The 57,671-nt window shown below is 34.8% G+C and carries 55 protein-coding genes and 2 tRNA genes (2 of these 57 cut by a window edge); 18 read left to right on the top strand and 39 right to left on the bottom strand.

What is annotated here, in order from left to right; genetic code table 11:
* Nucleotides 1–332 carry the 3' portion of a Bax inhibitor-1 family protein gene (locus tag PKC21_04830; protein HMR24662.1) on the top strand. It extends 415 nt beyond the left edge of the window, so the window shows 332 of its 747 coding nt (coding positions 416–747); its start codon lies off the left edge, out of view; it ends in the stop codon at nucleotides 330–332.
* A 61-nt stretch (nucleotides 333–393) separates the two neighbouring features.
* Here PKC21_04830 and PKC21_04825 read toward each other — a convergent pair whose 3' ends face one another.
* The 8 genes from PKC21_04825 to PKC21_04790 form a co-directional block, all read right to left on the bottom strand.
* Nucleotides 394–897 (bottom strand): DUF3299 domain-containing protein, encoded by a 504-nt coding sequence (locus tag PKC21_04825; GenBank protein ID HMR24661.1) that lies wholly within the window; start codon nucleotides 895–897, stop codon nucleotides 394–396.
* Nucleotides 898–907: 10 nt separating this feature from the next.
* Nucleotides 908–2,170: an ABC transporter permease gene (locus PKC21_04820; GenBank protein HMR24660.1), complete on the bottom strand. Its 1,263-nt coding sequence runs from the start codon at nucleotides 2,168–2,170 to the stop codon at nucleotides 908–910.
* Entirely contained in the window at nucleotides 2,167–2,895 is a 729-nt protein-coding gene (locus PKC21_04815) for an ABC transporter ATP-binding protein (GenBank protein ID HMR24659.1), read from the bottom strand. The genes PKC21_04820 and PKC21_04815 overlap by 4 nt, the downstream gene beginning before the upstream one ends.
* On the bottom strand, nucleotides 2,896–3,468 hold the full coding sequence (locus PKC21_04810; protein ID HMR24658.1) for a DUF2796 domain-containing protein: 573 nt from the start codon (nucleotides 3,466–3,468) through the stop codon (nucleotides 2,896–2,898).
* A gap of 122 nt (nucleotides 3,469–3,590) precedes the next feature.
* Complete coding sequence (locus PKC21_04805; GenBank protein ID HMR24657.1) at nucleotides 3,591–5,807, bottom strand: translocation/assembly module TamB domain-containing protein; 2,217 nt, start codon at nucleotides 5,805–5,807, stop codon at nucleotides 3,591–3,593.
* Entirely contained in the window at nucleotides 5,807–7,495 is a 1,689-nt protein-coding gene (locus PKC21_04800) for a hypothetical protein (GenBank protein HMR24656.1), read from the bottom strand. Before PKC21_04800 ends, PKC21_04805 begins: the two co-directional genes overlap by 1 nt.
* 190 nt (nucleotides 7,496–7,685) lie before the next feature.
* Nucleotides 7,686–8,777 carry a hypothetical protein gene (locus tag PKC21_04795; protein HMR24655.1) on the bottom strand — a complete coding sequence of 364 codons (1,092 nt, stop codon included), beginning with the start codon at nucleotides 8,775–8,777 and terminating at the stop codon, nucleotides 7,686–7,688.
* 114 nt (nucleotides 8,778–8,891) lie between these two features.
* Entirely contained in the window at nucleotides 8,892–10,811 is a 1,920-nt protein-coding gene (locus PKC21_04790; GenBank protein HMR24654.1) for a hypothetical protein, read from the bottom strand.
* 216 nt (nucleotides 10,812–11,027) lie between these two features.
* On the opposite strand from PKC21_04790, the gene PKC21_04785 reads away from it, so the two are divergent.
* Nucleotides 11,028–12,086, top strand: a complete 1,059-nt coding sequence (locus tag PKC21_04785) for a hypothetical protein (protein ID HMR24653.1) — start codon at nucleotides 11,028–11,030, stop codon at nucleotides 12,084–12,086.
* Between the two features lie 32 nt (nucleotides 12,087–12,118).
* Here the strand turns inward: PKC21_04785 and PKC21_04780 are convergent, their stop codons facing one another.
* From PKC21_04780 to PKC21_04770, 3 genes are all read right to left on the bottom strand, one after another.
* Nucleotides 12,119–12,619, bottom strand: a complete 501-nt coding sequence (locus PKC21_04780) for an SRPBCC domain-containing protein (GenBank protein ID HMR24652.1) — start codon at nucleotides 12,617–12,619, stop codon at nucleotides 12,119–12,121.
* Between the two features lie 203 nt (nucleotides 12,620–12,822).
* Entirely contained in the window at nucleotides 12,823–13,539 is a 717-nt protein-coding gene (locus tag PKC21_04775) for an NAD(P)H-dependent oxidoreductase (protein ID HMR24651.1), read from the bottom strand.
* A 17-nt stretch (nucleotides 13,540–13,556) separates the two neighbouring features.
* A complete protein-coding gene (locus PKC21_04770) occupies nucleotides 13,557–13,754 on the bottom strand; it encodes a hypothetical protein (protein ID HMR24650.1) in 198 nt (65 codons plus the stop codon).
* A 223-nt stretch (nucleotides 13,755–13,977) separates the two neighbouring features.
* Here PKC21_04770 and PKC21_04765 point away from each other — a divergent pair, with 223 nt between their 5' ends.
* Nucleotides 13,978–14,973, top strand: a complete 996-nt coding sequence (locus tag PKC21_04765) for a hypothetical protein (GenBank protein HMR24649.1) — start codon at nucleotides 13,978–13,980, stop codon at nucleotides 14,971–14,973.
* Nucleotides 14,974–15,083: 110 nt separating this feature from the next.
* Entirely contained in the window at nucleotides 15,084–15,419 is a 336-nt protein-coding gene (locus tag PKC21_04760) for a thrombospondin type 3 repeat-containing protein (GenBank protein HMR24648.1), read from the top strand.
* A 77-nt stretch (nucleotides 15,420–15,496) separates the two neighbouring features.
* Here PKC21_04760 and PKC21_04755 read toward each other — a convergent pair whose 3' ends face one another.
* Nucleotides 15,497–16,861: an NAD-dependent succinate-semialdehyde dehydrogenase gene (locus tag PKC21_04755; GenBank protein ID HMR24647.1), complete on the bottom strand. Its 1,365-nt coding sequence runs from the start codon at nucleotides 16,859–16,861 to the stop codon at nucleotides 15,497–15,499.
* A 296-nt stretch (nucleotides 16,862–17,157) separates the two neighbouring features.
* On the opposite strand from PKC21_04755, the gene PKC21_04750 reads away from it, so the two are divergent.
* Nucleotides 17,158–18,576, top strand: coding sequence for a sodium:solute symporter family protein (locus tag PKC21_04750; GenBank protein ID HMR24646.1), 1,419 nt, complete (start codon nucleotides 17,158–17,160; stop codon nucleotides 18,574–18,576).
* Here the strand turns inward: PKC21_04750 and PKC21_04745 are convergent.
* The 4 genes from PKC21_04745 to PKC21_04730 all read right to left on the bottom strand — a co-directional run bounded on the left by PKC21_04745 (nucleotide 18,570) and on the right by PKC21_04730 (nucleotide 20,889).
* The gene (locus tag PKC21_04745; protein HMR24645.1) at nucleotides 18,570–19,109 is read right to left on the bottom strand and encodes a MarR family transcriptional regulator; all 540 of its coding nucleotides are present in this window, start codon (nucleotides 19,107–19,109) and stop codon (nucleotides 18,570–18,572) included. The genes PKC21_04750 and PKC21_04745 overlap by 7 nt on opposite strands.
* Before the next feature lie 115 nt (nucleotides 19,110–19,224).
* Nucleotides 19,225–19,620 (bottom strand): DUF2177 family protein, encoded by a 396-nt coding sequence (locus PKC21_04740; protein ID HMR24644.1) that lies wholly within the window; start codon nucleotides 19,618–19,620, stop codon nucleotides 19,225–19,227.
* A gap of 91 nt (nucleotides 19,621–19,711) precedes the next feature.
* A complete protein-coding gene (locus PKC21_04735) occupies nucleotides 19,712–20,242 on the bottom strand; it encodes a class I SAM-dependent methyltransferase (protein HMR24643.1) in 531 nt (176 codons plus the stop codon).
* Nucleotides 20,243–20,388: 146 nt separating this feature from the next.
* Complete coding sequence (locus PKC21_04730; GenBank protein ID HMR24642.1) at nucleotides 20,389–20,889, bottom strand: tetratricopeptide repeat protein; 501 nt, start codon at nucleotides 20,887–20,889, stop codon at nucleotides 20,389–20,391.
* Nucleotides 20,890–21,035: 146 nt separating this feature from the next.
* Between PKC21_04730 and PKC21_04725 the strand changes: the two genes are divergently transcribed.
* On the top strand, nucleotides 21,036–21,467 hold the full coding sequence (locus PKC21_04725) for a hypothetical protein (protein ID HMR24641.1): 432 nt from the start codon (nucleotides 21,036–21,038) through the stop codon (nucleotides 21,465–21,467).
* Nucleotides 21,468–21,620: 153 nt separating this feature from the next.
* Here the strand turns inward: PKC21_04725 and PKC21_04720 are convergent, their stop codons facing one another.
* The gene (locus tag PKC21_04720; GenBank protein ID HMR24640.1) at nucleotides 21,621–23,162 is read right to left on the bottom strand and encodes a hypothetical protein; all 1,542 of its coding nucleotides are present in this window, start codon (nucleotides 23,160–23,162) and stop codon (nucleotides 21,621–21,623) included.
* 203 nt (nucleotides 23,163–23,365) lie between these two features.
* Between PKC21_04720 and PKC21_04715 the strand changes: the two genes are divergently transcribed.
* Complete coding sequence (locus tag PKC21_04715) at nucleotides 23,366–23,890, top strand: DUF3124 domain-containing protein (protein HMR24639.1); 525 nt, start codon at nucleotides 23,366–23,368, stop codon at nucleotides 23,888–23,890.
* Between the two features lie 27 nt (nucleotides 23,891–23,917).
* Here the strand turns inward: PKC21_04715 and PKC21_04710 are convergent, their stop codons facing one another.
* From PKC21_04710 to PKC21_04695, 4 genes are all read right to left on the bottom strand, one after another.
* Nucleotides 23,918–24,460 (bottom strand): TIGR00730 family Rossman fold protein, encoded by a 543-nt coding sequence (locus PKC21_04710; protein ID HMR24638.1) that lies wholly within the window; start codon nucleotides 24,458–24,460, stop codon nucleotides 23,918–23,920.
* Between the two features lie 60 nt (nucleotides 24,461–24,520).
* Nucleotides 24,521–25,060, bottom strand: a complete 540-nt coding sequence (locus PKC21_04705; protein HMR24637.1) for a GNAT family protein — start codon at nucleotides 25,058–25,060, stop codon at nucleotides 24,521–24,523.
* A 17-nt stretch (nucleotides 25,061–25,077) separates the two neighbouring features.
* Entirely contained in the window at nucleotides 25,078–25,665 is a 588-nt protein-coding gene (locus PKC21_04700; GenBank protein HMR24636.1) for a LysE family translocator, read from the bottom strand.
* An 81-nt stretch (nucleotides 25,666–25,746) separates the two neighbouring features.
* Nucleotides 25,747–27,858, bottom strand: a complete 2,112-nt coding sequence (locus PKC21_04695; GenBank protein ID HMR24635.1) for a M3 family metallopeptidase — start codon at nucleotides 27,856–27,858, stop codon at nucleotides 25,747–25,749.
* A gap of 191 nt (nucleotides 27,859–28,049) precedes the next feature.
* On the opposite strand from PKC21_04695, the gene PKC21_04690 reads away from it, so the two are divergent.
* Nucleotides 28,050–28,796, top strand: coding sequence for a class I SAM-dependent methyltransferase (locus PKC21_04690; protein ID HMR24634.1), 747 nt, complete (start codon nucleotides 28,050–28,052; stop codon nucleotides 28,794–28,796).
* A 65-nt stretch (nucleotides 28,797–28,861) separates the two neighbouring features.
* On the top strand, nucleotides 28,862–29,695 hold the full coding sequence (locus PKC21_04685; protein HMR24633.1) for a transglycosylase SLT domain-containing protein: 834 nt from the start codon (nucleotides 28,862–28,864) through the stop codon (nucleotides 29,693–29,695).
* Between the two features lie 16 nt (nucleotides 29,696–29,711).
* On the opposite strand, the gene PKC21_04680 is transcribed toward PKC21_04685, so the two are convergent.
* On the bottom strand, nucleotides 29,712–31,016 hold the full coding sequence (locus tag PKC21_04680) for a right-handed parallel beta-helix repeat-containing protein (protein ID HMR24632.1): 1,305 nt from the start codon (nucleotides 31,014–31,016) through the stop codon (nucleotides 29,712–29,714).
* Nucleotides 31,017–31,076: 60 nt separating this feature from the next.
* Here PKC21_04680 and PKC21_04675 point away from each other — a divergent pair, with 60 nt between their 5' ends.
* The 4 genes from PKC21_04675 to PKC21_04660 all read left to right on the top strand — a co-directional run bounded on the left by PKC21_04675 (nucleotide 31,077) and on the right by PKC21_04660 (nucleotide 36,555).
* The gene (locus PKC21_04675) at nucleotides 31,077–31,802 is read left to right on the top strand and encodes an ATP-binding cassette domain-containing protein (protein HMR24631.1); all 726 of its coding nucleotides are present in this window, start codon (nucleotides 31,077–31,079) and stop codon (nucleotides 31,800–31,802) included.
* Nucleotides 31,792–33,351: a glycine betaine ABC transporter substrate-binding protein gene (locus tag PKC21_04670; GenBank protein HMR24630.1), complete on the top strand. Its 1,560-nt coding sequence runs from the start codon at nucleotides 31,792–31,794 to the stop codon at nucleotides 33,349–33,351. Before PKC21_04675 ends, PKC21_04670 begins: the two co-directional genes overlap by 11 nt.
* Before the next feature lie 61 nt (nucleotides 33,352–33,412).
* Entirely contained in the window at nucleotides 33,413–35,101 is a 1,689-nt protein-coding gene (locus PKC21_04665) for a hypothetical protein (protein ID HMR24629.1), read from the top strand.
* A 53-nt stretch (nucleotides 35,102–35,154) separates the two neighbouring features.
* Nucleotides 35,155–36,555, top strand: coding sequence for an FAD-linked oxidase C-terminal domain-containing protein (locus tag PKC21_04660; protein HMR24628.1), 1,401 nt, complete (start codon nucleotides 35,155–35,157; stop codon nucleotides 36,553–36,555).
* On the opposite strand, the gene PKC21_04655 is transcribed toward PKC21_04660, so the two are convergent.
* A complete protein-coding gene (locus PKC21_04655; protein HMR24627.1) occupies nucleotides 36,552–37,601 on the bottom strand; it encodes a methylated-DNA--[protein]-cysteine S-methyltransferase in 1,050 nt (349 codons plus the stop codon). The genes PKC21_04660 and PKC21_04655 overlap by 4 nt on opposite strands.
* Nucleotides 37,602–38,015: 414 nt before the next feature.
* Between PKC21_04655 and PKC21_04650 the strand changes: the two genes are divergently transcribed.
* From PKC21_04650 to PKC21_04640, 3 genes are read left to right on the top strand one after another with little or no spacing between them, the layout of a single operon-like run.
* Nucleotides 38,016–39,362, top strand: coding sequence for an amidohydrolase (locus tag PKC21_04650; GenBank protein ID HMR24626.1), 1,347 nt, complete (start codon nucleotides 38,016–38,018; stop codon nucleotides 39,360–39,362).
* Between the two features lie 5 nt (nucleotides 39,363–39,367).
* Nucleotides 39,368–39,586 (top strand): hypothetical protein, encoded by a 219-nt coding sequence (locus PKC21_04645; GenBank protein ID HMR24625.1) that lies wholly within the window; start codon nucleotides 39,368–39,370, stop codon nucleotides 39,584–39,586.
* Nucleotides 39,546–40,361, top strand: coding sequence for an RnfABCDGE type electron transport complex subunit D (locus tag PKC21_04640; protein ID HMR24624.1), 816 nt, complete (start codon nucleotides 39,546–39,548; stop codon nucleotides 40,359–40,361). The genes PKC21_04645 and PKC21_04640 overlap by 41 nt, the downstream gene beginning before the upstream one ends.
* On the opposite strand, the gene PKC21_04635 is transcribed toward PKC21_04640, so the two are convergent.
* Nucleotides 40,345–40,620, bottom strand: coding sequence for a GIY-YIG nuclease family protein (locus tag PKC21_04635; protein ID HMR24623.1), 276 nt, complete (start codon nucleotides 40,618–40,620; stop codon nucleotides 40,345–40,347). The two genes, PKC21_04640 and PKC21_04635, sit on opposite strands and share 17 nt — an antisense overlap.
* 80 nt (nucleotides 40,621–40,700) lie before the next feature.
* Here PKC21_04635 and PKC21_04630 point away from each other — a divergent pair, with 80 nt between their 5' ends.
* Entirely contained in the window at nucleotides 40,701–41,906 is a 1,206-nt protein-coding gene (locus PKC21_04630; GenBank protein ID HMR24622.1) for an NAD(P)/FAD-dependent oxidoreductase, read from the top strand.
* 8 nt (nucleotides 41,907–41,914) lie between these two features.
* Here PKC21_04630 and PKC21_04625 read toward each other — a convergent pair whose 3' ends face one another.
* The 4 genes from PKC21_04625 to PKC21_04610 form a co-directional block, all read right to left on the bottom strand.
* Nucleotides 41,915–42,331, bottom strand: coding sequence for a hypothetical protein (locus tag PKC21_04625; GenBank protein ID HMR24621.1), 417 nt, complete (start codon nucleotides 42,329–42,331; stop codon nucleotides 41,915–41,917).
* A 69-nt stretch (nucleotides 42,332–42,400) separates the two neighbouring features.
* Complete coding sequence (locus PKC21_04620) at nucleotides 42,401–43,294, bottom strand: formate/nitrite transporter family protein (GenBank protein ID HMR24620.1); 894 nt, start codon at nucleotides 43,292–43,294, stop codon at nucleotides 42,401–42,403.
* A gap of 73 nt (nucleotides 43,295–43,367) precedes the next feature.
* Complete coding sequence (locus PKC21_04615; GenBank protein ID HMR24619.1) at nucleotides 43,368–43,991, bottom strand: carbonic anhydrase; 624 nt, start codon at nucleotides 43,989–43,991, stop codon at nucleotides 43,368–43,370.
* Nucleotides 43,988–45,565 carry a SulP family inorganic anion transporter gene (locus tag PKC21_04610; protein ID HMR24618.1) on the bottom strand — a complete coding sequence of 526 codons (1,578 nt, stop codon included), beginning with the start codon at nucleotides 45,563–45,565 and terminating at the stop codon, nucleotides 43,988–43,990. The genes PKC21_04615 and PKC21_04610 overlap by 4 nt, the downstream gene beginning before the upstream one ends.
* A 177-nt stretch (nucleotides 45,566–45,742) precedes the next feature.
* On the opposite strand from PKC21_04610, the gene PKC21_04605 reads away from it, so the two are divergent.
* Nucleotides 45,743–46,636, top strand: coding sequence for a LysR family transcriptional regulator (locus PKC21_04605; protein HMR24617.1), 894 nt, complete (start codon nucleotides 45,743–45,745; stop codon nucleotides 46,634–46,636).
* A gap of 71 nt (nucleotides 46,637–46,707) precedes the next feature.
* Here PKC21_04605 and PKC21_04600 read toward each other — a convergent pair whose 3' ends face one another.
* The 11 genes from PKC21_04600 to dprA all read right to left on the bottom strand — a co-directional run.
* Complete coding sequence (locus PKC21_04600; protein HMR24616.1) at nucleotides 46,708–47,667, bottom strand: nucleotidyl transferase AbiEii/AbiGii toxin family protein; 960 nt, start codon at nucleotides 47,665–47,667, stop codon at nucleotides 46,708–46,710.
* The gene (locus PKC21_04595) at nucleotides 47,668–48,066 is read right to left on the bottom strand and encodes a DUF6088 family protein (GenBank protein ID HMR24615.1); all 399 of its coding nucleotides are present in this window, start codon (nucleotides 48,064–48,066) and stop codon (nucleotides 47,668–47,670) included. It lies immediately after the preceding gene.
* Between the two features lie 567 nt (nucleotides 48,067–48,633).
* A tRNA-Glu gene (locus PKC21_04590) sits at nucleotides 48,634–48,711 on the bottom strand.
* Nucleotides 48,712–48,752: 41 nt separating this feature from the next.
* Nucleotides 48,753–48,827, bottom strand: a tRNA-Lys gene (locus PKC21_04585).
* Nucleotides 48,828–48,903: 76 nt separating this feature from the next.
* A complete protein-coding gene (locus PKC21_04580; protein HMR24614.1) occupies nucleotides 48,904–50,193 on the bottom strand; it encodes an adenylosuccinate synthase in 1,290 nt (429 codons plus the stop codon).
* Between the two features lie 66 nt (nucleotides 50,194–50,259).
* A complete protein-coding gene (gene serA / locus PKC21_04575) occupies nucleotides 50,260–51,846 on the bottom strand; it encodes a phosphoglycerate dehydrogenase (GenBank protein HMR24613.1) in 1,587 nt (528 codons plus the stop codon).
* Complete coding sequence (locus PKC21_04570; protein HMR24612.1) at nucleotides 51,827–52,990, bottom strand: alanine--glyoxylate aminotransferase family protein; 1,164 nt, start codon at nucleotides 52,988–52,990, stop codon at nucleotides 51,827–51,829. The genes serA and PKC21_04570 overlap by 20 nt, the downstream gene beginning before the upstream one ends.
* Nucleotides 52,991–52,995: 5 nt before the next feature.
* A complete protein-coding gene (locus PKC21_04565; GenBank protein HMR24611.1) occupies nucleotides 52,996–54,765 on the bottom strand; it encodes an Hsp70 family protein in 1,770 nt (589 codons plus the stop codon).
* Between the two features lie 83 nt (nucleotides 54,766–54,848).
* A complete protein-coding gene (locus PKC21_04560) occupies nucleotides 54,849–55,736 on the bottom strand; it encodes a tyrosine-type recombinase/integrase (GenBank protein HMR24610.1) in 888 nt (295 codons plus the stop codon).
* An 80-nt stretch (nucleotides 55,737–55,816) separates the two neighbouring features.
* Nucleotides 55,817–57,142, bottom strand: a complete 1,326-nt coding sequence (gene trmFO / locus PKC21_04555) for a methylenetetrahydrofolate--tRNA-(uracil(54)-C(5))-methyltransferase (FADH(2)-oxidizing) TrmFO (GenBank protein HMR24609.1) — start codon at nucleotides 57,140–57,142, stop codon at nucleotides 55,817–55,819.
* Nucleotides 57,142–57,671, bottom strand: the final stretch of a protein-coding gene (dprA, locus tag PKC21_04550; protein ID HMR24608.1) for a DNA-processing protein DprA. It continues 550 nt past the right edge of the window; the window shows 530 of its 1,080 coding nt (coding positions 551–1,080); the start codon falls outside the window, past its right edge — the gene reads right to left on this strand; it ends in the stop codon at nucleotides 57,142–57,144. Before dprA ends, trmFO begins: the two co-directional genes overlap by 1 nt.

Here is a 57,671-nt window from a genome sequence, read left to right as displayed (position 1 = left end):
TATCCGTTATCTTAACAGCTGCAATTGTTTATTTAAGCCCAGTAGACTTTGGCTATCTCGGTGGCTTTTTATTGATTTCTCTTATTTTATTGATTGTTATGGGTTTGGCCAATGTGTTTTATTTTAAAAGTGAACGTCTATCCCTCATTAAATCCTATATAGGAGCCTTGATATTCATCATTTACTTGCTTTATGACTTTAATCAACTAGAAAAATTACATGCTTTAGGAGAAACTTCTTGGCAAGCTGCTATTGATGTTGCTGTAAATATTTATCTAGATATGATTAACTTATTTTTAGACTTGTTAGAAATCTTGGCTGACTCAGATTAATTTAAAAGCAAACAATTACATTGAGGTCAATGAGTATTCTATCAAAATACTTTCTTGGTATTTAAAATTCATACTTTCTTACTTCCATAGCATCCAGTTTATAGGAGGCGCTACCAAACTCGCTGGTTGAAGTTTCAATTGTAAAAATACCCTTAACCCAAGAAGGATAAAATATATCTTCCATAGACATAGGTTTTCTAAGCTTGACTGCTACAATTAAATTTGGAGGAGGTGGCGGAATATGAACACAGGCTTGGGCATTAGGAACCAAAAGAAATTCATCAAAGTCTGAATAACTATCTGTCAAAGGCACAATAAAACCAGGTATTTCAACAAGCTTGCCATTTAACATGGTCAGTTCTTGAGGCCCTTCACCAGTTTTGTAATTGAATAAATTGAGCGTTTCCCAATAAATTTTTGGGATAACACCAGTCTCTACTTTTTTAGTTTTAGTCTCTGACTCAGATTTTACAGCTATAGGCAAGCGATCAGAAAATTTAAATAAGCCCGCAGCAAAACCAATGCCCAGTAAAACAAGTAAAATATATAAAAAAATCTTTTTCATTTTTACCCTCCTAATTCCTTACAGTGAGACCATCTGCCAGTGAGTTTTTATAGGCTCTCCAACTAGGAATGATACTGGCAATGAATGCTGCTAAAAGTATAGAAGCAATATAAATAAAATCATTGATGGTTGGCGTTAACAACCCAACAGTAAGACCCAACTTGGATTCTAAAATAGGTTTAAAGGCTAGCAAGCAGAAACATAAAATTAAAATACCAAAAAGAATACCTATGACCGCAAGGACACAGGTTTCAATTATAAGTAATGAAAATACAAACCCTTTCTTTGCGCCAACAGATCGTAAAATTGCCATTTCTCTTCTTCTTTCATTGAGTGTTGCCAATAAGGATATAAGCATTCCAATTAAACTTACAAAAAAAACAAGTAAGCTCACTAAAAATAAAGTTTTTTCTGCAAAACCCACGGTTAACCAAAGATCTCTGAGCGTTACTCCAGGTAAAATTGCCATCAAGGCTTCTTCCTCATAGTCATTGACTTCTCTTTGTACATTAAAAATAGCCATTCTTGACTTTAGCTTAACAAAAAAAGCTGTGACATCTGCGGGATTTAAATCCATAGCAAGAACATCATCTTTTGAAACTTCTTCACCCGGCATGGGTGGTGCGCCTTGCTGCCAATCAATATGTAGGGCCTCAATAGCTTTTAATGACACATGAACAGATTTATCAACCGGTGTACCCGTTTTTTTTAAGATCCCTACAATGGTAAAGGGTTTGTCAGCATGATCTTGAAAGCCAATTTCATCAGAACCATGCGATAGCGTAATTTTATCTAACAAGTTATATTCAAGTTTTTCAGCTACTTCTGAACCCAGCACCACATCAAATAGATGCTCAAAGGCTTTACCTTGAGCAAATGCTAAAGGCTGATCATCACCATATTGATAGTGTAAGAAGTAGTTTTGATTGGTTCCAACAACACGGTAACCTCGATGAGAATCTCCCAGCGATATTGGGATGGTCCAGTCAACATTCTCGTGGCGACTGAATGTATCAAAAGACTCGTATGAAATATTGTTGGTTGCATTGCCAATGCGAAATACAGAATAAAGCAATAAATTTACCGATCCACTCCTAGCGCCAATGATGAGATCTACACCGGAAATTGTGGATTCAAAGCTTTTTCTGGCTCCTGACCGTACCCTTTCAATACCAAGTAAAAGGGCTACACTTAAAGCAATAGACAAAATGGTTAACATTGTAGTTGCTTTGCGATTAAGAAGACTTTTTTTAGTTATTTTCAAAAGAGTCATAATTTAATCTCTTTCTCTTCAAAATCTGAAACTTCTGCTCGGTTAATTTCTTTTAGTGAAACAACACGATCAAACATCTTCCCTAAATCTTGATCATGGCTTACAAAAATGAGTGTTGTTCCAAACTTATCACATTCATTAAATAGAAGTTTTAAAAAATCATCTCTAATATTTCTATCTAAAGCAGAAGTGGGTTCATCAGCAATAATAAGTTCTGGCCTACCCATGAGGGCTCTAGCCGTGGCCACTCTTTGTTGTTGACCTACACTGAGTTGTGTTACTTTTTTATTTTCTAAAGTTTTTGCATCTAACTTCAACTCTAACAGTAATCTATAGGCCTCATCTTTTAAAGACTTGGTATTGCTTAAAACTTTTTTTGATTTTTTCTTTGAAAATTCAGAAGGCAGTGTCACATTTTCTATTGCTGAAAAATAAGGCAAAAGATTAAACATTTGAAAAATAAAGCCCATATGGTCGCCACGAAATTGATCTCTTTGCCCTGAAGATAGCTCAGACAAATTGGTTTTAAGAATTTCAATTTTTCCTTGTTGAGGAACTAAAACTCCGGCAATAAGATTCAATAAAGTTGATTTTCCACTACCACTGGGACCATGAAGAAAAATTCTATCCCCTGCTTGCACTGCAAAATCTTCTATATCCAGCAGTGGTTTTTTATTATTTAACCAACTAAATTTAAGATCACGAATATGAAGAAGGTTATCCACTTACTTACTCAAGTCAAATTGGGGTGATTTTGCCGTTAAAGTTTTTGCAAACTGCCCTGTTTTAGTTACACCTTGTGCTTTAAGTTTTTTGATATTATTAAATTTTTGAAAAGAAAGTACTTTAATAAAACTTAGCTTTTCTAAGTTTTTACAGGTAAATTGATACTTAACATGAAACTCTGCATGCTCATGATTATTTTGGTGATGCTCATGAGTATCATGACTGCTAGAACTTACATCAAGCTCAGTTTCAACTTTTCCAATATCTTGCGGTTTACATTTGGCTGTCTCTGGTAAGCTTATATTGCTATTAGATTGCTCTAAAAACTCAATTGCCTGTTTAACCAAAGATTTTTGTGAATCGTTTTTGGGGGCATGCTCAAAGCCAACAACATCATGTGCTGGGACATTTAATTCAATCACCAGCGCATTATCAGATGTAACAAAACTTAAGTTACCACTGCCATGACTATGGGCTTTATGAGTTCTTATTTTTTGCTGCACTTTTTCTTCTGCTTTGAGTAAAGAAGTAATTAAAGAAAAACTCATTAAAATGATTGTGCATTTTCTCATCTTAAACCTCCAATTTTTTATAAAAAATACACTTAAATCTATATCAGACTTTGACTTAGTTTAGAAAAGTAGCCTGTAACTTTGATTACTTTTTTCAATTGAGACATAGGCTTTTACACTTATTAGTATCTATAAAACCATTCAAGCATAGACTCTTGTTTTTGTTCTCCTTGTGTATCAGTTCCTACGCCAGCAGATATAGCCCAATTCCCTCCTAAACTTCTACGTATCCCTACCTCTTGTGCTTCATCCCAATCGCTTCCAACTGTCCCTGTAAAGCCACCAGGAAGCTTAACTCTTGCCGAGTATGTTTTTGTATTAGGATCATAATTTACGCTTTCTACCGGTGTTGATGACAAAACAAAAAATGAGAAAAAGCCAATGGTTTTTTGGGCTATGGCAGCTCTTGTATTCTGAACTGAATTAGAAGATCCACTGTTAATATCATTGGATAACTGGTTAAAAAGAATAAGAGAAATTATATCTTCTTCAGGAAGAGGTGGATTTGAAGAAAGCATAATACGAGGGGTTTCATACCTTTGCTCAACATTTACATATAAGTCATAATCAGCTTTTTTAATTAAAAACTTTCCATCTAAATAAATACTATCTTTTTTTGAATTTGTTTTTACAATAAATTTTTCTAATTTAGCTTCTCTTTTTAAATACTCAACTTTAAATGGCTCAGCTTTCACTGTAAACACTGAAGATTCATTACTAACGTTTCCCTTTAACCTAAGTTTAGCTGAAGGTTTAAATAAGTCATATATAATTTGTATAGGTTTATCTGGCGTGTTGATTTTAATTGCATATGAAAAAACAGAGTTTTTCTTTTTTTCAATTTTATTTTTTTCTAATGCTTCAGAGCTTTGAGATGATTGATTTTTCTTATTCTGCACTAAAATTCTTTGATCGCTTGTTATTTTAGGTAACTTACTGGCAGGGTCAAAATTAGGAATGGCTAACTTTATATTATTTAAACCTACATCTAGGTCCACATTAACTTTTTTAGTTTGTGAATCATAAACTATCTCACCTGAAGATTGCGTTTTAAATGCTTGATGGCTTGATTTTAAATTGGTTTTTATATTTATTGGAATAGAAAATTTCTTTTGATCAAGTGTGCCTATTTGACCTTTTTTACCTAGACTTAAGTTAATGTTCCCTTTAAAAGTATTGAAAGGTGCAGGAATGCCCCATTGTGTTCTCTTCAGTTTTTTAACCAAATTCTCAAAATATGGGATATCAGCTTGAAAAAGAAGTTCTTTAATCATGATTGTTTGATTACTTTTTTTATACGCTCCTTTTGTATTGGCATTGATGATTGTTCCATATTGCTTTATAGGTTGAATCTCAACCCTATAATCAATGATGCCAGCTTGATTTTCTCGAGCTTCTGCCTTACCAGAAAAGTTTGTTTTAATTTCTGGCTTTGGAAGACCAGATGCCTCAATAGTATAATATGACTCCAACAAGAGTTGTGAAGAAAAATCTAAACTTAAATAAAAGGCATCTGAATTATCAAACTCTATCTTTTGAAACCTTACTTTTTCAATTGTGCTAGACAACCCATTGGCATATCCACTACCTAAAAATGTACCTTTTAATTCATATACATTTAAACTTAAGTCACCTTTAAGATGGGCATTAAGTTTATTGTTTACTTGATTTTTCAGTTCAAGATTACCCACAATATTTCTTAAATCGTTAACTTTAGCCTTTAGCGTTAATATTAAATTTTTAGATTCTTCATAATTAAGTTTACTAAAGCAATCTAAAGTATAGTTACTATCCACTGTTTTACCAATGATTTTTAAATCGCTGGTATATTGACTTGTACCATTGACAATGGTTGTGTTAGCAAGATCAATGTCCAAATCATTCATATAGAAATTTTCTGATAAAAAATCTTCAACGATAAAAGGAGTTTCGCTTTTTTGTTTTGTATTGGCTTGGACTTGAAATTTTAAACCCTTGGTATGAAGGAAAATAGGCCCTAAAGACTTTAATTTGAGAGAAAAGCCTGAAAAATCAACTTCTGTTTCTAGATCTACTAGATCCACACACCCTTCTATAACTTTATTTGCTGTAGTTACACAGCTATCTGACACTTTAATTTTAAATTTTTTAGTCATAAGACCCGTATTGCTAGCATCAACATACAATGACTCAGGGAAACCGCCTTCAAACTTTATAAATTTCTGTTGTTGATAGAGCCAGCTTAAAACTGGTTTATTGATAACAGTTTTTGGAAAAAACCATACAACTGAGACAACCGTTATAAAAAATACAAAAAAAACTACTACACCATATAAAATTATTTTTGATAGCTTCTTCATTAAAACTCTCTTCCCAAACTCAAAAAAAACTGTGGATGCTGCTCAACATTTTCAGCATTGCCAAACACAAAGCCATGTGCAACTGTTGCTCTTAAGGTTCCAATAAAAGAATCATACCTAAGGCCAAGACCTGGAGACCCATATACTGTAGGATCAAGTTTAAAATTTCTATCTCCAACCATTCCTAAATCTAAAAAAATAAATGGATCAATTGTATTTGCAAAAAGTGAAACAAAACGAAATTCACTGCCGCCATAAAGGCTTGATAAAGCTCCAAGATCATTGTTTGGGATTTCTCTCCTGCTAAACCCTCTAATACTGGCATCTCCTCCCAGCCATTGAAAATAATGTTGAGGAATAAAATCACGCACATTAAACTGTGTTGATACAACTGATTCTAAACCAAAGCGCAAACCAAAAACATACTTGGGTGGTCCAAAATTATAGACATTCCACAACCGGGTTCCACTTATTTTAAAATGCTGGGTTCCAACTGACTTCCTGTTACTGGCAAATATTAAAGATGAAATAAAATTAAATTGAAAACCTCTGCGTGGCTCTGTTAAAAAAATTTCAAAGTCATTACTGCTTATTTCAAGTGAACTGCGTAAGATACCAAATTCTTTTGCCCCATCAAACGGACCTTTCTCAGTATTTTCAATAATCATTCCTGGTCCACCTTTAAAAGAATATGTATTATTTCTTGAATCTAATTTGGCACCAAATTCAAAAAAAGTATTCAAATCTAAAAACTTTTGCTGCCCATCCCGAATTCTTCTAGCTTCTATGCTGGGCAGCATAAACCAACGGTTAGCAGAAAAAGCATGCCACTCAAACCCTAAGCGTATATTTTGATTGATTTGAGAAGCATACAGATCTGCAAATAAAGAAGAGCCACTTTTCCCTACACGACTATTTTTCCATCCAAATTTTAATATAGGCAACTCCTCCGTACTGGCTCCGGCTCCTACTTTAAATAAGCGATTTGCACCCAGTTTAATTTTTTGTGTTACTTGCAGCTCATTGTCTTGGCATTCAGTTAAAAAGTAAGAGTGATTAATAATGCCAGAGTTTTCTGTTCTTTTTGAAGACAGCTCTAATAAATCACCATTAAATTGATCTCCGGTTCTAAAGGCGTAAAACCTGGGTAAGACTCCTGGTTTTAAATATTGGTTATTTTTTTTATCCTGGATAATTTGAGGAAAAGTATATTGTATACCTGGTTCTATATACACATGTAGAGTTTTTGTTTCCACCATTGCTTTAAGTTCTACTTTTGCACAAGCATAACCCATAAATTTTAATCTACGCATGACCCATACTTCAACTTTATCTAAATTTTCTGAGGTTAACGTTTTATCCTGCCAAGCAATATAGCGAACTTTTTCAAAATCCTCTGGAGCATTATGAAACATTATTTTTTCTATGTAATGTAATTGACCTGTTGTTACATAAAGTTTGTTATTAGAGATAGATGTTTGAACATCAAAAAAACTTCTATTTTTTAGAATTTTTTTAAGCGTTACCTCAGTTTGAATCAAAGGTAGATCACTCCACGCTTCTACTCCCGAGTCACCACATAAAATCTTTTTTTCATTTTTTGAAAAGTCTATTAATAAAGAACTATCAATAACTACTCTACCATCACATATAGATTTTGGATTACTCTTTAGTGTACTACAGGACATAACTAAAGCACTAAAAGTAACATATAAGATAAATTTTATTTGTATTGTATACTTCATCTCAGTTTAGAAACCAGTTTAGTAAAAATTAAGCTGTTATCTTTTACTCAAACTCAAAGGCTTCACACATAACATAAATTCAGCAGAATAGGTACCAAGGGCTTCAGAAAGTATTCTCAAAGATTATTATTTTTTAATCACTGTATTTTTTTAATAACCTCGTAGCCTCTGATAGAGAGACAAATTGTACATGAAGTGTTTTATCTAAACCAGATTCATCATCCATATCATTAAAGTCAATTCTTTTACCGTCCCAGCTGATTTCAACTCTATTAAAATTATTATTATCCTGTATTGACTCTGTTAATTGGTTAAAATAAGAGTTTAATATGTCTGACTTAATTTTTTCCATAGGCCAACGTTGAGATAATTCTTGTAAGTTAAATTCATACGCATCACCTTGCTTTCTATTGGGGTTATAGTAGGTATATTCACTTCGATTGATTTGATAATATATGTTTTCTTTAATGAGTATAAAGTTGGTTTTTTGTTTTTCTTGAAGATTAGGAATAAAATTAATTGATTCTAAAATTGACTTAAACAAACATCCATCAACATAACCTCCAGAAAAAATGATATTTGGACTTCTAAACTTTTCTTGAAGCAACAATGGAAACTCTCCACCCTGTGATCTGGCCACAATTGCCTGTTCAAAGTCATTTAAGAGATAGTTTATTTTATTTTTATCATATTCTATAAAAGGCGATATTTTCCATCCCAATTCAGTCAAAATAAATACTGGGATTTTATTTGAGATTTTTTTATGAGCTTGGATATCATTAAAAAAATTCTGAATTCCCAATTGAGTAGATAAAGAACCATCCCAAAAACCAGATGCATGCGTAAAAACCACCAAGGCGGGAAATATTTTTTCTGGTACTGCATAGACCGGTTCAGAATAAATTTTTAATAATTCTTCACACTTTAATTTTAAAAATGTTTGATGATTTAAAAATGTTGAACGATTTTTTTCAAATAGGCTTTGAGTAATCCATTCTATTCTAAAGTTGTTTAGATCTTTAACTAGATGGCTTAAATTAACATTTAACTGGTCTAAACTATTTTTAGGTGTAAACCATTTTGCAACCTGAAGTTTAAAGACACAAGAAAACATTTGTTCTTCAAACAAAATAGCATCCTCAATTTTAACTGTTTCCTGTGCTTTTGATACTTGCGATATTACTGTTGTTAAAAACAATACCCATAAAATAATTGATTGTTTCATATTGATACTTCTATTAATAAATAAAAAATTTTAAAAAAATACATATTACTCTTTACATTACATAAATAACAATACTTTGGCTTTATAGTGCCGGTATTAGCTGTTTTATATATTTCACAAACGGCTTTTTATTTGTTTTAAAATATAGTCTACATAAATATACATGACTCTATCTTCACTCGCTAAATTGAAAAGATAGGATTTTGCGTCTTTAAATGTGTTTCCATAAGTTTTACTTAACTGATCAAACTGGGCATTGGTATCCTCAATTGAAGAAGGCCTCTCACCATTAAATAAAATATACAATGCTACTGCTGAAGCCTCTTCAATATTTTCTTTGATTAAATTAATATTGGCAGAATTAGAATCAAATTCAAAATAAAGATCAGAACGATTAGGAGCCAAAGTTGCTCGATCTATCATAGCTTCAGCAATATGCCTTGAAGCCAAGCCTAAAAACATTTGCTCTACTGGCGCATCAGTAATCTTAACAGTCCCAGAGATAATTTTCTGAGCATAATTGCTACGTTGTTTTAGTTGTAACTGTCTTAACTCTTCTTCTCGTGTATTTTGGTTTAAGAGTTTTGTTTCAAACTCTAAAGGTAAAGCAAGGTCAACAAAAGCATGATTAATTAAATAGGGTACAACCACATCATAAGAAAATAGTGGCCCCACTGAACTTAATCTTCTAATTTCATACTCACTTTCTGATAATGTTTTATCCAATTGTCCTCGTTGAATATATTCATCAACAGCAGCAACATAGTCTGAAAGCCATGTACAACGCATACAACGTTCCATAGATTGTACAAACCTGCTCCAGGCTTCTTTATTGGTTTGGGCATTAATCACTTGCGGCATATAACCATTACGCAATTGACTGTTTCCATCTTCTAACAATAAGCCTAAATTATTCATTTCAATAAACAACCAGGTGCGTACTTCAGAGTTCCGTTTAAAATCATCTCCTAACACTTCAATCATTTCATACAATTTCTCAATTGCAATAGATTCTAAATTGTCACCAGATAATGTTGTATGCGCAAATAGTCTTTGATAAAAATCTGTAGGTCCTTGAAATACCAAGGGCTCATGATTAAATTCTCTTATGGTATTTCCCTCGGGTGAAAAAATCATATCGTATTCTTCAATGTATTTTCTATCATGAGAAAACTGTGCCCCCAAAAGATCAAAAAAGAGAACTTCCGTATACATCTCTATGATTTGCCCTACTCTTTTAAAATATTGTGTTTGCGGGTTCATAAACTCGGATTTTTCTGGATAATAAGAACGCGCAAGCCCAGAATTATCTGGTTGAAATTGAATAATTGCAGTTGATGCAAGATGGGCCAAAGTTTCACGAAGAACCAATTGTTTTAAAATATTTTTAAACTCTATATCAACTTGAAAAACAAAATTTGTGTTTTGATCAACTGTAAGTTTTAATACATCCTGAGGTTGAAAAAGCAAAGCCTTATGGCTCAAGCTCTTTTGGACCGCGAGATCACCCTCATAGTTTCTATCACTGAATTTATTGTCATAATACAACCTGGTTAATAAATAAAACTGTCCTCTGAGATTATTAAACACTCTGGGATCATATTGTAGCTTTGCTCCTCTAAAACGCTCATTTAATAAAACATCAAGTTTAGGATAATTGATTTCCAATAAACTTTTTGAAGGGTTAAAAAACCCAGGAGCTACGTGTTTTTGATACGATGAAACAGAAGAAAAATTCTGATTAATTTCATTCCAATCGGTTTGAAAAGAAAATTCAGTTTTAGTTTTTCTCAATAATCTTAATGTTTGCTTTAAAAATTCATCAAATTCAGCCTTTTCACGCTGATCATGATACCCCATTTCTCTTTCATAATGGTGCTGAAACCCTTCAATGTTTTCTACAATTTTTTCATGTGTAAGCTGATTTTGTGCCCAACCTAGGCTTAAACCAAAGAATAGGACTGTACATAACATTAGTCTGTTTTTGATTTTTACCAAACAAGATATACCTGATGTATTTATTTTTTTTCTCATTGTATTAAGATCCCCTAAATCAATTGCACAACCTAAACAAGCGTGACAAATTGCGTTATATGTTTTTTTTACAGTTGTGTCAACGATCAAAGTCTCACCTATTAAAGAGCTCATTAAACTACCCAATATAATATAAACTTATGCTATCCAAATTTATGGGCTTGCAAAAAGAATTTTTATATACTACGTTGCGTCAAATATTAATTGGGGAACACAATGAAACACTTTAATATCAACTTAATTCGATTATTTTTATGTGCACTATTTTTGCTACTTAAACCTATCCTTGCCCAAAACACTGTATATTTAAGCTGGTCAGATTTAGAACAAATGGGGGTTATAAATCATAATACAGATGCTGCTCCAATTATTGAAGTAAGTAAACTGTATCAACAGCTGGAAGAAGAGTCAGAGCATGAAAAAGTTGATTTTCAAGCACACTTGGTTTTGGGTTATGCCATCCAAGATATTGAACCCGCAAGCTACCAAGGAAAAACCTTGGTTACTTTTCCTATAAAACAAAACAAATACCTGCAATTTAAAGTAGGAACTTGGAATACGCATCAAAGCAATGCCAGTGTTCCTTTGGCCAAAAGCTTCAATTATTTTCTAAGCTTACAATATAGAGCCAAAGATAGGTCTATCCAACCGGAGCTGGCACTCATCAATCAAGCAGGTGGAAAAGACCTCATCAAAAAATTTGATCCTTTTTTCCTGGCTAAAGGAGAGCCCACACAAAGCATGATTATTGCTTTCCCTTGGATTAATGGAATTATGTCAGACAATGAACTGGATAAATACAATTGGACACAAGGAGATTTTTTAGAAGCCGGGCACAAATCAGGTTTTGGCTACCTACACAAACCTGAAGAAGCAAGCTTGGCCCAGTACTTTGAAACCCCTGGTGATCTTATGACTGGCGCAACAACAAGTGGGCCCATGATTCAGCATCAACAGATTATTCGTTTAAAACCACGCCACTCTGCTGTGCTCAAAGCGTGTGATATTATACTCAATATTTGTTATGCACATGATCTAGCATCAAAATATGAAAAAAGCCGGCAAGCTGTTCTAGATGGAAATGATTCACGTGCTAATATGTTTTATCTTGGTGCTCAATTGCTAAGCCATTTAAAAAGCATACCAAATACACGCCTTGGTTTTTTTGTAGATACCACCAGCATGTACTACTCAGACGGAACAACACAAAATCCTGAAACTTTTTTGGGAGGAGTCGCCAATTTAGGGTTCATGTTACGTTATGATATTGAATAAAGTAAAAAACACCTGGCCACTTAAAATTTAAACTAAATTTTAAGTAAAGTATCCAGTTGCTTGTAATTTATCTCCATACCATCTGTCATACCAGTCGATAATGCCAGGTCACGATCTTCTTTGCTTGGATATTGAATGGTTGTTGTAACTAAAGTACTCCCATTTGATTCAGAAAATTCCAATGTGACTATATACTCTGCCCCCATATCTCCTCCAAAAGATCCGGGATCAAAAACTTGAGTGTGTTGAATCTTTTGTTGTGGGACAACTTTAAGAAATTTTCCTAGGAATCCAAATTCGCTATTTTCAGAGCTGTTGCGCCATCGCCAACTGTATTGGCCGCCTTCATTGACTTCCATTTCACATTCTGACATTTCCCAACCAGAATATCCAGACAGCCAACGTTTTAAGGTCGTTGGTTTGGTATAGGACTCGTAAACTAAATCTTTGTTTGCAATAAATTTTCGTTTTACTTGAACACTGTTATCATTGATTAGTTGCACATTGGCAGTCTCAAAATTAGATTTTGACATGATGCCTCTCCTTCTAAGCTCTCAGTATAGACAAAAATTTCTGATCTAAAAGTTTTTTCTTCAGTTTTAAAATAACTCAAAAATTTGTTGAGCTCTCTTGGTTTAACTGTAAATAATAATATACAAACCGTCTGCAACTATTTTCTATAGTTTAGGATCTGTTCATTATTCTATCTGATATTACTTACTCGCTGTTAATGCATTCAAACTCGATACTCAGGATTTTCAAAATCAAATCGTGACCCAGATTTCCACGCCCTGCGATCATTGCCATGATTTGGCAGTGGATGTTGTTTAAGAATGCTGGCCATGTGCATAAGGTTCCAGGACATAATGGTTGTGTTGCGCATGGTGAAATCATTATCAAAGCCAACGTATGATCCATCTTCCTTTTTATCACCATAGGATGGGCCTGGACCAGCCTCACCAATCCAGCCACAGTCTGCTTGTGGTGGGATGGTATAGCCCAGATGGCTTAATGCATAACCAACCGTCATTGCAACATGTTTAATCCCATCTTCATTGCCAGTAATCACACAACCACCTACTTTACCATAATATATAGATTGCCCTTTAGCATTAAGCTCACCTGACATGGCATACAATCGTTCAATCAATACGCGACAGACAGAGCTTTCTTCTCCCAGCCAAATCGGTGTTCCAACAACTAAAATGTCACTTGATTTTATTTTCTCCCACACTTTTGGCCAATCATCACCTGACCATCCATGCTCTGTCATATCGGGATAAACTCCTGGAGGTATTTCATAATCAAGCATATGAACTTTTTCAACCGTCAAGCCTTGCTTTTCTAATATATTTGCTGATGCCGCAAGCAGATGACCTGTATGACTCTGTTCTGAATGTTTTTTTAAGGAAGTATTGATATAGATCGCTTTTAAATTCTTATATTGATTCATTTTATTCAATTACCTTTTTAACAATTATCCCGTGGCTTGTAATTGACTTTTTCATTGATTTCACGTCTTGTATTAGTATTATCAAGGTTTTGGCGGCCTTCATCTTCTTCCACCGGACGAGGATCAATGTTTTTGTCCACTGTATTTTTATCATTGTTTTTTTTATCATAAAGCTGCTCTTTAACTTTTTTATCCATTTTATCTTTATCATCCATAATTAACTCCGTACTTTTTAGTTAACATCTCTATTTTGTGTACACACATAACTTTCGTTAGTCATCGATTTAAAGTTACATCTTGAACTAGGTTTATTGAGTGATTTTGATTGGTAAAAGTCTATCCTTCTTGTTTTATTGACAAATTGCCACTTGATTTGACTTTAAATTTATCTCATAATGGGGTAGTTGTTTATTAGAGATTTGTAGTGTAGGGGCATGCATGCGAACAATCTTTCATTGTATTTTATTGATAGTTGTCATTGGCGTTAGTATGAATTGTACATTTGCTTTAGCAAAAAGTCCTAAATGTGCAAAAGCCAGCTTTATAAAAGATACTCAAACTCTGGAAAACATTACAATTACCATAAGATCTATTCAAAAGCGGCATCAACAATTAATTAATAAGGAACAAGCTGATATCATTCATTACCAATCACATTGGGTGCTTTTAGGTTATGCTGATGCAGTTAAAGAACTTTTATTCCTTCTTCTCAATAAACAAGGCTTATGCCCTAATACCCAACATCTCAAATATGATCTGCCTATTGTAATAGACGCTATATTACCCAAAGCTTTTCAATTTTTTGTAGATAACCCGGGTGAACATGTGGTTTACAATGGTTTCAACTGTCATAACACCAGCTTAATGGTGCAAGGCATGCTTGATCAACTCAGTTACGTTGGTCATGATGAATTGACTTTTTATTTAAATAATTATTGTAGTGAAATACACCCTGATGATCGTAACTTCTTAGATATTGTTGTTTTTTACTTTGCAGACCCTTACAGCGAACACAGTGCCACTGTCATTCATGATAACTATATATTTGAAAAACCCACTGTGACTTCAAATTACCGTTTTGCAGAAAAGCATGCCTCCTTAATGAATGAAGCCAGATATTTCAGATGTTCTTTTATGCCTGGTTTATTACACGCCTGCTCAAAAACATTGTTCAGTATCAAACAGCACGTTACACGCCTAAATATCTACTTTAGAGATATGGTCTTGCTCAAAGCAGATTTATCCATAAAAGAAGATAACTATCATCTTATGCAGCAACTGAGCTCTCAATTACAAAACATTAAACCTTCAAACCCAGAATGTTTAAAAGAAAAACAGCTTTTGCTTCAGCGATTAAACTCTCTTATCGCTTTATACACAGAAATGATGTCTACTGGAAGCTATCGTGGATATCGCCACATGCAAAAAGGTTAAACAATTTGTATCGTTAATTCCATTGAATCATAAAAAGTATAAATTTAATTGTACCTAAATTGTTTTTTTAAGTTTTTTGCATTTATGTACAGATAAATAAGAAAATTAGGTTGAACTTTTTTTCCAACTGTGCTGAGGAAGATAACTGTATTATGGTCCCCAACTTTGATCAAGTTGATACAGATCAAGATTTAATGGGTGACTCTTGTGACAGTGATGATGATAATGACAGTATCTTAGATTTTGAAGACAACTGTCCAGTTGTATCTAATGCTGGCCAAGATGATTTGGATGGTGATGATATTGGTGATGCATGCGATGTTGTTAAAAGTGACATCAGTGGTGGTGGCTGCAGCAACACCAGTAGTCAAACTGATCTACTCATTGTACTGTTTGTTTTACTGATTGCTCTGCCACGTTGGAGAAAGCAGTTTAATCTAAACTAACTTAATTATAAGAACTTGCCATGATGCGTAAACTTAACAATTCATGGCAAGTTAACTTTGTTTTCTAAGTTATAATATCACTTTACACAAACGGTCTTTATATTCATAAATTCATGAATACCAAATTGAGAGAGCTCTCGGCCATACCCACTTTCTTTGACGCCGCCAAAAGGAAGCCTGGGATCAGATTTTACAAAATCATTGACAAAACATGCCCCACTATCAATTTTATTTTTTGCAATTATTTGAGCTTTTTCAATATCTTTAGAAAAAATTGCTGCCCCAAGACCAAAATCTGAATCATTGGCAACCTCAATGGCTTCCTCAATAGAATTTACTTTAATCACACTCGCAACCGGGCCAAACAATTCTTCTGAATAAGCTTTCATTCCTTTTTTAACATTGATTAAAATTGTAGGTGGATAAAACGCTCCTGGACTCAAGGAATCTACTTCCCCACCAAGTATACATTTTGCACCTTGTTGAATGCTGGCTTGTACTTGTTCATGAAGCTCATCTCTTAAGTCAAATCTTGCCATGGGTCCTAAGTCAACATCTGGCTCTTTAGGACTTCCCATTATTTTACAGCTCATTTGCTGTTTAAGTTTATGAACAAAGTCATCATGCACTTTGTCTATTACAATGAATCGCTTGGCCGCAATACAACTCTGGCCGCTATTGAGTAATCGACTTTGGCTTAATTTTTCAACTGCAAGATCAAGGTCAGCATCTTCAAGAATAATGTATGGATCACTCCCCCCAAGTTCAAGCACAGATTTTTTAAGATATTGACCTGCTAGCTGTGCAATTGCTTTTCCAGCTTGTGTACTACCCGTTAAACTTACCGCTCTTACTTTTGGATTTTTTATGATAGTTTCAACTTTATCACTACCCATCAGCAAGGTCTTAAAACAATACTCAGGAAATCCAGAATCTCTAAAAATTTTTTCAATCTCTAAAGCACAGGCACTAACATTGCTGGCATGTTTAAGAACACCAACATTGCCGGCCACCAAGTTAGGAACCGCAAATCTAAAAACCTGCCAAAATGGATAATTCCAAGGCATAACTGCAAACACAACACCAATTGGAGAAAAATGAATTTCACTGCTGTTGTAATCTGTTTGCACAGAAATAGCTTTTAAAAACTGTTTGGCATTGTTGGCGTAATACTCACAAAGCCAGGCACATTTTTCTATTTCAGCCTCACCTTCAACAAGTCTTTTACCCATTTCATCTGCCATCAAATGGGCTAGCCTATTTTTTTCTGCAAGCAACTGCTCTTTGGTTTTAAGCAACAATTGACAGCGTTGGTCAATGTTGACTTGTTTCCAATTAAAAAATTCGTTGTGACATCTATCAATAATTTCTAGAACCTGTTGCTCAGAATATTCTTGGTATTCTTTAATGATGCTTCCATCAAGAGGATTAATTGATTTCATTTGTCTCCCTTTAGCTATTTTAAATAAAATTCTATTATCAATAGTAAATTATGTTGTTTTTAGCTTATCCACATTAATTGTTTTTTAAAACCATTCATCAAAAATGAAACCTATCTTAGGATAGGATGCCTGTAAAAATTTGACATAAAAATAGTTTCATGAGAAACAATTTCACAAGAAATCATATTAGCCTTAGTGGCTGTATTATAATGATTGTCTTCTTATTGTCCTCAAAACATGCATTTTTTCTATTATAAAAAGAAATATTTAGTCTTAAACTATGGAGAGGTTTAACCATGGGCAGCATTGATCTGGTTATTTTAATTGTTTACTTAATTGTCATGCTAGGGATTGGCTTTTTCTTTATGAGAAAAAACAAAGGTATGGATGATTATTATGTAGGTAGTCGCAAGATGAGTAGCTTCCATGTTGGATTATCTGTTGTTGCTACAGATGTGGGTGGTGGCTTTTCCATTGGTTTAGGAGGACTTGGTTTTGCCATGGGGCTATCTGGGTCATGGATGCTTTTTACAGGTTTGGTTGGGGCTTGGATTGCAGCCGTTTTTCTTATTCCCAAAATTAAAAAACTAGAAGAAAACAAAAAATTTTATACGTTTCCTCAAATTTTTGACCATTACTTTGGGACTAAAGTTGCATTGGTAGCGGCACTCATCACAACACTTGGCTATATTGGTTTTACTTCTTCTCAGTTACTGGCTGGAGCAAAATTAGCTTCAGCTACTTTTTCTACTTTGGACATTAAAACCGCCTTACTTATTATGGGGGCCTTGGCAATTATTTATACCGCCATTGGCGGCATAAAAGCCGTAATTTATACTGACACCGCCCAATGGATTATTCTCATGTGCGGACTTATTTTTGTGGGTATCCCGGTAAGCCATGTCTCTATTGGTGGATTTGAGGCAATTTCAAACCACCTGCCCCAAAACCACCTTAGTCTCACCAATATTAGCTGGCAAACACTTGTCAATTGGGCCATAACCATCACCCCTATTTGGTTTGTTGGTATGACTTTGTACCAAAGAATATATGCCTGCAAAGATATTAAAACAGCCCAAAGAGCCTGGTATACTGCAGGACTTCTAGAATACCCAATCATGGCTTTTATGGGAATCATCCTAGGAATTTATTCACGTGTTGCTCTTGAACAAGGAATGTTTGCAGAGTTAGGCTTTTCTCCTGGAGCAATGATTGATAGCGAGCTGGGCATGCCTTTACTGTTAAGAACCGTTCTTCCCAGTGGACTTATGGGTTTGGTTTTAGCGGCTTACTTTTCAGCAATTTTATCTACTGCTGATAGTTGTTTAATGGCTGCCTCAGGCAGTGTGGTCAGTGACTTTATTAAACCAAAAGATACAAAAAAGTCCCTGCGTCTTTCACAAATTGCAACTCTTTGTATTGGTGTACTCTCACTTTTGCTGGCCAGTATTTTTGAAAATGTACTTTCACTGATGCTTTACTCTTATAGTTTTATGGTTTCTGGCTTACTTATTCCACTGATTGGGGCATTGTTTTTTAACCGTAAAAATCCTACTGCTGCGCTTTTAGCCATGATTTTTGGTGGTGCCACTACCGTTTTATTTTCTTTAAAAGCACCCTTTCCAATACCTTTTGGTCTTGATGCAAATTTTATGGGAATTTTAATCTCAGCTATTTTATTTTTTTCAATATCAAAAAAAACTAAATCTCAATAAGACTTATTGCTAACTACTTTTTCTTCAGTAAGACTTGGTTCTTCATTTAGATTTTCCACAGCATCTAGTACAACCCCTGTAGGAAGGTCTTGTGCACCAATCAACAAAGCCAACTGCTCTAAGTCAGCCTTGATCTGCTGCTTATTCTTGTATGACAACATAGCTAAACCTTCTAACATTTTTTTTTGCATTGATTTTGGTGAAGCTGCAACTATTTGATTACCTTTGGCTGTTATAACCGCTTTAATTACCCTACGGTCTTTACCTTCTCTTTTTCTTTGAACAAAAAATTTATGTTCTAATACATCAATAATTTTTGTAACACTGCTGGGTGAGACATGAATAAGGCGACTAAGTTCTCTAAAAGAAAGTTCACCTCTATCTGCTAACTCTGTTAAACACGCTAACTGAGATGCATTTAAACCACTTTTATTTTTTATTTCTTGTGAAAAAAGCGCCTCAGCCCGAATCAATTTTCTTAACTGAGCAATAATTTCAATATCAAGATCTGAAATATCATGGTTCATTTGCATATCATCTCTCAAGAAAGTCTTTACTTGTCAATACCCCTTCTACCAAGTCCATGCATGGTAGTTAGAGATCTTCATAATGCATTAATTGATATAATTTAAAGGTACTACAACCACATCAAGCTATGATTTTTTTTAGAACAAGGCTACTGCTACCAAGTAAAAACGCTCCCCAAACCAAATCCAATACAATAAGATTGAGCGGCCACTGTTTTAAGATGGCATGATTGGTAAAATCAAAAACCCCATAGATTATGAAGCCAAACACCCCTCCATACAAAAATATGGGTAGCATGCTTTGATGTCTTTCAATATAAGGTTTAACAAAAATCATTAAACCTAAAGTCATTAACACATAAACAATTGCTGCAGACCAAAGTAAAACACCGTCTTCTCTAAAAACAGTTTTGGCATGTTCAACAAAAACTTTACCAACAATAAACTTCAACCATATTGCATCTATACTAATCATGTACAACAAAACCAATAGAAAATTTTTTATATCCAATACCATCACCATAAAAACGTAATCTACTTATGTATTAAAAAGCAAGAAAAACCTATTTAAACTGAGTAGCTTTTCATAGATTATTTCAACTTTTACCTTAACTGATAGATTTAAGTGTAAATATCAACGAATTGGGTTTTTGGGTGTCACCTTGAGGTTCAGATATATCAATGATGCACAATTTGGCTTGATTAAACACATTAAACCAACTGGACAGGGTTCTACGAAACCATTTCATTGTTCCCTTAAATTTGATGTGAGAAAAGTCAAAATGTTCTTCTGTCCAATAATCTTTATATTCTTTTTCAATAAAACATGGATGTAATGTTTGAATTAAAATCACCCCATCATTTGTTAAAAGATTTTTAAAAGCACTTAATTGCTCAATAGTAGCTTCATCCAATAGAGAAAAGTTAAATAAAATACAATCATAAGTGGCTTTTAAGTTATGAGTATTACCAGAAATAATATCATTGTATGAAAGGCAATAAAAATGGTCTTCGCTCCACTTTTTTTTTGCTATATTGATAAGCGCTTCTGATCGATCCATGCCATCATAAACTATATTTAAATTAATTATTGGATTATATAAAAAACCTTCACCACAGCCTACATCTAGAATGTTTATAGGGTTTATTCTTTTAATTGTCTCAACAATTGCCGGTATTGTTACTTCTCTACTTGGAAAAGCATTTTCATCTATGACTTTATTCCATTGCTATGCATTGTCTTCCCAAAAATCTTTAACCATGATGACTTTCTGTATAAAATATTTTAGTTTTGCATTAACTGGTTTAAATAGTTTTTCAATGAACGACTATATCTTTCTACTGAAGGATGATTGATTTGTTTTATTTGTTCTTCAAGATAAATTTTATTTTTTTCTATTTCAATACCCATTGAACAAAAATTGAGCGCTTGAAACAATTGAATGGCCAAAAAATCAGGGAAAGCTTTAACACCTTCCTCAAATACGACCTTAGCTTGATCAAATTGTTTTAAATTTCTTAAGGTGCTCCCATATTGAACATAAAAACAAGGCTGATCATTTTTAGGTAATTGTTTAATGCCCATTACTTTTACTTTTTCATAGTAAATAACTGCTTTTTCTTCTTGGCCTATGCTATCCCAACCACCTGCATACTCAAAACAAGCTTTAATATTGTTAGGGTCTTGTTGATATATTTCCTCTAATATTGCTAAACCTTTATCTACAGATTCTAAATTATCTTTATCTTGCAAGTATTCAAATGCTTTGTTGTAAACTTCTTCCATAACAATCATCCATTTTCTTGTACTTCTATTTTTTTATACAAAAGGTTGCTTAATTTATACTTAACGGATTAAACTACTCTTAGTAATAACTGCAATAAAGTTTAATCATGTGTTTTATTAATTAATTTATATATAGGAAACACACCATGCGTATCAATTTTTTTTTAATTTTACTGACTACACTATGTCTATCAGGCTGTAGTGACAAAAAGTCTGATGGAGAACCTCAAGTACCCTCTTGTTCAAACAATGATGGACAAACAGTCATCGATAGTACTGCTGGCAACTCTATTTTTCATGATTCTGGACCTTGGGGAGCTCGACCAGAAAATTCTTATGTTTTTGATGATACTACTGATACAGCCTATATTGTTGGAGACATTCAAGAACCTACTATGTGTAACAATAACCTCTGCGATTATATCACTTCTCTCTATGCGTGTAATCAAAACACTGGCGTTAAAGGAGCTTATCAAGCTACCAGCGGACTCAGTGGTCACAACATTATTTTCTTTGCCAATTTTTCTGACTTAGAAGATTACAGAGATGTTACACAAAATTTATGTACTTCTAATTAAGTTTGAGTGCTTTTGCATTTACTGATTTTAATAAAGATTTTACAAATTTAAAACTGCAAAGAAGATTATTGTCTAAGTTTGATTTTTGATGTTAATTTTTTAAAAAAGTAGCTTATGAAATATCATTTTGAATTGGATAAACAGTTAAAACTTTTAAAAATCAATTTGAATCCATTTTAATTTCGGATTATTTTTTAATACTTTTTTAAGACCACTTTTTTGACCTTCATTTAAATTATTTTTTGTAAAAAGGAATCCTTCTAAATTTAAAGATGTGTCTTTTTCTAAATTTACAAATCCTTTATCTTGTAAGAAAACAGCCCATCGATCCAAAATATTAGCTTGTAAATCTGTACTTTTAGCATACCACAAAGCTACATCTCTACCTAAAGGTGAATAAATCAATGAAGGCTTTTCATCAAACTCTATGATGGGTCTAACCTTATCAATCAACTGCTTTGCTTGGGCATCTTGATATAAAAAAGCATGTACAGAAGCACTATTTTTCATTTGAAATGAAAAATAGTAAACTTGTTCAAAAGCAAAAATAAAAAGCAGTGCTCCTATCATCATTTTTTGTTTAAGATCACTTGGGTTTATTCTAACCATAACTTTTTCCATACCCATCACACAAAAAATAATGAGTACCGGCCATAGACCATAAAAATATTTTAAGTTTGGGCCAAGAAATGAAAACAAAAGCACACTTATGATTAAAAAATTTCTTAAAAAAACTAAGTTATAAAAATCTTCTCTCTTTCCATTGTAAAAAGACTTTGAAAAACTTAAAAATAATCCAATACAAAAAAATGGTATTAAATAAAATGGAAATGGACTTCTCCCCACTAAAACATGCGCTTGTTCAACTACAAAATGCCCATATTTATAAAATTTAAATGGAAATAATATCACTTGATAAAAAACTTCTAAAAAATGTTCTTTTTTTACCAACGCATAAGAACCTCTATATATGAAAGCTTCTGCTGTTGTATCACTTAAAACCAATAAGCCAGAGAGTAGGCCCACAATTGTAAGAGGGAAAAAAAGCGCCATTATAATTTTTTTTCTTTGATACAAAACACAGTTGATAAACAGTGCCAATGACAATGCCGTTACATATATACGAAATCCAGAGTAAGTAACTAAACCAAGTGTACTGGTTATCACTGCCATCATTAAAAATAAAACTTGGTATTTTTTTGGTTTGTTTACATTTTCTTTGTAATTAAACACCATACCTAAAAACAATAAACTGCTTAAAACCCAAAACGGCGTCATTGAATTACGAGTTAAGATTTGCATGAAGCATAAAGCGTAGTTAGAAAAAATAAATATTATACTGCCGCTGAAAGCCCAAAAAGAAGAAACCAATCTACGCAAAACAAGATACAGTAAAACAGCACTAAACGTAAAAAATGCAACATGCACAGCTCTAATTGCCACCAGTCCATTTTTAAAACCAAAATTTTTCAGAAAAAATGAATATATGTATGTTACACATGACTCAATGGTTGAAACTATCCAATTGGCAGAAAAGCTGGGTGTTAATATAAAAAAACCTTTGGGTCTATCCAATGCTTGCAAAAGCTCTGTACACTCATCTCCAAACAAAGGCCTACCTTGTATATGTGCAAAAAAACCCATTATCATAGCCATAGCAGCTAGAATGAAAATTAAGTTTTTATCTTTTTGCATTGATGCCCATTATAGCAAAAACCAAAAAATCTAAAAATTATACTCTAATATTATGATTTTAAACGATCTTTAAAAATTTTTAGCCTTACCTTATTCTATTGAGTATTACTAAATCACTCTTTTGTTTATCTAAAGCTTTTCCAGACACTTCAGGAGTGATATAAGATTTTTAACTTGTTTAAATTACTAGAAAGCATAAGACTATGAAACAGATTATTGTACTTTTTTTTCTGGCTTACACTTTGTTTGCTTGTAACAATGAAGATAAATTTTCAGTTGATAGCCCCCTTGTTCCAAAATCTGAAAACTTTACCCCTTTAAATGATACACCAACAAGACTGGTGCATAGCCAAAAAGTTTATGTCCCAATTTACTCATCTATTTACACTCATTTAAAAAAATTAACTCACCTTTCAGCTATTTTAAGCATCAGGAATATCTCAGAAAAAGATATGATTGTTATTTCTCAAGTGGATTATTATGATACCAATGGGAAGTTATTAAAAAAATTCATAGACAAACCATTTTCTTTGCAAAAAATGTCTTCAAAGGATTTTATTATTCCTGAATCTGATCTTTCTGGCGGAAGTGGAGCAAATTTTGTTGTCAAATGGGAAACAGAAAAAAAAGTATCTGCACCCATCATTGAATCAGTCATGATTGGAATTTTAGGCACTCAAGGTTTTGCTTTCACATCTAGAGCAAAAGAAATAGAAGCTAGTTTTTAATATTGAATAGCCATTGTGCAGTGTAGATTATTTTAATGTAGCATGAATATATTTAATGGCTTGTTCACTTGTATCAACAAAAACAAATAAATCATCTAAATTTTGATTTTTGGGTAAAAAACCCAAGTCTTTCATTTTATTGTATTGTGCCAACAAAGGATCATAAAAACCATTATAGTTTAAAATAACAATGGGTTTATGATGAAACCCTTGCTTACGTTCCTCAATGGTTTGTATAATTTCATCTAAAGTACCATTCCCCCCGGGTAAGGCAATAAATGCATCAGCATGCTTTTGCAATAACTGCTTTCTCTCATTTAAATCTATAGCAATAATCAGCTCAGTTAAGTTGGGCATGCTTACTTTTTTAAGTGACTCCATTGTGATACCGGTCACTTTGCCCTTATTATTTAATACTGTATCTGCTAGCACTTTCATCAAACCAGTTCCTGAACCACCAAAAACCAAGGAAAACCCTTGCTCAACCATCAATCTAGCAAGATTTTTTGTAAGATCAATCATATTTTCATCATTGGAATATGCAGATAAATAAACAGCAATATTTTTCATTATTATTTTTTAAATCTCCAAGCTAAGTCAAGCAACAATTTTTAGCTTAATGTTATAAGTTTATTCATTCCTTGATAAATACTTTTCCATTCTAATATCACTCCAATATTGACCATCCCAATAAGTAAAGTTTTCTAATGCCCCTATTTCTTGATAACCCAATTTTTTATAAAACTGAATGGCTCTAGTATTAAACTCAAATACACCCAGCTCAACTCTTTTCAAACCCAATTGTATAGACTCCTGTTCAAAGAATTCCATGGCTTTTTGGCCAGCACCGGTTCCCCAATAGCTTTTTTCTCCAATACATAAGCCTAACCAACTGCTATGGTTTATTTTTTTGTACAAATGTGCTGGGTCTATATGGATAGAAAATTGACCAATAGGCTGCTCTTGATCATAAACAAGGTACTGATGTTTTCCTTCACCGTTCTTTAAATTACATTGCGCCTTAAGTTGATCAATATTCATAGGTGTAAATGTTTGCTTAGAGTCTGTAACAGGCGTTATAAGATGGTGTATACTAGCATCATTTTCCCATTTCAATAAAGCCATGAGTTGCTGATCATCATTTATGTTTAATTTTTTATAATGAATCATTATTGTACATCTATACCCTACAACAAAAAACCCAAACAGCCGACTAAGAGTCCTGCCATGATATAGTTGAAGTATTTAAGTTTTTTTGGGTCTTTTAAAAAATTGCCAAGCTTACTTCCAGCAAAAGACCAAGCACTTACACAAGGAATGTTAACAAGTGTAAAAAAGATAACCATCAAAATAACAGCTTTAAATGTTGCATTGGGAGAAAACAAAGACACCGCTGTCAGTGCCATAGCCCATGCTTTTGGATTAACCCATTGAAACAAAGCTGCTTCGATAAATGAAATAGGCGTTTTGGATTGTTTACCTTTTTCTATACTTGATGATGTTGCAATTTTATAGGCTAAGAAAAACAAAAAAAGTACGCAACAAACTTTTAATATTGTTTCTATTATTGGATAGCTTTTAAAAACAATGCTTAAACCTAAGCCTAACATCATAAGCATAAATGCAAAACCTAAACTAATTCCCAATATATGTGGAATGGTTTTTTTAAAACCAAAATTGGTGGCACTTGCCAAGACCATAAGATTGTTGGGTCCAGGTGTAATAGAAGACACAAATGCAAAAATAACAATGGCTAAAATTTGTTCTACATTCATGTTGATCTTAATCGTATAGAGACCTATACCGTAACCATAAATACAACTGGGTTACGGTATATATCTGTGAATTTTACTTCCTTATTTGTTTTTTAAACTTTTTAAAAATGCCTTTTCACTAAAAGGTCTGTTCAAAAAGACTTCTATAAGCTCAACAATCGGCCGTTCATGCCCGCTTTCAAGAAGCTTGCGATAATCCATCCCGGTTTTTGGATTGAGCATCCCTTCTTTTTTAAAGCGCGTCAGCATATCCATGGCATAAATTTCTGACCAAATATAGCCGTAGTAGCCAGCATTGTAACTTGAGCTGGCCAAGTGCCCAAAGGAAGCTTGACAGAATAAACCTTCCACAGGTTCACGCTTGAATATCTCTTTAAACTTTTCATTCCATATTTTGGTTGTGTCCACTGGCTCGGTTGCTTTATGATAAGCCATATCCACCAAAGCATAATGAATTTGACCAACATAAAAGGCTGGCAAAGAAAAATATTTTCCTTTTTTCATTTTATCTAAAAGCTCTTTGGGTAGTTTTTCTCCGGTTTTATAATGTCCAGAAATCACTTCTAAGGTTTCTGCATCCCATACCCATGGTTCTAACATCTGCGAGAAGCCTTCAACAATATCAAGCGGGCGTGTCATTTTGCTTAAATGATAATGCTTGGTATTGGACAATAAATCATCCATGATATGTCCAAATTCATGAAAGTAAGTTTCTACATCTCCATGTGTACTTAAGGAAGGCAGTTCTATCTCTCCTTTTTTATTTCTTGTAGGAGGTGTAAAGTTGGTGACCATCACAGCATCTGGAACGATTTTCTCGCCACTTAAAGGTTGATGCCTAATATCAATATTAAACGCTGCATAATGTTTGTAAGGTTTATTATCTCTTGAGTATAAATCTAAATAGATATTACCCAACAAGTCTCCAGTTTTAGCATCATAGGCATGATAGGCCCTTACATCTTCATGCCACACTTTTGGGTTTTTCATGGGTTCAAAACGCATTGAAAACAATTGCGCATAAATCTCAAAGGTCCCTTCAACTACTTTTTCTGTTGGGAAGTACTCTTTAACTTTTTCTGAGTCTATTTTAAATACGCGTTCTTTGTATTTATTACTGTAATAGCCCATATCCCAAGGATACAATTCTAATTTTTTCCACTGTGATTTTTTACAGTTTTCTAAATCTCTACACTTTTCTTTTTGCAAAATTTTTCTGTAGTTTTGATAAGGCTTAAACATTTGTTTATAAATAGAGGTTAATTTTTTTTCAACATTGTCAGGTGTTCCAGCCAAACGTTCATCTAATTCCATGACCAAATCTGCATAGGATTTTGCATCAAATACTTTGGCAATATTTTGCTTAACTGCAATAAGTTTTTCCAAAACTTCAACGTTTTCTGGTGCTCTTGTATTGTAAGCACGATAAAACTTTTCTCTGAGATCTGCATTATCGGCATAGGTTAAAATGGCTGTATAAATATTGTTATCTAATGTAACCTTAACTGTTCCATCTTTTTGTTTAAATCTCAACCAATCATTTTCTGATACTCCAGCCAGGTCTTCAGACTTAAGCTCAATTTCTACTTTAGATTCACCATAATTTTTACTGTACTCACGTTCATACTCACTGACTTTTGCCTTTAAAGCTTTAAACTCGTTCAGCTTATCAGCCTTTAATCCAAAACCATTTTTACCAAACTGATTTAAAAAGTAATTCAACAAGCGTTTCTGGTCATACTTGAGTTTTTCTTCTCTCTTTTCTGCTCTGGCAGAAAAATTAGACAGTACTTCATACAATTTTTCATTGGTGTACATTTCAACGGGAAAGTTTAAAAATGCTTCTTTGCAATCTGTACCCGCATTTCTGACTTTTTCATTGGGACTCACCGCTTCCATTAAATATGAAATCTCCATTTTATGAGCGTATAAACCATATGCATCATCTAATTTTTTAACTGTCAGGTTAAAATCCTCTTCCAATGAACGTTTATCCGCTGAGGCAGATGCTTGTTTTTCAGTGTTAATAATAGCGCCAATGGCCTGATCAACTTTTTTCTGCGCATCATTACAATACTGTTTTAATTGATTTGCACTCATTGCATAATTGGTATTGGCTGCATAAAGTGGGGATACAAGAACTAAAGTAACTAAAAATGACTTTAACACTGCCTTAAATAATGGTTTCTTCATGTTTTCTCCTTAAAATTGCGCTCAATGCCATAAAGTTGAGCTTAAAAACAAATTTATACTTAAAACGTTGATTCTATCCAGTCAAGTAATGCAATAAAAATAAAGGTTTAGCTTTTTTAATTAACTTTACAGTATATATTGCTTAACTATTTCCTATATTATTTCTTTAAACACTATATTATAGAATTCTTGTGGATGAAAAAAATTATTATAAACGTATAAACTCTTTTTATGATCGTACTGATGAAAAAGAGATTGTATCAGCTTATTTAAAAGCTTGGTTGCAAAACAAATATTTTAATTCTGTTCTAGACATTGGTGCTGGCACCGGTGTTTTTAGTTCTGTCTTTCAAGAACATAGCAAAACTTTAACTTTAATTGAAAAAGATGAAGCTTTCTTTAAAAGCTTAAAAAAACAATTTAAAACGGCTCAATGTATTCATAGCACAATAGAAAACCATTCATTTACACAATCCTATGATCTTATTTTTTTATCGCATGTTTTATACTATATACCCACAAAGGACTGGGGAGACTTACTAAAAACTTTATTATCTAAGCTCAATCAGAACGGTTCATTAATCGTAGTCATGAATACAGACTCCGGTGATTGGTGGAATATTTTGCAACATTTTTATAAAAAGTACCAAGATCACTTACCTTTTGATTACACCCCTTTATCAGAATTTAAATATGAATTTCTTAATCAAAATAACGTTCAATTAAGAACCATCCCCTACATCTATAGAGTTTACTTTGAAAGTGCGCATGACCTTAATAAATACATTCATAATATTCTACTTGGTATCAATGATGCTTCACTAAAAAAAGAATTAAGAAACGAAATATCAGAATTCACCTACAACAATTTTATTGTTGAAAAGTCACTGCGCTACTTGAATTGGCATGCTGAAATGTGGATTATTCAAAACTGTTAATTGCTTAAGCTAAGTCACTTGACTTTTAATAGTGATCTATGATTTTAGCCCTCACTGAGGGGAACATGAGACATCATCAAGTCATTTTTTATCTTTTATTTTTAGCAACATTAAGCTTTGCTCAAACCACTAAAGAGCAAATACATGCAATAGAAGAGCTTGCTCAACAAAGACAGTCTAATAGATCTTGGACAAGTTCTTGTAAACACGCCATTCACACAGCTGAAGAAGTCAAAACACTGCTTAATATTGACGAGTTGGATATTGCACAAACTTTACAACTAAGAGATTACCTTTTTTTTGATACTCGGACCCATTACCTCATTAACAATGAGGTGATCAGTATTATTGGCTACTACTTAATCAAACACCACAATCATAAGCTTAAAAATTTTATCACCTACGATAACTTGTATACTCGAGCAAAAGAAACTTACTTTCCTATCTTTGAGCAACATTTTGCAGACTACTCTATTCCCAAAGCATTATTACTCTTACCTATTGCTGAAACAGATTTAAAAAACCACCTTATTTCAGGAGACAATGCCGCTGGCTTGTGGCAGTTTACTGAAGATACTGCTAAAGAATATGGCTTGATATTCAAACATTTTGACTTAAGAACAGATATCCATGCTTCAACAGATGCTGCATGTAGATATTTAAAGGATATGTATGAAAATTACTCCTTTTGGCCAATGACTGTCTTAGGCTATAACGGTGGGCATAATAGAATCCAAGATTTAATTGACCTTCATCTTGAAGGTCCCATAGATATTAAGATCCAGTGGCAAAGTTTTTTTGATAACTTACCCACAGAAACTCAGTGCCATTTAAATAGGTTAGTTGCTTTAAACTATGCTTTTTCATACTTTGATGACATACAAACGTTTCGCCATTAAACAAAAAAGTAAGCTCCTAGTGAATAACATTATCATAAAGTTCCCAATTGTATTCAGATGATAATTGAAAACTCTCCGCTGATGAATCAATGGTGTTGTGATGAATTGAGTTGTTATTGGGTGGGGATAAATTTTCACGTCTTACATCTCTAATAACAGGTAAAGAGGTTGTATCTGAAGTCAAAACATTATTTCTTAAAGTAAAACCACCCAAGAAACCTTGATCTGCAATATCTCTAGATAATGGTGATGGATAAGGATTCACCAAAATACCATTGCCACTAAAGTTTAACAGTTGATTGTTTTCAACCACTGTATTACCCAAACCGGATATATGAAGTCCTGTTTTACCATTGATTAAAGTATTATAACTGACCTGACAGCTTGACCCTTGCCCCGCTTGAACACCATAATTCTGTCCACTTGCATTGGCTTGCCCCCAATGGCTGATACTGTTGTTATGAATAAAACAATTATGAATAGTACTACCCACCTGCACACCATCCCAAGCAGTCTCGTTAATGGTGTTATTCCAAATATAAACATCCATCACCTCATGCGGAAATTGAATATTACCACAAATCCAACTGCCACAATGCGGATTGCTCAAACAATATTGTGATGTTGTTCCTCCATAAAAACTATTCCCAACGTAAATTCCTTCACCGCCGGTATTTTCAATTGTGTTATGATGTATGTGAACATGTTTCATGATAAAAGAATCAAACCTACGATCACCTGTTTTACAATAATCCGTGCTGGGATCGACTTTAGCCATAATGCCTGCAAACTGTGATGCACTGATATGTATATGATCTATCTCAAGATAACTGGATTTTCCTATAGCAATGGCTTGCGCCGCCTGACTGGCCTGAAACTCTAAGCCTATAAAACTTTCATTCTGACCTTTACCTGTAATCCTAAAATACTCGCCTTCTGCATACAATGCGGGTCTATGATCATTGGAAATAAGATTAACCCTTCCCATGCAGTTACGAATAATAATAGGGTTTTCACGTGTACCCTTTAAGTTTTCAAACCTTATAGGGCCTCTACTAGGATTAAGTTGCGCGTTAAAACACAGTTCACTTCCGGGACTTAAATCACTAGCATCAACGCTACTCACATCTTGATCAATGATTAAATCACAATCACAATTTGCACTGGGCGTATAGGAAAAGTATTCCTGCCCCAGAGGATAAGGATCTGGTAAGTGTCTTCCGCCAGAGCAAGCCGTTAGCATAAACAAAGCCAGTGCATAAGCACGATGGGTTTTTAACATTGGAATCATTTTTGTTTGTATATAGCATAGCTCTATCATTGTTGATAGAGCGCTTCATTATTTTTATAATTGGCTAATCTGTGATAACTTCTGTCTGATTTGCTAGAACTACAAGACATCTCTGTAAGTTTTAATCATATACAGATCTTAAATAACATTAATTTATCTGTTCAAGCTGGGCGTTTGGTGAGTCTTATTGGACCCAGTGGTTGTGGTAAAACAACTTTGTTAAAAACAATCAATGCTTTGGTTCCAATACAGTCCGGAAGCATCACGGTTGATGGCAAAACAAATTGGCAACTGTCCCAATTAAGAAAATTTGTGGCTTATGTCATCCAACAAGAAAGTTTATTCCCGCATTTACCAGTTTGGAAAAACATTGCTTTACCCGGGAAAATCCAAAACAACTTAGATCTGGTGACGGATGAGAAAATCAAATCCATACTGGAAGATTTACATTTAGACCCAAACGATGTTTGGAACAAACTACCTGCTCAACTCAGCGGCGGTCAAAAACAACGTGTGGCTTTGGCCAGAGCTTTAATTATGCAACCCAAGGTCTTACTTTTAGATGAACCTTTTTCAGCCCTTGATCCTGTAACCAAACGCTCTTTGCAAGAAACACTGAAAGACTTGCATAAAAAACACAGCACCACAATTGTCATGGTTACACATGATATTCATGAAGCGTTTATGTTAAGTGAATATATTTTTTTTCTGAGTGAAGGATCAATTATTCAACAAGGTTCTCCTCGTTCATTTATTGAAGAAACTGACAACCCACTTGTCCAATCTTTCATTGAGAGTCAACGCTATGAATACTGATAATAAAATAAGTGCACTATTTATTGGGTTGTTTTTATTCTTTTCTCAAAGCACTTCAGCAAAAATCATCATCGGTTCTAAAAATTTTACCGAACAACTTATTCTTGGTGAGATCGCGGCGCAGTATCTGGAGCATCAAGGAGAAGAGGTAGAAAGAAAACTGAACCTTGCTGGTTCGCATATTGTGTTTGAAGCGCTTAAACAAGGAAGTATTGATTTGTATCCTGAATACACTGGTACAGGTTACATCTCCATCTTAAAACTTCACGGTGAATCCAATCCAGAAACTATTTGGAACATTGTACATAAAGAATTTATGCAACAGTATAACCTTAATTGGTCTAAACCCTTAGGCTTTAATAATACTTATGCTCTTGCCGTAAGAAATAGCGATGAAAAGTTTAAAAGTATTACCAATATAGAACAGTTAAAAAATTTATTAGCACAATCAGATACCCAAACGATAAAAATGGGCGCACCCCATGCTTTTTTTACACGGCCCGATGGTTTAAAAGGTCTGAGCCAATGGTACACAATAGATCTGAATAAAGTAGAACAAATTAATCTTGAACCAGGTCTAATGTACCAAGCAATCAATAACAAACGAGTTGATATCATCACTGCTTTTTCTACCGATGCTAGAATCATTAAATTTAAACTTGATATCTTAGATGACAATAAGCAATATTTTCCGCCCTACCATGCTGCCTGGCTGGCTAAAGACTCTCTTGTAAAAAGTAATCCTTCAGTGCAGAAGTTGTTTTCTGCGTTTGAAAATAAAATTGACAACAACACCATGCAAAAACTAAATCAACAGGTTGATGAGTATGGTTATGCTGTTGATGTGGTTGCAAAAAATTTTTTAGAGCAGTCTATTTTTAAAAGCAAAACCCAAACAAACCTTCAAAAAAGTAGTTCAGAAAAGCTTGGCTTTTTGCGTTTTATAAAGTCACAACAGCAATTCCTTTTTAAAAAAACATTTGAACATGCCCAGCTATGTTTTTTTGTTATCTTGTGCTCTATTGTTTTAGCTGTACCCTTGGGAGTTTATGCGCAAAGAAATAAGGTTTTTAAAAGTATTGTGTTTTTTATCAGCAATGTTTTGCAAACTGTTCCAAGCTTGGCGCTTCTTGGCTTTTTAATTCCTGTCTTGGGTATAGGAATCAAACCTTCTATTGTTGCCTTACTCCTGTATTCTCTTTTACCCATCATTACCAATACTTATACAGGGATTGTCTCCATACCCAAACATACCAAAGAGTCTGCCTTGAGCCTGGGCATGAACCAAAAACAACTTTTGTGGTATATTTTAATGCCTTTGGCCTTACCGCAAATTTTTGCTGGAATTAGAATTGCTGCTGTGATTACCATTGGTACCGCGACACTAGCGTCACTTATTGGTGCTGGTGGCTTAGGAGACCCTATTTTTCAAGGAATCTCACAAGCCAATACGTATTATATATTGTTAGGCGCTATTCCAGCTGCTGCCATGGCTTTACTTGTGGATGCCATTTTTAAAAGCATTGAAAAGCATGTTTCTTGGCAATAGTGTTGATATTGTTTAAAAAATCACTTGAATTATATAATGCGACGCGATATACACATCCTCTGTGCGTACATTTTTAACAATATTTTTAAGTATTTGGTTTGCAACTTGTTCATCTGGTTCAAGTCCTTCCCCTGCTCAAAATAACAACAAATCCTCTAAAAAAACACTTCCTTCCACTCAAACTTTAAATAATACCTTAAATAAAACATCTAATAATGAGCCCATAGAAAGTTTTGATGGCGCGTATTTGCAAGAGTATTTAAACTTTAATACTGATTCAGAACATGAATTATGTCAGACAGTAAGCCAGTTTTTTAAGGCCTCTATCCCCAATTTCCCCGTCAATTCAAGCCTTGTTCTTGAATGTAAAAATACACAAAGCAAACTTGAGTGCAAAGGAGATACTGCTCAGTATTTAGGGAGTGTCAATAATGATGGGCAATACAAATTACAAATTGATAAGAATATTCGTGTCATTTTAGGCCATACCTTAGATCAATTTATCCAAGACAATGAACTTGATGAAGGGACAACACTGTCCAAAATAAAAGAGGACTCTTTACAAGGTAAGTTTCCAAAGACAGCCTCTGAAACAGGCATTGAACAGTTTAATTTTACAATCACTCAAGCTGAGCAAGCAAACATTCAATGTGCTATTAAGGCTGAATACACTTTAAAAAAATTAGAAGAAGACGAACGCATAGCTCTTACTGAACCAATAGAAAAAGATTTAGAAAAAATAGAACAAGATCTCGATTTTTCCGGCCTTTATCACGTTATCCTTACCAGTAATCTTAAAACAGAAAATAACCACCCAATATGTGAACTTGCCAACATTATGGCTAAGGCAGAAGAAAACGACGATGATACCGAGCGAGTGGTTGACGTGTTTGTGTGCTCGCAGAAGGGTAGTAATATCGTTTGCACAAGTGATGACAGTGATCAACCCATTACGGGAACAATTACTGCAACCGGCGAATTTAAAATGGTTCAATCCCCCCCAGACTCTGATCAAGAAGGGGTAAGTATGCTACCTCTAAATTATATAGGCATCTTCCCCCAACTGGGGCAAGAAAATCAAATGCAGTCTAATTCCGCAACTGTATTTGAACTGAGTCCAGAAAAATGGGCTGAACAAATTGATGCCTTTAAAACTGGAAAAGAAGATCTAAAGAAACAAGGGGTTTCAGATCAACTGATTGAGGCAATTTCAAACCTAGATCCTGCTAATTTAAAACGGATAGAATGCAAGTTAACTGCAGAATTTAAATTGAAAAAGTTTTCTGAAGAAGAAGTGTTTCAACGCAAAGTTCAATACAGAGAATACAATAAACCCTTAACTTATCAACTTACTGTATTAACTGGAGACCAGAATGATGCAAGCGATGACATGTTTCCTCCCTGCCAAGATATCAATCAATACCTTAAACTTAACCTTCAACAAGACCTAAAGTTCAATTGCCCGCAAGGGACTCAAGCTAAGTGTATGGGATTTGGATCTGAATTTGATATTTTAACCAACTATGATGACGCTCCAATTGAAACAAGTTATTTTGATTATGCCCCAGAGGAAGACCTTTTAATCAATGGCCGTGCCTGGAGCGTATCTGCAAAAATGTATTATCCAGAGAACAATCCCAGAGCAAACCATGCTCATCTTTTACTGGTGGCAGGTTCATATAATACAGACCAAAACCAACGTAAGCATTGCTCAAGTCAATTTGAAGTTGCGTTTAAAATACTTCAATAATTTAAATACAGAGCAAGAGTTGCCATCTTTTACCAGCAAGATATAAGGTATCCATGGAATACCCCAGCAAAACTCAAACATTTTTAAGCAGCCTAAGCACTCTTCATCCTGATATTGTTATAATGACTGATCATGAAAAGTGCGTGGATTACCAAAGAGATGAAAGTGCTTGCACCCCTTTATTAAGCTGTCCGGTTGTTTTTCCTAAAAACACACAAGACATTCAAGTTATTGTTAAACTAGCCCAAAAGCTCAAATTACCCATTGTTCCTAGAGGAGCGGGTTCAGGCTTAAACGGCGCCTGTGTGCCTATCACTGAATCTATTATCATTTGTTTTGAACACATGAACCGTTTACTAGAATTGGATGAAGAAAATTTTACTGCCACCGTTGAACCAGGAATGATTACCGGCGATATTCGTAAGGCCGTTGAACCCAAAGGTTTGTTTTATCCGCCTGTTCCAGCCAGTGTTGATTACTGCTCTATAGGTGGTAACATTGCCACCAACGCTGGTGGTCTTTGTGCTGTTAAGTATGGCGTGACGCGTGAATATGTTATGGGTTTAGAAGTAGTGCTCCCCAATGGTGAAGTGATTCAAACCGCCGGACCATGGATGAAATGCTCTACCGGATATGACTTAACTCAATTGTTTACCGGTTCTGAAGGAACTTTAGGCATTGTCAGTAAAATTATTTTAAAACTCATCCCCTTACCCCAACATAGACAGACTTTATTGATTGCCTTTGATAGTTTGGATGCTGCTGCCATTGCGGTTAACACTTTACTCAAGCAAGGTTTATCCATCCCTACCATGGAGCTCATTCCCAAAGAAGCTGTGGATTGCGTCAAACAAACCTATCAATACACTTATCCCTTTGAACAGGCGGCTGCCAGTTTATTGATTGAATTGGATGCTATGGGAGAAGATCAAATAGAACAACAAACCATGAAACTGTATGAGAGCATCATTGATCTTTGTGCAGATGAGCCGCTCATGGCACAAAATGAACAACAAAGAGAAGATTTATGGTTGTTTAGAAAAAGTGTGCGCAATAGTATTGTTGCGCAAGGAGAATATGTTGAGGCAGATAGTGTGGTAGCACGCAGTAAAATTAAAGATTTATTACAAGCCGCCAGAGAAGTTTCAAAAAAACACACCACCCCTTGCATCTCCTATGGCCATGCTGGCGACGGTAATTTACACACCTATTTCTTAAAACAAAATACGCCAGAAGAAGAATGGAATGCTAAAAAAGAACTCATCTTAACTGATTTTTTTACGGCTACGCACAAGCTAGGCGGCACCTTATCTGGAGAACACGGCATTGGTATGGATAAAGTAAACTACATGAATATCACCAACTCACAAGCGCATCTGGATACCATGCGATCCATAAAAAAAGCCCTAGATCCGCACAACATCATGAATCCTGGTAAGGTTTTAAAAGTTTAAATTTTGTAACCTTCTAGTTTTAACAACTGTTCTTTTCTTTCTAGTCCACCGCCGTAGCCACAGAGACTGCCGTCACTGCCAATGACTCTATGACAAGGAATAACAATAGCAATTTTATTGGCACCATTGGCATTGGCTACGGCTCTAACTGCTTTAGGATGTTTCATCTTTTGTGCTTGTTGTTTATAACTTCTTACTTCTCCATAAGGAATGGCCATCAGTACTTGCCATACCTGTTTTTGAAAATCGCTCCCTACCATATATAATGATACAGAAAATGTTTTTCTTTTTCCTGCAAAGTACTCATTCAATTGTTCTTGCAGTTGCTCTATCACTTTATTTTTTTTAAGAACGATGGGCGCTTTAAAATGTTTTTGAATTGCAATCAATTGTGTTTCCAACATTCTTCTATCATTAAACTCCAGCAAGCATATTTTTTCATTGATGCTGGCCGCCAACATGGGGCCCAAGGGTGTCAACAGCTGATAACTTTCTATAACCGTATTGGCGTTAATGTTTTTTGGAGATCTACCGGTTAGCTGCTTAAAAGCTTGGGTAAAGCCACTTAAAGATTCATAACCATGCTCCATAGCCGCATCAATCACTTTTCCTCCTTGATTCAAATGACCAAAAGCCTGTCCCATTCTTAAGGATCTTAAATAAGCTTGAAAGGTCATGTTGTGATTTTTTTTAAACCAACGCCTTACTCTATTGGGGTCTATACCTAAGGCTTTGATATCTTCATCTGAAAAACGATAGCGTTCTTCTGTCTCGATTGCTGTAAACAATACCTTTAACCACTCTGGCTTATCTGATAACGCTTGCATAGGAGAACACACTTTACACGGCCGATAACCTTTTCTTAAGGCTTCTTGGCTACTCAATACAAATTCAACATTTTCTTTCTTAGGTTTTCTAGCATGACAACTTGAACGACAAAAAATACCCGTGCTGCTGATACAGGCAAAAAAAGCCCCCTCGTATTTCACATCTTTAGTGAGCAAGGCCTGATAGTACTCATCAAATTTTTTTTGATTTAGGTGCATGAATCTTTGTTTACTGATAAAAAAAATTTGTCACAACCAAAAAATTATCAAGCAATTTAACATCATCTCAGAACACAAACACTGGAAGCCTGATGCATATAAATACATAATATTATTAGGTTTTTTTAGCTAATGCTATCAAGTGCCCTAAGATAAGGGATCTTTTGTTTTCCACCCATGTAAACTTTTGTTGTCAGTATTTTATGAATAAAAAATAAAAAACGTTCCATCTTTTTTTTTTAATTTTTATTGCTATACTGTACCTATAGCCAACACTTTAGACATGAGTTAAAGCTATCATTCATTTTCCTCCTTTGAAGAAAGCCGTGTTCCCCCACACGGCTTTTTTTTATCTTTTAGCGTTTGTATGACTCTTGTCTTGCCTTTATTTCTTGATTTGCTAGTCTCTAGCGCATGAGTAATACAGCAACATTGATTAAAAATGCATTAATTGTCACCATGGATAAAGATGAGCGCATTTTAACTAAACATGACCTCCTTATAGAAAACGGTGTAATAACAAAAGTAGGGCAAAACTTAAATATAGAAAACAAGCATGAAAGTATAGATGCCAGTGGCAAAATCATGATTCCAGGACTCATCAATGGTCATACGCATATTGCCATGACTCTACTGCGTGGCTTAGCAGATGACTTACCTCTCAACGATTGGCTCAATCAATATATATGGCCAGCAGAAGCTAAATTTACCCATGATTATGTTTATTGGGGCAGTAAACTGGCCTGTTGGGAAATGGCTGCCAGCGGAACAACCTGCTTTAATGACATGTATTTTTTTGTGGATGATATTGCTAATGCTACTCAAGAAAGTGGAATGCGAGGTCTTATTAGTTTTGGAAGCATTGATTTTCCTACACCCAATACCTCACATATCACTAATGATAAAGAGCGCTGGGACTATACCTTAAAACTCAATGAAGATTTTTTTGCGCAATGGAAAAATCACTCTCATATTCACCCTAGTTATGCAGCTCATGCTCCCTACACTGTGAGTCCAAAACATTTAGAAGATATTGCCCAAGCTGCTCACAACCATAAGGCAAACATTCATATTCATGTCGCAGAAACTCAACATGAAACTCAACTCATTAATGACACATTCAAACAATCCGCTACTAGTCCTACACAATACCTAGCGCAGCTTGGCTTTTTAAAAGAAAAAATTGTGGCCGCGCATATGGTTTGGACGGATCAAAAAGATCTAGAATTGATTAAAGAATACAATGTTGGTATTGCCCATTGTCCTAAGTCTAATTTAAAACTAGGATCGGGTTATGAGCATAATATTAGTCAAATGCGAAAAATAAATATTCCTGTCTCCATTGCTACCGATGGTACTGCCTCTAATAACACCTTAAATTTATGGAATGAAATTCAATTTGCCAGTCTCCTTCCAAAAATCAATGACCCCCTACAAGCACAAGCAAAAGATATCTTTAGAATGGCTACCATTGATGGGGCCAAAGCTTTACACATGGACCATCTGATTGGCTCCATTGAGGTGGGCAAACGTGCAGATTTGGTATTGCTCTCACAAGATCATGCCAATCAAGTTCCTTACTTGGATGCTAACAATATTTATTCCCGCTTGGTGTATGCTACACAAAGTGAAAATGTAGATACAGTTTTAGTCAATGGCCAATGCTTGAAAAAAGATGGTCAGATGAACAATGCCTTGTTTGACCAAGATCAAATTAAACATGAAGCCGTACAGATCAGAAAAACCATTGAGAACTTATAAAATCAATGTTTAGTTATCACTACAGTAAACAAGGACTATTAAGAGTCTCTTATAATCACAAAGTGATTATGCATCTTAAATCCAAAGCAGCAGAAAAACTGTATTCTCAGTTACAAGGCTGCAACAATGAAGAAGATATACAAATGCTTCTTGCAAAAGCAACAGGCAACTTTAAACGAGGAAATGAAAAACTTGCTAAGCTCAGTGCTAACAAAAAAAAATAAAGTTTTGGATGCTCGCATCTATCAAATTATTTTTTTAAGCAGTTTTATTGGTCTTGGACTAGCCTTTAAAGACTTAAGTCTTTCTTTACCCGGATTAATATTATGTTTATTCACTGCCATTGCTTGCCAATACTTCTTTGCTAAACTCTACAAACAAACACAAATTTCAATTCTTAGCGCTATTATTACTTCATTATCCATTTGCTTACTAACCCGGAGTAATTTTTTTTGGACTTATCCTTTATTGGCATTCATTGCAATTAGCTCTAAGTTTGCTCTACGTTGGCATCAACAACATATTTTTAATCCAGCCAACTTCGCTATTGTTTTTGCATTGTTATTTATAAAACCTATATGGATATCAGATTCACTCTGGGGTCACTCCACCAGTCTTATTATCTGGTTTATGTTTTTAGGCATGGTGGTTACGCAAAAAACCAAAGTTAATTTACCCAGCATAGCTTTTTTATTATTTTACTTTTTACTGACAGCCATTAAGACAATTTATTTAGGTTTTGAATTTTTAGTCTGGGCTCATGAACTTCAATCCGGAGCTTTAATGATTTTCACCTTTTTTATGCTCTCTGATCCAAAAACCAGTCCAGATCAAGTCAGAGGACAGCTTATTTATGCAGCAACCATTGCTTGCTTTAGTTTCATCTTAAAGCATTTATTATTTATCAATCACGCTTTTTTTTACAGTTTAATCATAGCTTGTTTGCTATCTAACGTGGTTTTAAAAAAACAAAAATATAGCTTCAATTGGTTAAGCTGACATTACCTTTAATCATCAATTTTTTTTGTTTAGAACTTAATTTTTTAATTGCATACTCTCTGGATAATGCTTCACCATGATTTTTAAAGCTTTCTTTGTAAACCACTTTTACAGGGGCTCTTGCATAAAAATACTTAGCCCCTTTTTTATTCAAATGCTGCTCAAAACGTTTATTAACGTCTTTGCTTATTCCAGTATACAAAGATTGATCTGAACACAGAATAATATAAACAAACCATTTTTCTGTGTTTTTAACCATTTATGCTAGCTTAACAAAAAGCTCTTTCTAACAAAACATTAAAATTGTTTATTCACATTAAGCTTGTTAAGAAGGCAAAAGTGAATAACTCTAACACATATCAATGCATCATCATTGGGGGAGGCGCTGCTGGATTAAAGGTAGCAGGCCTTCTTGGCCAAAAAAAAGTTAAAACACTGCTTTTGGAACACAACTCAAGTCTAGGTAGAAAAATTCTTATCTCAGGTGGAGGAAGATGTAACTTTACCAATATGCATGCTTGCGCCAATGATTATATCAGTCAAAATCCTCACTTTGTAAAATCAGCTTTAAGTCAATATACTGCTCAAAACTTCATTGATGAAGTAACACAGGCCAATATTCCGTTTTATGAAAAAAAGCTCGGACAATTGTTTTGTAAAAGATCTGCGCAAGATATTCTTAATTTGTTGATTAATAAAATTGATCAAACTTATGTCTCTATAGGCATGAACCAAACTGTTTCATCCATCACTAAACCAGAAGATAATTTTATTTTAACTTTATCAACCAGTAAAACATACAAATGTAAACAGCTTATTATTGCAACAGGTGGCCTATCCTTTAGCAAATTGGGAGCAAGTGATTTTGGCTATACCATTGCAAAACAATTTGGTCATTCAATCATCAAACCTGAGCCTGCTTTAGATGGTTTTAAGGTTAAAGAGTCTGATTTAAAAAAATTCTCATTATTGGCAGGGGTATCACTACCTGTTGCTATTGAAATTAATCAATATTCTATTAAAGATGATCTTTTGTTTACCCATCAAGGTTTAAGTGGCCCAGCCGCCTTAAAAGCCAGTTTGTATTGGTATGATAAAAGTTCTGTGAATATTAACTTCTTACCACAGTTTTCAAGTTCAGTTGATTTAGAAAAAGAGCTACAACAACAAAAACATACTTACGGCCATAAACTGCTTAAATCTTTTTTAAAACCTCTTTTACCTCAACGTTTTATTGAAAATTTTATTGAACAAGCTTTGCTCAATAAAAAAATGGCAGAGTTAAGCAACCCGCAACTTCATGCTGTGGCTACTTTAATCACTCAATATACACTCATTCCTAAAAAAACAATTGGCTACCATAAAGCTGAAGTCACCCGTGGCGGCGTATGCACAAAAAACATTTCTTCAAAAACCATGGAATCTAAACTTTGTCAGGGTTTATATTTTATTGGTGAAGTCGTTGATGTAACCGGGCAATTGGGAGGTTTTAATTTTCAGTGGGCATGGTCTTCAGCTTATGCTTGTGCAAACCACATTTCTTAAGCAATAAATTATGGTTCTTGATTGGCATCAATAATAATGCCATTGATAAAATCCATTTGATATTCTTTTTGCTCTGACTTTAAAACCTGAAAATGTAATTTATGCTTTTTATAAAACGCTTTTAATGTTGCCACTGCTGCATATTGAATCTTGGCTTCTGGCTCATCTTTCTTCTCAGGTAAAACATAATCCAAGGCATAGTCAATATGCATGGTATCCGTTCTTTCATTATCTTTTTTAGCTTCTATAATCTCTATCTGTGCATCTTGACCCTGAACATCTGCAATTTTTTTATCCAAAACTTTATAAAATAGTTGTGCTGCTTGCGCAATATCTTGTTCACTTAAATTAACCGGTTTTGAAACACATGCGCTCAATAAACCTATCAAAATGACAAAAGCTAACTTATCTAAAATTCTTCTCATACTCTTTACATTATACTTAAAAAATGCTGATTAAGTACTTAAAAATATCAAATTTCTAAGTAACTAAATTTATTGCGCAGTCCTAATATGACTATAATTTAAGCTGGCCACCATAAAGCTACCTCCCATAAGGTTACCCAAAATGGCCGCACTTAAAAAATATCCCATTTCTGATAAGCCTATGCTGGCATCAATAAATAAGGCAACAAACATTTCTGCTGAACCTGCCACACAGTGATGCAATCCACCAATACCAATTAAAAATGTAACAATGTAAATACAAAGCATCTGTGCGGTTGATGATGAGCTAGCATACAACAGCCACCCGCCTAAAGCCATCAACCATCCTGCTAAAACTGCACTGATAAAAATCTGTAACCAAGGGTATTGCACTAAATGTTGCGCAACGGCAATGTAACCGCTTTCATTTTGAATCACAGGGTCTGCTAAGGATATTAACCCTGCACTAACGGCGGTACCAATTAGATTACCTAAAAGTATGATTGACCACAAACGAAGCAATTGTTTAAAACTACACTTATTATCAAGGTAGGGATAAACAGCCAATGCCGTATGTTCAGTAAACAATTGTGAAGCACTAAAAATACAAATAATAAAACCTAAGGGATATACTAAAGCCATGGCCAGACGTCTGTAGATAAACCCCATATCCACTGTTGCCGTATAAGCAAATGCAACTGCCATAGCGGCAAACCCTAAAATTAATCCTGCTGATATGGCTGATAGCAATAATGAAAAGAAGCTGCGATTCATTTGCTCTTTGCCTTCTACAATAGCTTTTTCTAAAATATCATCTGGATGTCTGGCAACTTCATCATTTCTTTTAATGATGACTGAGACATATTGTTTTTCTTCATTCATTCTGGCAATTGTGCGTTCTGTTGAGGCTTCCTCATAAATAACACCTTTTTCGACTCTGTAGTTTGTATTTTTTTCTGACACGATTACCTCGCTTTAAATAATAAGCACAAAATTGAGCCACCATAGCCAATAATATTATTGTTTATACCCTATTTTACTCGTTCTTGTGAAGCAAATGCACCTTTCCTGTACTTACATCATAAACGGCACCCTGAATTTTCAACTCATCTTTATTAATCAAGCCTTTTAGAATTGAACTTCTTGTTTCTATATCTATTATACTGTTTTTGACATTTTCAACATTCACTGCTTCAACTATTTCATCTTCTTGGGTAATGCCTTGATTTTTAACGGTATTAACAGCTGGTTTTATTTTACTCAGCAACCCCGTCAAATGACCCAAATCTATATCTTGGCAAGCTCCAGTCACTGCTCCACACTTTGTATGCCCTAAAACTAAAACAAGTTTAGATCCAACAACACCGCACGCGTATTCAATGCTACCTAAAATATCTTCGTTGATCACACATCCGGCAACACGAATAACAAAAATATCCCCAATGTTTTGATCAAATACAATTTCAGTTGAGACGCGTGAATCCATGCATGTGAGAATAACAGCAAAAGGATATTGTGCGTTTTGAGTAGCATTGATTCTATCCTTAACAGCATAATCAAAACCAACCTCTCTGCTAAATCTTTTATTACCTTCCAATAAAATATCCAAAGCTTTTTTAGGGGTAATTGCTTCTAGATCTTTTTTACTTTTGCTATTCATGGTGTAACCTCCTTGTTATGTAATTTATTAAATAACTCTCCTTTAAACGATATTTCGACATTTTTTAGTTGGGCATTTTTCTTAAAATCATCAATAATTTCATAAATATCATGATCAATATTAATAGAGTATTTTGCATCAATGGTTAGTTTTGAGTTTGGCTTCACATCTTGTAAAATTTTAATGATACTGGCTCGGTTCCAAAAACTAACATTCTCTGAAAGATATAGCTTCATATGTTCTTGTTGACCGTTTTCAACCACAGTTTTACAAGCATAAGAATGGCGAAAATTATTCAAAAGAATAAAAAAGACTGCAACAACCAAACCTAGACCAATACCCGTGAGCAGATCAGTTAAGAGTATTGCAACTACGGTTACAATAAAAGGTAAAAACTGATACCGACCAAGTTTAAATATAGCTTTAAAGGTTTTTGGATGCGCTAATTTATACCCAACAAGTAATAAAATAGCCGCTAAAGAGGCCAACGGAATCATGTTTAATATGTTAGGGAGCAAAAATGAAATCAATAACAATAAAAACCCATGAAATATGGCTGACATCTGAGTTTTTCCCCCAGATTGAATGTTGGCGGAACTTCTTACAATCACTTGCGTAATAGGTAAGCCGCCAATAAGTCCAGAAACAACATTTCCTACACCCTGTGCTTTTAACTCACGATTGGTTGGCGTTACTCTTTTATATGGGTCCAGTTTATCGGTTGCTTCCACACATAATAAAGTTTCTAAGCTTGCTACTACGGCTAAGGTCAATGCTGTTGTATAAACTGAAAGTTGACTGATTTTAGAAAAATCAGGCAAGGTAAACAGTTGCATAAATTCTGAAAATCCTGAACTTACGGGTATTTGTACCACATGCTTTTGATCCAGAGCCCAACTTGACCCCAAAGCCAATAAAACTTGATTTGCAATAATCCCAAAAATGACCACCAACAAAGGACCTTGAACCCATTTACTCAAAGACATTTTTTTAACTCTTGGCTGTTCCCACGCAATTAAAATTGCAAGAGAAATAAGTGTAATTAAAATGGCCGCTGGCTGGACATAAGAAAACATGTTACCCAACTCAGAAAACGTATTGAATGAATCTGCTTGTTTAAACTCTAAAAGTCCTTCAGGTACGGCATCATAGCCTACAGCATGTGGAATCTGTTTTAAAATGATAATTAAACCAATCCCTGCCAACATGCCTTTGATAACTGCGGAAGGAAAATAATAGCCAATAACACCTGCCTGAAGGTAACCCAATCCAATCTGCATAAAACCTGCAATCACCACTGACAATAAGAAGGTTTCCCAACCTAGGGCTCCTATTGCATTGAGCACAATAACAGCCAGTCCCGCTGCTGGCCCACTCACCCCAAGCTGTGAGCCACTTAAACTACCCACAATAATTCCACCAACAATACCTGCAACAATGCCAGAAAATAAAGGTGCTCCCGAAGCTAAAGCAATTCCTAAACATAAAGGCGTAGCAACCAAAAAGACCACAACACTGGCAGAAAAATCTTGTTTAAAATCTTCTGAGCGATACTGTTTTAAAACATCCAACATGATTCCCTCTCATTAATAATTTTCTGAATTTTAGACCTCATAACTAGAACTAGAGATCTGAGTAATACACAAAGGCACTAGAACATTTTTTATTGTAATGCACAAAATAATTTTATCAAATAGATAGTTTAACATTAATACATTTATTTTTTCTATGTTTTTGCTAAACTAAGACTTATGGATTGGCTCAACTATCATCATCTTTATTATTTTTGGCAAGTTGCTAAATGTGGAAGCATTTCAAAAGCTACAGAAGAGCTAAGACTGGCACAACCCACCATTAGTGCCCAATTAAAACAACTGGAAAACAACCTAGGTCACAAACTTTTTATTAAAGATGGAAGAGCTTTAAAATTATCTGAAATGGGACGTATTGTTTATGCTTATGCACAAGATATATTTAGCATTGGTCACGATTTAAAAAACACCCTAAAAAATCTTAACCATCAAGGCACACATGATCTTAACATTGGGATAACTATGATGATTCCTAAACTTTTATCTTATAAACTGATTAACAAGTTATTTAACTCAAACAAAAAAATTGTTCCTCACTGTTTTGAAGACAATTTAAGCAGCTTACTGGAGCGTCTAACATTGCATGAAGTGGATGTTGTCTTATCTGATGCGCCTGTTCCGCCATTACTCAATATCAAAGCTTACAATCATTTTTTAGGAGAAAGTCCAATTAGTTTTTGTGTTGCACAAGCTATGGTAGAAAAACTAAACGGTCCTTTCCCACATTGTTTAGACCAATTTCCTTTTATTTTACCCACCAAAGATACATCTCTTAGACAATCTCTTTTGTTATGGTTTGAAAAAAACAATATACACCCTAATTTTGTAGCAGAAATTCAGGATAGCGCATTAATGAAAATGCTGGGGCAAGAAGGTCATGGCATCTTTGCAATCCCTAGCAGCATAGAGCAAGATGTTGTAAAAAACTATAATACTAAAGTCATTGGTAAAACTACCGCTGTAAAAGAATCTATTTATGCAATTACCATCAAAAGAAAAATTCAAAATCCTGCTCTTAGTCAGTTCTTAATCAATGCTCAATATGTATTCTAACTTTCTAGCTTGGCGCTCATGTTAGTGGAGGTAAGAAAAGTCTAATATAATAAACTTAAAACTCTTCAAATTTACTTTTTCAGCACTGATGCAAAGAGCACTTCTAGATTAGCCAACACTTCTTCCCAAATTGGTGGCTTCGAATCAAATACCAATGGCCCTACAAAACGATCATATCTTTCTTCAAAGTGAAGCGTTGCCTTTAATTGTTCTAGACCAAAAGAAAGCTCTTTCTCTATATCTGTCCTATACTCGGTATGTTTTTGACTAAATCGTTCTTGGTCAGATTTTGCTGCCTTCCAAAATATATCGTGAAAAACTTTTTTTGAGTAATTTAAATCTTTAGTGACATAAAGGTCGTAGGCATGTCTAATCAATCTTTCATCTTCCCATTCCTTAATTCCCCTCGCTACACCTGCAGTTCTTCTAAGCAGAGAAAGTAATTTTTCTGCTAAAATGCTTTCTAATTCAGAACAAGGAAAGTTTTTTACCTCTGAATCACTTTTCATAATTTTTGCGCTATAGGACTCAATACTTTTTTTTACCGCATCTTGATAAAGCACAGATTGAGTCAGTTCAATTTTTATTTCTGGACGAAGATAATGCAAAGTATTTCCCTGTCTTGGATACCTAATTTGAAATTCTTGATATCTATATTCATTTCTTTTCTTTTGACTCACCAAATCATAAGTTTGATCATTTAGAATATGATCGATAATCCGCTCTCCAAATTCTTTTCGCTGTTTCTTTTGCTGGGACTTTGACTTTTCAAGATACTCTTTGTTTGGAATCATTTTTAAATCAATATCTTCTGACATACGACTAGAGTTTTTTAAGTAAACCTTCGTCAAACATGTTCCTCCAGAGAACACGAGAATAAAATCATCACTGATCATTAGATTTTCTAATTTTCTCAAAATGTCGATAGTAAAGAATTCCTTTTCAACAATAGCTGTTGGTATAGGATTAGATATTTTGTAATAGCTTGATAAAGCTTGAGCAATATCAACAAATGAGGGGAAGGCCTTCATCTACTTTTCAATATAGAGTTGATATCGATCGACTCCAATTTTTCTTTGAAATCGATCATTGATGATCACATCCAAACGAGCGGGGATTTGCTCGCTTCCTTTTTGATAATCCTGAATTAGACTTCCATATTCCCAATCAACCTTTAATCGTTCTAACGCTTCGATAGCAATTTCCTCAAAAGCCCCGTCTATCATTATCTGTCCGGTATAGATATTTTTTCTTGTTTTAACATACAAGCCATAACCCAAGCGGATGAGTTTTTTCTCATCCATCAGCTCACGCAAAGCACGTCCAACTTGATCGTAGTCACCTAAGGCAGCAAAATTTTTTCTCAAAAAAACACGTTTTTTAGAACGCTTTATTTTCTCGAAAATTCTTTTTTTTAAACTTTTCCTCATTTTCTATAGGGTAACAAAAATACGACAATTATTCAAGCAAAAATACGACAATATTTTTTTACTATTCAATGTAAGCATTTAATATTACTATAATTTTACCCAATCAATATGTGTTTTTAATTTTATATTTTTATTTTTTAAAATTAAAGTTTTAAGAAAACTACCCTTAGGAGTCATATCTAGATAATTAAAACCGAATATTCAGAAGCTCTAATCCCCTCCCGCTATTCGCTCTTTTTCTAAAATCAGCTCATGCCCCTCTCACAAATTAAAACCGCGTTTTAATTTGTTCACTCCCGTGCGCAAAGCCATATACAATGGCTTTGCTACGTAAACACAAATAAAAAATGAACTAGCGCCAAAGGCGCGTAGTTCAAATCCCCAAATAGCACTTTATTTGAATGGAAGATGAACTTGAAATGTACCTTGTTCTAAAGGAAGAAAGTGGTACCCCCAAGGCTATACTTGCGTCAGCAAGTATAGCCTTGGGGTTCAAAGCCCTTAAGCCTGGCAATCATTGTAATTATAAAATAAAGTACTTGTGCGTACCGAAATCTAAAGAAAAGATGGTACCCCCAAGGGGATTTGAACCCCTGTTTTCGCCGTGAAAGGGCGGTGTCCTGGACCGGGCTAGACGATGGGGGCGCCTAAACAGCTTATCAAGCTGTTATCCTTATTCTGTTTTTTGGTGAGCCCGGTTGGATTTGAACCAACGACCCATTGCTTAAAAGGCAATTGCTCTACCCCTGAGCTACGGGCCCAAAACAGATTTCTGCTTATACATAGAACCTGGCAAATGCGCAAGGGAAAGCTGTATTTTTTAGCTCTTTTATTGACTTAGAAAATAGAATCCTCAATGATTCTTTCTTTTCTAGCTGGTCCTGTAGATATCATGCTAATTTTAGCCTCTGTCAAGGCTTCTATCCGGTCTAAAAAAATTTGAGCATTTTTGGGCAAGTCTTTTCTTGATGCACAGTTTTCTGGCAAACTCTCCCAACCTTCAAAACTTTCATAAACCGGTTCACATTTTTCTAAAATTCTCCAGTCAGCAATAAATTCTGTGTGCTCTTGACCATCAACTTTATAGGACGTTGCAATTTTAATTGTTTTTAAGCCATTTAAAACATCCAACTTTGTTACCACCAAATCAGTAATACCATTGACCCTAACCGCATGCTGCAAACACACTGCATCCAACCAACCGCAACGTCTAGGTCTACCTGTCGTTGCACCAAACTCATGGCCTTTTTCTTGAAGATACTTGCCATCAGTATCATTAAGTTCTGTTGGAAATGGACCTGAACCAACTCTGGTGGTGTAAGCTTTCATGATACCCACAACTTTATCAATATGGCTGGGGCCAACACCTGAGCCCGTACAAGCTGAACCAGCAATTGTGTTAGATGAGGTTACAAAAGGATATGTACCATGATCTACATCCAATGAAGTGCCTTGGGCACCTTCAAATAAAATATTTTGTCCAGCCTTTTTAGCGCTGTAAATGTAATGCGAAGTATTGCTAATGTGTGCTGTAACCCATTTACAATGCTCCTGAATTTTTGCAAGCATGACCTTACTATCTAAAGCTGGTTCGTTATAAACTTTGGTCAAGAGTTCATTCTTACCTTCAACAATAGCATCAAGCTTACTTTCAAACCATTTCATGGATAAAAGATCACCCATTCTTAAACCTTCACGAGCAACTTTATCAACATAACATGGGCCAATGCCTCTTCCTGTTGTTCCAATTTTAGCATCGCCGCGTTTTTTTTCTGCCGCTAAATCCAATTGTTTATGATAGGGCATAATAATATGTGCATTTTCACTGATTTTTAGGTTGTCTGGTGTAATATGAATGCCTGCTGTATGAAGCTGATCAATCTCCTGTTTAAGAACATCTAAATCAATCACCACCCCGTTACCAATCACACACACTGTATTTTCTCTTAAGATTCCAGAGGGAATGAGATGCAAAACAACTTTCTTGCCTTCTACCACAAGCGTATGTCCTGCATTGTTACCACCTTGAAAACGAACCACCAAGTCCGCTTGCTCAGCAAAAATATCAACGACTTTACCTTTTCCTTCGTCACCCCACTGGGCGCCAACAACAACTACATTTGCCATTTTTTTACTATTAACATGCATGTTAAAAAAGACTAGAAAATCTTTTTAAAAACAAAAATATAAGGCTCAAGGCACATTGACGCTTGCAACAGAATGAACCATGGATAAGTCAAGAATACTTGATAAACATTCTTTACTTAAGGCTTGATTCATCCGCACAATGGACACCGCTAGATCACTGTCTTTTTTAGTAGAAGATAAGCATAATTCTTCTATATTAATGCCTTCTTGACCAATCAAGGTTGCCCATGCTGCCAAGTTGCCGGGTTGATCTTGATTCTCAATGATCAACATATGTCCTTTTGGCTCAATCTCTAAATCATATCCGTTCCATGAAACCACCTTGAGTTGTTTTTGCCCTAAAAGAGCACCTTCAACACAATATTTTGTTTGACCCGTGGTCATCAATTCTATTTTTATCCAATGGGTATAGTCTATTGAATCAGCATAGGCCGTGATTGAACTATGAATGTCTCTTTTTTGTGCTTGCAATTCAGCATTAACAAAATTAATTGAGTCTTGGCAGACAGGACGCAAAGCACCCACCAAGGCGGAAGCCTTTAGTGCCATTTGATCTTCATTGGACAAGCTCCCAGAAAAAGCAACATTGATGGACTGCAGAGGATCTTTGATGGTTTGAGATAGCATTGAAGCCATTTTTTCACTTAAGTCCAAAAGCTTACCCAGTTTTAAAAAGCTTTCTGGTAAAATGGCAGGCACATTAACGCCATTAACAACCAAATCTTTTTCTAAATAAACTTTTAACTGTTCAACCACAGCAAGACCAACATTATTTTGAGCTTCATAACTGGACGCCCCAAGATGCGGAAGAACAATAAGGTTTGCTAACTGTAATAACGGCGAGTCTTTTTCTAAAGGTTCCTGTTCATAGACATCCAACCCTACAGCATACAAATGACCTTTTTGCATTACAGTGACCAAGGCTTTTTCATCAATCAAACCACCTCTAGCTGTATTAATTAAGATGGCATTTTTTTTCATGGTCATCAGTTTTTCATGATTAAGAATATGATAACTTTCTTCAGTGAGCGCAAGATGCAATGAAACAACATCTGCTTGCTCAAGCGCTTCATCCAAATTGAGCTTTATGACACCCAATTTATCCATGCTTTCTTTAGCAATATAAGGGTCATAAGCAAGCACTTTCATACCCAAAGCCAAAGCTTTTTTGGCAACAGCTCTTCCAACATTACCAAAACCTAAAATAGCCAAAGTTTTACCCATGAGTTCATAACCCATAAAAGACTTTCTATCCCACTCTCCAAGCTTCATTTTTTGATTGGCTTGGGGGACATGTCTAGAACAAGCAAACATCAAAGCCACACTTAGCTCAGCAGCAGCATTAGCATTTTTAGCAGGTGTGTTCATCACAGCTATGCCTTTTTGCGTAGCTGCTACAATATCTATGTTATCGGTTCCCATGCCTGCTCTAACAATAAGTTGCAAATGCTTGCATTGATTTAACAGTTCAGCATCAAGCTGTGTTGCACTCCTAACAATAACAATATTGGCTTGCTCCTTAATCTGTTGAATTAAATGCTCATTATCTTTTTCTAAAAGTTCAATTCTTTCAATTGCTTGAAGTTGATCAACAATATGTTCTGGTAAGGCATCACAAATGAGGGTTTTCATATGAACTCCGTTGCAGCTCTTTAACAGCTTCGTCAATCGCTTCTGGATTGTAGTGTCTTTGATGTTTTATATATTCATCAATATTTTTTAACGCTTCTATCATATCGTTAGGATAACAATAGCCCATATGGGCAAATCGAAATAACTTCCCTTGCAACTCACCTTGTCCTCCAGCCAACCATAAATTATGTTCCTGTTTCAATTGTTTTAAAAACTGAGCTACATCAAAATCATCAGTTGTTAATACTGCGGTTAAACCCAATGCGGCATCATGGTCTTTATTAAATAACTTAAAGCCATGTGCTTTAAAATATGTTCTACTTACTCTTTGTAAAAACTGGTGTCTTGCATGAACGCTTCCCATACCCTCTTTTAAAAGCATTGTTAAGGCTTGCTGTAAACCAAAAAACAAAGAAACTGCAGGTGTATAAGCCGTATCTCCTGATTTCTGGGCTTTTAATTCTTTTTGAATAGAAAGATAATAAGATCTGCTGGACTTAAGCAATTGTGATGTTGCTTTTTCATTGAGTGATACACTTGCTAAACCCGGTGGACACATCAAGGCTTTTTGTGATCCACCTATCAAAACATCTATGCCATCATGTTCTAATGAAAATGGATAAATACCCAAGGCCGTAATGGCATCAACAATCAATAATGTATCTATTTTTTTTAACAACTTCCCAAGAGCATATACCGGATGAAAAACACCTGTAGAAGTTTCACATGCTTGCATCAAGACCGCCCTTGGCTTATGCTCTTTTACCCACTCAATCACTTCATGACTGTTGATTGCTTCCCCCCAAGGACAAACAAACTCTTTAACCTTCAAACTATAGTTCAAACAAATATCACGCCAGCGTTCACCAAACTTACCAGCATGAATCACAACAACTTCATCTCCAGTATTAAAAAAAGAGGCTACTGTTGCTTCCATAGCCCCAGAACCAGAACTGGTTAAAATTGTAGTTTGTGTATTTTCTCCCAACAGATTTTTAAAACGTTGCTGTATATCTAAATAACACTGTTCAAATTCCTGGGAACGGTGATGAATATAAGCCTGTGAAATTGCTTGTCTAACTGGTTCAGGAACGTGCGTAGGACCAGGAGTAAATAAACGAACATTTTTTTTTATATCATTCATAAAAATTACACCAACTGCTGTTGTAAAACATATAAGGATTCCAACATTTTTTGCATTTTTATATGGTCACCATGATTAAGCACGGCTGGGCCTAACTGAAAAATTTTTTCTATTTTATTTTGCTGGTCAATATTAAATAGGGCTTTTTGATCTAAATACATTCCCTGCACTTTTTGTAAAAGCTCTTTGAGTTGTTTTTCTGCCATATCTTTTGAATGTTGTGTTGATGCAAGTTTTGAATCAACAGAACGCTTAACTTGCTCAATTTCATCCACACTTAAACCATGCGACTGAATCCGTGGCTGATGTTTAACTTCTTTTTCTCCACTTTGTTTTGAATCAAGCTCTGTTTTTAAAATACCACTTTCATTAATAGAGAACGTCATATTAACCGATTTTTTATTTTGTAAGTTTTTAGTATCTAATTTTACTGCACCTAAATTTTTTGGTAGTGAATTTCCCTCAATTTCACCTTCATCAATAAAAAAAGTATGTTCTCTTTCTTCATCATTCAACTCAATTTTTACCGTTTTACTTAAAGGTAAGGCTTGTCCAGCTTTAAAAAGACGCTTCATACGTAAATTTTTTCGAATACTCATGCTTTGTGGCAAGACATCTTTTAAAATAATACTGTGTTTACGCTTTTGTGTTAATGCATCACCATACAATGCTGCACCTGCGGATACAATTTCATCCTGATTGATGATTTTTGCAGCAGTTCTACCAAAAAAGTTAGCCACCCTGTCCATCACCATTGGCATTTTACATTGTCCTCCAACCAAAACCACATCATCCAAGTCAGTCTTTTTTAATCCCGCTCTATCCAAACTTTGTTGAGCAATAATCAGGGTTTTTTCTACAATTGCTCTGCTCATGCTCTCAAGTGTTTGTCGATTGATTTCCTTTGAATAACTGACAACTTGGCCATTGGGCCCTTTTAAAAAAGGAAACTCCACTAAAACCTTACGGTGAACAGATAGTTCTTTTTTGATATTTTCGCTGGCACTACGAACCTTGTAAGTTAAAACCGCACTATCTTTGATATAAATTTTATGCTGTTCCCAAATATCTTGGCACAGATGCTCAAAAAGATGGTAGTCAATATCACTGCCCCCTAAGAAAGTATCTCCATAACTGTTTAAAACTCTAAAAGTATTGTTTTTTAGCTCCAACAAACTAATATCAAATGTTCCGCCGCCTAAGTCATAAACCGCTATATTCTTATTATCTTCCTGGTAATACCCATAGGCCATAGCAGCTGAAGTAGGTTCAGAAATTAACCGCTCTACTTTTAAGTTTGCTAATTCAGCAGCATCTAACATAGCTTTACGCTGTATGTTGTTAAAATAAGCTGGAACCGTCAATACTGAGTTGCTTATGTCCTGGCCCAATTCTTCTTTAAAAACATGCTTAATTTTTTGTAGGATAAAGCTTACAATTTGTTCAACACTGTAAGTTTTATCATCAATCAAGATTTTAACTTGGTTTCTTTCACCTTTGATTAAACGGTAAGGGTATTTCAATAAAGAATTTTGAACTTCAACATCTGTAAATTTACGCCCTAACATCCGTTTAACATCAAAAATGGTGTTTCTCGGATTGACTAAGGCTTGTCTTTGAGCGCTTTCTCCAACGTAAATCTCACCTTCAACGATAGACACAACACTGGGTAAGGTTTTTTTCTGTTCACCCAGAGACAATACATTCAACTTACCTTTTTTATCAACATACGAAACACTGGTATTGGTAGTGCCTAAATCAATTCCAACTAGCATTGCAATAATTCTACATCATCTTAAAAAAATAGTAAGTTTTAAAATTGTTAGTGAACAAGTTAATCTTACAAACTGAGGTAATTTCAGTTACTTTTAGGATGAAATTTTTTATAGACGTTTTGTAAATGCTGCAAGCTGGTTTGTGTGTAAATCTCAGTGGTTTGCAAATTCTCGTGTCCTAAAAGCTCTTGAATTAACCTTAAATCTGTACCTCTATTGAGTAAGTGAGTGGCAATACTGTGTCTTAAAACGTGTGGACTCGTATGACTTTGACTTAAGCAGCTCATGGCCAATTGGTTTAGTACATAAAAAACCCCCCGAGTGGTCAGTCTTTGTCCACGCATATTGTTAAACACGGATGAAACAGTCTGACTTGCTTTTTGATTGCGCATCTCCAACAAATGTTCTAATGCTGGTTTGGATATAGGAATAATCCTTTGTTTTTTACCTTTACCTAATACTTTTACTTCAGCAGTTTTTAAATCAATATCCAACCAATTCAAGGCCACCAATTCTGACACTCGCAAACCAGAACCATACAACAATTCTAAAATAGCTTTATCTCTTGTTTGGGTTTTTTCTTTAAATTTGGCTTGATACAGTAATTCCAATACTTTTTCTTCACTTAAAACAACAGGAATCTTCTTTTTGACTTTAGGCCCTTCAATGGATTCATAAAATTTTTCTTTTATCCAGCCTCTCATATATGCATATTTAAAAAAGGTTTTTAAGCTGGATAAAATACGGGCTCTAGATTTACCGCTGTGGCTTCTATGCATTTTACCCATATAATTTTGTAAATGTTTTTTATTTACTTTTCTGAGCGCAATAAGGTCAATAGAACTGAGTGTATCTTGCGCCAAAACATACATAAAAAATGACTCTATATCTTTGCTGTATGCCCTATGCGTATGCTGGGACAACTTTCTTTCATACAAGATATAACTAGAAAACTGTTCTAAGCAATTCACTCAACAACTTTAACATAAAACATTCAAAAGGTACGGTTTACTTAGCCCAGGTTAGAAAAAATCAGACCACATCAAAGGTACTAAAAGGTACCGGCTACCTTTGGGTACCATTGGGCAAAGTGTTCTTTAGCTCTCTTATAATGAGCAATTCTTCGGTCTTTTTTTCTTAGCTTCTTTTTCAGCTCCAGGGGTGGGAACAAACCAAAGTTGGTGTTGATGGGGGCAAAATCACCATGCAAAGGACCTTCGGTTATATAACGAATCAAAGCTCCCATAGCAGTTTCTTTGGGAGGAACAGTTAAGTCTTGATTAGTTAAACGGGCGACAAGCGATAAGGCGGCCCACTGGCCCATGGCCGCAGATTCAACATAACCTTCAACTCCTGTTATTTGACCGGCAAAATAAATGTTGGGTTGGGCTTTAAGCTGTAAACTAGAATTGAGTAAGTCTGGAGAGTCTATGTAAGTATTTCTATGCAAAGACCCCATTCTTACAAATTCTGCTTCTTGTAAGCCCGGAATTTTCCTAAAAATACGTTTTTGTTCTCCCCATTTCATGCGAGTTTGAAAGCCAACCATGTTGTACATGGTGGTTGGGTCATTTTCTCTACGCAACTGTAAGACGGCATAAGGTATTTTTCCTGTTTTAGGATCAGGTAAACCAACGGGTTTCATTGGACCAAAAGCCAAGGTTTGATCACCTCTATCTACAATCACTTCAATAGGCATGCAGGATTCAAAACATTTTAACTCTTCAAAATTATGTGCTTCTACTTTTTCTGCAGCTTTAATATCAGCAATCAAGGTTTCGTACTGTTCTTGATTCAGAGGGCAGTTTAAATAATCATCATTATCTTGTTCATAGCGGCTGGCAAAATAACATTGCTCTAAATCAATAGAGTCTGCTTCAATAATAGGGGAAATAGAATCATAAAAATAAAGCGAATCCCTATTTAAATACTGCTTCATTTCTTCAGCAAGTGCATCTGACGTCAATGGTCCTGTAGACAAAATATAAATTTCATCGGCATTGATTTTTTTAAGCTCTTCTCGTTTAATTGTAATTTTAGGATGCTTGCTTATTTTATGGGTAACGTAACTTGCAAACTGCTCTCTATCAACGGCCAATGCTTTACCCGCCGGAACCGTTGAATGTGCTGCTGCCTCTAAAACAATAGAGTTAAAGGCTCGCATCTCATCTTTTAAGATTTTACCGGCACTAAACTCATTATCTGCTCCTAAAGAGTTGCTGCAAACAACTTCAGCAAACTTATCCGTCTCATGCGCCGGTGTTTTAACTTTGGGTCGCATTTCCCATAAAGTTACCAAAAACCCTTTTTCTGCGAGTAAAAAAGCTGCCTCACTGCCAGCCATGCCAGCACCCACTACATTTATTTTTTTATCCATTAAATCTTACTCCAACTTCCATCAAATTGACGTGCTATTAAACCCATTTGCTCTAAATCTACCAAGGCTTTAAGCAAGTCTTGATCAGAAACCTTGAGTTTGGTTTGCAATATCTCATCAAAAAGTTCTGCTTCTTTAGCCAATTGTTTCATAATACTATTTTGCAATGGATCAAGCTTATTGTTTAACTGTTCTTCATCCTCTTGATTTGAATTCAATAAAACACCATAATCTTCTAAAATGTCTTGCGCAGACAACACTATTTTTGCTCCTTGCGCTATTAAAAGGTTGGGCGTATACGCTGTTGGAGAATCTATCATTCCCGGAACTGCATAAATTTCTTTATTGTTTTCTAAGGCTAACCTAGCCGTAATTCCAGCACCGCTTTTTTTTGCTCCCTCTACCAATAACAAGCCTTGAGCCAAACCAGCAACAATTCTATTTCTCTGCGGAAAGTAATAGTTTTTTGGTTTTTCATCATACAAATATTCCGTTAGTAAACAACCTGTGGTTAAAATTTTCTGGGCTA

It is taken from the genome of Oligoflexia bacterium (genome assembly GCA_035326705.1).
In the GTDB taxonomy this organism is placed as follows: Bacteria; Bdellovibrionota_G; JALEGL01; order JALEGL01; family JALEGL01; genus JALEGL01.
The sequence above is the reverse complement of the archived record's forward strand: the minus strand, read 5'-3'. Positions and strand labels throughout refer to the sequence as shown.

What these genes read in the sequence shown, in the direction of transcription:
- PKC21_04565 (HMR24611.1), bottom strand. Translation starts at nt 54,765, where the DNA reads ATGCTAGTTGGAATTGATTTAGGCACTACCAATACCAGTGTTTCGTAT.
- PKC21_04770 (HMR24650.1), bottom strand. Translation starts at nt 13,754, where the DNA reads ATGGATGATAAAGATAAAATGGATAAAAAAGTTAAAGAGCAGCTTTAT.
- PKC21_04820 (HMR24660.1), bottom strand. Translation starts at nt 2,170, where the DNA reads ATGACTCTTTTGAAAATAACTAAAAAAAGTCTTCTTAATCGCAAAGCA.
- PKC21_04785 (HMR24653.1), top strand. Translation starts at nt 11,028, where the DNA reads ATGAAACACTTTAATATCAACTTAATTCGATTATTTTTATGTGCACTA.
- PKC21_04715 (HMR24639.1), top strand. Translation starts at nt 23,366, where the DNA reads ATGAAACAGATTATTGTACTTTTTTTTCTGGCTTACACTTTGTTTGCT.
- PKC21_04645 (HMR24625.1), top strand. Translation starts at nt 39,368, where the DNA reads ATGTTTAGTTATCACTACAGTAAACAAGGACTATTAAGAGTCTCTTAT.
- PKC21_04705 (HMR24637.1), bottom strand. Translation starts at nt 25,060, where the DNA reads ATGATTCATTATAAAAAATTAAACATAAATGATGATCAGCAACTCATG.
- PKC21_04825 (HMR24661.1), bottom strand. Translation starts at nt 897, where the DNA reads ATGAAAAAGATTTTTTTATATATTTTACTTGTTTTACTGGGCATTGGT.
- PKC21_04685 (HMR24633.1), top strand. Translation starts at nt 28,862, where the DNA reads ATGAGACATCATCAAGTCATTTTTTATCTTTTATTTTTAGCAACATTA.
- PKC21_04720 (HMR24640.1), bottom strand. Translation starts at nt 23,162, where the DNA reads ATGCAAAAAGATAAAAACTTAATTTTCATTCTAGCTGCTATGGCTATG.
- PKC21_04750 (HMR24646.1), top strand. Translation starts at nt 17,158, where the DNA reads ATGGGCAGCATTGATCTGGTTATTTTAATTGTTTACTTAATTGTCATG.
- PKC21_04680 (HMR24632.1), bottom strand. Translation starts at nt 31,016, where the DNA reads ATGATAGAGCTATGCTATATACAAACAAAAATGATTCCAATGTTAAAA.
- PKC21_04780 (HMR24652.1), bottom strand. Translation starts at nt 12,619, where the DNA reads ATGTCAAAATCTAATTTTGAGACTGCCAATGTGCAACTAATCAATGAT.
- PKC21_04605 (HMR24617.1), top strand. Translation starts at nt 45,743, where the DNA reads ATGGATTGGCTCAACTATCATCATCTTTATTATTTTTGGCAAGTTGCT.
- PKC21_04610 (HMR24618.1), bottom strand. Translation starts at nt 45,565, where the DNA reads ATGTTGGATGTTTTAAAACAGTATCGCTCAGAAGATTTTAAACAAGAT.
- PKC21_04670 (HMR24630.1), top strand. Translation starts at nt 31,792, where the DNA reads ATGAATACTGATAATAAAATAAGTGCACTATTTATTGGGTTGTTTTTA.
- PKC21_04745 (HMR24645.1), bottom strand. Translation starts at nt 19,109, where the DNA reads ATGCAAATGAACCATGATATTTCAGATCTTGATATTGAAATTATTGCT.
- PKC21_04795 (HMR24655.1), bottom strand. Translation starts at nt 8,777, where the DNA reads ATGAAACAATCAATTATTTTATGGGTATTGTTTTTAACAACAGTAATA.
- PKC21_04640 (HMR24624.1), top strand. Translation starts at nt 39,546, where the DNA reads ATGAAAAACTTGCTAAGCTCAGTGCTAACAAAAAAAAATAAAGTTTTG.
- PKC21_04810 (HMR24658.1), bottom strand. Translation starts at nt 3,468, where the DNA reads ATGAGAAAATGCACAATCATTTTAATGAGTTTTTCTTTAATTACTTCT.
- PKC21_04600 (HMR24616.1), bottom strand. Translation starts at nt 47,667, where the DNA reads ATGAAGGCCTTCCCCTCATTTGTTGATATTGCTCAAGCTTTATCAAGC.
- PKC21_04730 (HMR24642.1), bottom strand. Translation starts at nt 20,889, where the DNA reads ATGGAAGAAGTTTACAACAAAGCATTTGAATACTTGCAAGATAAAGAT.
- PKC21_04710 (HMR24638.1), bottom strand. Translation starts at nt 24,460, where the DNA reads ATGAAAAATATTGCTGTTTATTTATCTGCATATTCCAATGATGAAAAT.
- PKC21_04700 (HMR24636.1), bottom strand. Translation starts at nt 25,665, where the DNA reads ATGAATGTAGAACAAATTTTAGCCATTGTTATTTTTGCATTTGTGTCT.
- PKC21_04765 (HMR24649.1), top strand. Translation starts at nt 13,978, where the DNA reads ATGCGAACAATCTTTCATTGTATTTTATTGATAGTTGTCATTGGCGTT.
- PKC21_04755 (HMR24647.1), bottom strand. Translation starts at nt 16,861, where the DNA reads ATGAAATCAATTAATCCTCTTGATGGAAGCATCATTAAAGAATACCAA.
- PKC21_04660 (HMR24628.1), top strand. Translation starts at nt 35,155, where the DNA reads ATGGAATACCCCAGCAAAACTCAAACATTTTTAAGCAGCCTAAGCACT.
- PKC21_04635 (HMR24623.1), bottom strand. Translation starts at nt 40,620, where the DNA reads ATGGTTAAAAACACAGAAAAATGGTTTGTTTATATTATTCTGTGTTCA.
- PKC21_04695 (HMR24635.1), bottom strand. Translation starts at nt 27,858, where the DNA reads ATGAAGAAACCATTATTTAAGGCAGTGTTAAAGTCATTTTTAGTTACT.
- PKC21_04800 (HMR24656.1), bottom strand. Translation starts at nt 7,495, where the DNA reads ATGTCCTGTAGTACACTAAAGAGTAATCCAAAATCTATATGTGATGGT.
- trmFO (HMR24609.1), bottom strand. Translation starts at nt 57,142, where the DNA reads ATGGATAAAAAAATAAATGTAGTGGGTGCTGGCATGGCTGGCAGTGAG.
- PKC21_04570 (HMR24612.1), bottom strand. Translation starts at nt 52,990, where the DNA reads ATGAATGATATAAAAAAAAATGTTCGTTTATTTACTCCTGGTCCTACG.
- PKC21_04725 (HMR24641.1), top strand. Translation starts at nt 21,036, where the DNA reads ATGCGTATCAATTTTTTTTTAATTTTACTGACTACACTATGTCTATCA.
- PKC21_04655 (HMR24627.1), bottom strand. Translation starts at nt 37,601, where the DNA reads ATGCACCTAAATCAAAAAAAATTTGATGAGTACTATCAGGCCTTGCTC.
- serA (HMR24613.1), bottom strand. Translation starts at nt 51,846, where the DNA reads ATGAAAACCCTCATTTGTGATGCCTTACCAGAACATATTGTTGATCAA.
- PKC21_04580 (HMR24614.1), bottom strand. Translation starts at nt 50,193, where the DNA reads ATGGCAAATGTAGTTGTTGTTGGCGCCCAGTGGGGTGACGAAGGAAAA.
- PKC21_04625 (HMR24621.1), bottom strand. Translation starts at nt 42,331, where the DNA reads ATGAGAAGAATTTTAGATAAGTTAGCTTTTGTCATTTTGATAGGTTTA.
- PKC21_04615 (HMR24619.1), bottom strand. Translation starts at nt 43,991, where the DNA reads ATGAATAGCAAAAGTAAAAAAGATCTAGAAGCAATTACCCCTAAAAAA.
- PKC21_04790 (HMR24654.1), bottom strand. Translation starts at nt 10,811, where the DNA reads ATGAGAAAAAAAATAAATACATCAGGTATATCTTGTTTGGTAAAAATC.
- PKC21_04740 (HMR24644.1), bottom strand. Translation starts at nt 19,620, where the DNA reads ATGGTATTGGATATAAAAAATTTTCTATTGGTTTTGTTGTACATGATT.
- PKC21_04805 (HMR24657.1), bottom strand. Translation starts at nt 5,807, where the DNA reads ATGAAGAAGCTATCAAAAATAATTTTATATGGTGTAGTAGTTTTTTTT.
- PKC21_04650 (HMR24626.1), top strand. Translation starts at nt 38,016, where the DNA reads ATGAGTAATACAGCAACATTGATTAAAAATGCATTAATTGTCACCATG.
- PKC21_04775 (HMR24651.1), bottom strand. Translation starts at nt 13,539, where the DNA reads ATGAATCAATATAAGAATTTAAAAGCGATCTATATCAATACTTCCTTA.
- PKC21_04595 (HMR24615.1), bottom strand. Translation starts at nt 48,066, where the DNA reads ATGAGGAAAAGTTTAAAAAAAAGAATTTTCGAGAAAATAAAGCGTTCT.